Source organism: Allobosea sp. 117 (assembly GCF_000702305.1).
Taxonomy (GTDB): Bacteria; Pseudomonadota; Alphaproteobacteria; order Rhizobiales; family Xanthobacteraceae; genus Ancylobacter.
In genome coordinates, this window is the sequence record NZ_JNLC01000014.1 from 166,491 (window position 1) to 222,581 (window position 56,091).

Consider the following 56,091-nt stretch of genomic DNA (forward strand, 5'->3'; position numbering starts at 1 on the left):
CTTCGCATGACGTCCCGACGTTCTGACACGGTCGTCATCTTCACCGAGGATGCCGACTGGCACACCCGCAACCTCAAGGCCGCGATCGAGCGCGAGGGCCTGAGCGTGCTGGTGCTGTCGCTGAACGATTGCGGCTTCGCCATCGGCGAGACGCCGCACGGCCTTCTGCTGCCGGGCCTCGACGGGATGCTGCCGGCCGCCGCCTTCGTGCGCGTCATCGCCAAGGGCACCACCGAGCAGATCACCGCGCGGCTCGGCCTCCTGCATGCGCTGCGCGAGCTCGGCGTGCCGGTGATGAACGACGCGCGGGCGATCGAGCGCTGCGTCGACAAGTCCATGACCAGCTTCCTGATCGCCAAAGCCGGCCTGCCGACGCCGCGCACCTTCGTGCGCGAGGACCGCGCGGCGATGCAGGCGCTGGTCGACGAGGCCCCAGCCGACGCGGTGCTGAAGCCGCTGTTCGGCGCGCAAGGCAAGGGCATCCGGCGCATCGCCCCGCGCGAGCCGCTTCCCGAGCCGGAAAGGGTCGGCGGCGTCTACTATCTGCAGGAATTCGTCGAGGGCAGCGCCCCGGACCGCTATCAGGACTGGCGGGTGTTCGTCATCGGCGAGAACGCCGAGGCGGCGATGATCCGCCGCTCCGAGCGCTGGATCACCAACATCCACCAGGGCGCGGTGGGCGAGCCGGCGGAGCCGGACGAGACCCTGCGGCACCTCGCCATCGCGGCGACCCGGGCGGTCGGCGCCGACTATGCCGGCGTCGACGTGATCGAGGATGCGACCGGCGCCTACAAGGTGCTGGAGGTCAATTCCATGCCGGCCTGGAAGGGCCTGCAGCGGGCGACCGGGCTCGACATCGCGCGGGCGCTCGCCCGCCACCTCGCGGGCAGGCTGTCCACGGTGACGGTGGTGTGAGGTACTACCGCATCATCCAGGCGTTCCGCGCCTCCTGCTACGACGAGCTGAACGCGCTCAAGCCCGGAAATGTGCATTGCTTCGCCGGCGGCCACGGCATGGAGGTCATCCATTTCGAGGACGCCGCCGATGCCGCGGCGCCCCACATCGCCACGGAGCATGCCCGCGTCGGCGCCCGGATCGAGGCGGCGGTGAAGGCCTCGGTGGCGAAGACCGGGCTGAACATCAATCTCGGCATCATCCTGCTCTGCGCGCCGCTCGCCGCCGCCTATGAGACCGGCGGACCGCTGCGCGAGGCGCTCGCCGCGACGCTGGCGGCGCTCGACATCGAGGACGCCGCCGCCACCTTCCGCGCCATCACCCTCGCCAATCCGGGCGGCCTCGGCCAAGCCGAGCAGCACGACGTGCACGCCCCACCCGCCGTTGGCCTGCGCGAGGCGATGGGCGCGGCCGCCTCGCGCGACCGCATCGCCCGGCAATATGTGAGCGACTTCGCCGACGTGTTCGAGATCGGCGTGGCGCGCGTCAATGCGCTCCGCCAGGCCGCCGCGCCGGTGAAGGCGGAGGCGGTGCACCTCGCCTTCATGGCGGCCTTCCCGGACAGCCATATCGCCCGCAAGTTCGGCCCTGAGGTCGCCGCCGGCGTGCGCGAGGAAGCCGAGGCGATCGAGCGCGCTGTCGACTGGAAGGCTCCCGATGCGCGCCGCCGCATCCCGCTCGCTGAGTTCGACGCCTCGCTGAAAGAACGCGGGCTGAACCCCGGCACCAGTGCCGACCTCACGGTGGCTAGCCTGTTCGCGGCGCGGCTGCTTGCCCTCACCGCATGAGGCGCGACAGATCGGCGGAGGAGAGGCGCCCGTCATGCAGGGCACTCGCCAACAGAATCCCGGCGATTCCCTCGCCCGCCAGTTGCTCGACATCCTCGGCCGAGCGGGCTCCGCCGGCGGCATAGACGCGTCGCGCCCCGGCGCGCGCCTTCACCTCGGAAAGCCGCCCGAAATCCGGCCCCTGCCCCGCCCCGACGCGGGCGAGCGTCATGACGATCACACGCTCGGGCCAGAGAGCCGTATCCTCATGCATCTCCGGGGGGCCGAGGCGCCCGGAAGCATCATGGTCGAGGGACAGCAGCGCCTCGCCCGAGGCGAGCGCCGCCCGCGCCTCGGCCAGATCGCGCAGCACCTCGGTTCCGACCACCGGGATGCCGAGGCCCGCCCACCTGCGTCGATCGAGCGCGGCCGGTTCGGTCTCGCCGGCGTCGACCCAGACATCCAGCCCGGGAAAGCGCTCGCGCAGCGCGCCGATGATCCGGTCATGGCCGCCGACGCGCTGGATCGCGTCGAGATCGGCGATGTAGAGCGTGCGGAACGGCGCCAGGTCGAGGAGCGCGCCGGCGACGTCGAGCGGCTGCGCACCGGAGCAGAGCGGGGTCTCGATCGGGCGATAGGCCGCGCGTTCGCCACGGCGGGCACGCACCACCACCCCTCCCATCAGGTCGAGGACGGGTATAAGTTCCACGCCTTTCTTCTCCCTCGATCCACGGAAGGCATCATGCTCGTCTTCGTCTGCGAGACGGTCACTGGCGGCGGTTTCACCGGCGAACCGCTTCCCGAATCGCTGATAGCGGAAGGCAGCCTGATGCGCGATGCCCTGATCAGCGATCTGGAGGACCTGCCGGGCGTGCGCGTCGTCACGACGCACGACGCAAGGCTGCCGCCGCCGGAACGTGCCGAGAGCACACCGATTCCCGCCGGCGGCGATCCCCGCCCGGAATGGCGCCGGCTGGCGGCACTGGCGCATTGCTGCTGGCCGGTCGCGCCGGAACGCGGCGGCGAGCTGGCGGCGCTGGCCGCGCTGATGCGCGAGGCCAATCCCCGCGTGATCGGCCCGGACGCCGCCACCATCGCCATCTGCGCCAGCAAGGCGCGCACCGCCGCCATTCTGGCGAAGGCCGGAATCGCCGTGGTGCCGACCTGGCGGGCGGGCGAGGTGCCTGCAGGCGCGACCGGGCCGTTTGTCCTCAAGCCGGACGACGGTGCCGGCAGCGAGGGCATCCACGTCGTCGATGCGCTGCCAGCGAGCCTGGAGGACGGCACCATAGTGCAGCCGCTGATCGAGGGGACGGCGGCGAGCCTCACGCTGCTGTGCCAGTCCGGCAAGGCGCATGTGCTCACCGCCAATCTCCAGCATATCCGCCGCAGCAACGGCGGGCTGCGGCTCGCCGGCCTCACGGTCGGCGGCCTGTGCCCGGATCCCGAGCTGCAGACGCTGGCGGTCGAGGTGATGCAGGCGCTGCCCGGCCTGCACGGCCTCGTCGGCATCGATTATATCGCCACGCCGAAGGGGCCGGTGGTGGTCGAGATCAACCCTCGCCTCACAACATCCTATGCCGGGTTGCACCGTTCGCTCGGCGTCAACCCGGTGGCCTTCGTCGCCGAGCTGATCCGGGACGGCGTGGTGCCGGAGCTACCGCATCTGCCGGTGCCTGTTCCCGTGGAGATCAGGCTGTGAGCGACATCGTCAGGCTGGGATGGGATGTCGGCGGCGCGCATGTGAAGCTCGCTGCCTTCAGCGCCGACGGACGGCTGAGGGCGGTGCGCATCCGCCCCTGCCCGGTCTGGCAGGGCGCCGACCATCTGCGCGAGGCGCTGCGCGCTCTGCGCGCGGAATTTCCCTCGGGCGCGGCCTCCGCCGTCACCATGACCGCCGAGGTCGCGGACCTCTGGCCGAGCCGCCACGCCGGCGTCGTCGGCACCGCGGTCCTCCTGATGGAGGAGCTCGCCGGCCCGCCGCTGGCGCTGTTCGCCGGACCGGAAGGCTTCGTCCGGCCGGAGGCGGCCGCCGCCCATGCCGACGCGATCGGCTCGGCCAACTGGTACGCGACCGCCGCCGTGCTCGCCCATCTGCTGCCCGCAGGCGTTCTCGTCGATGTCGGTTCGACCACCTCCGACATCATTCCCTTCGCCGAAGGACGCGTCGCGGCGCAGGGCTACAGCGACGCCGAACGGCTGGCGAGCCGCGAGCTCGTCTATGCCGGCGTCGCCCGGACCGCGGTGATGGCGCTGGCCCGCGAGGCGCCCTTCGGCGGGCGATTCGTCCCGCTGATGGCCGAGCTCTACGCCACCAGCGCGGACGTCCACCGGCTGACCGGCGACCTCGCGGAGGGTGCCGACCTGCACCCTTCCGCCGATGGTGGGCCGAAGACCGAGGAGGCCAGCGCGCGGCGGCTGCTGCGCATGGTCGGGCAGGACCTCGCACCGGACGCCCTCCCCCGGGCGAAGGCGCTAGCGCGGCATCTCTCCGAGGCGCAGCTCCACGACCTCGACCGGGCGCTTGACTGCGTGCTTTCCGGCGCGCCGAACGAGGCCGGCGAGCTGCTGGTCGGCGCCGGCGTCGGACGCTTCCTCGCCGGGCGCCTCGCGGAACGGCGCGGGGTGCGCTATCTCGACCTTGCCGCCGTGCTCACCGACGATCCCGCGCTCGGCAGCGCGGCGGCGGACTGCGCGCCGGCCGTCGCCGTCGGGCTGTTGTCAGCGGCCCTGTCGCCGGGCTAATCCGCACGGCGTCAAACACGAGAGTCCCCATGTCCGACCGCGTCTATCTGCGTGGCATCGAGCTGCACGGCCGCCACGGCCTCTATCCCGAGGAGGCCTCGCTCGGCCAGCGCTTCGTCGTCGACATCGACTGGTGGCTCGACGCGCATCCGGCCGCCGCGCAGGACGACTACGGCGAGACGGTCGGCTACCAGGAGGTGTTCGAGACGGTGACGAAGATCAACACCGAGCACCGTTTCCACATCATCGAGGCCTTCGCCGAGGCGATCGCGATGGCCGTGCTGGCGCGCTTCCCGCGCATCGAGAAGGTCCGCGTCGAGCTGCACAAGCCGAACGCGCCGATCGCCGGCGTCTTCCGCGACGTCGGCGTCGAGATCATCCGCAGCCGCTAGAATCAGCCTTTTCCGCCGCCGCGCCGCCGCCCGCTTTCCAGCGGCGCCAGCGGGCGCGGCAGGAACTCGGCGCCGCGCTGCGCGAGGAAATCGTTCAGGGCGGCCGCCGGCGGCGTCAGCCGCTTGGCCGAGCGCTTCACCACGAACCACTGCCGGACCACCGGCAGCCCCTCGACGTCGAGCACGGCGAGGCGCCCGTCGGCGACCTCCGCCGCCACGGTGTGGGCGGAGATGAAGGCGAGGCCGAGCCCGGCGATCACCGCCTGCTTGATGGTCTCGTTCGAGCCGATCTCCATGCCGACGCGCGGGGTCACCCCGGCGTCCTGGAAGAATCGCTCCATCAGCGTGCGCGTCCCCGAGCCCGGCTCGCGCACCAGGAAGGTGACGCCGGCGAGGTCGGACGGGGCGATGCGGCGGCCGGCCAGCGGATGATCCGCCGGCGCGACGATGATGTGCGGATGCTCGCCGATCGGACTCTTGTCGACCTCCATGTCGAGCGGCGGCCGGCCCATGATGGCGACGTCCACCGCGTCGCCCCGCAGCGCCGCGACGATCTCCTCGCGGTTGCCGACGACCAGCGCGACGTCGATGCCCGGATGCGAGCGCGCGAACACCCCGAGCGCGCTCGGGGCGAAATATTTCGCGGTCGAGACGATGCCGACCGAGACGCGGCCCGCGTCGAGGCCCTTCATCGCGTCGAGCGCGGCGCCGCAATCGGCAAGGGCCCGCTCGATCCGCGCCACCGCGGCGATGATCTCGCGGCCGGCATCGCTCGGCTGGAAGCGGTCGCCGGCCCGGTCGAGCAGCGGCAGGCCCATCTGGTCCTCCAGGAGCTGCACCTGCATGGTCACCGCCGGCGGCGTGACGTTGAGAAGGCGCGCCGCCGCGGTCACGGTGCCGGTCTCGATGACGGCGGCGAGCGCGCGGAGCTGCTTCAGCGTGACGTTGCGCATCTGCTCCATGGCGGCCCTCGATGTCAGTAATTCTTAATCGAAGCCAAAGAATATTCGAATTTCCTTATGGCGCCAAGTCAGGCAGTCTCCCCTCAATAAAAGGCGTCCGCCGCTTCGGGTCACCCCACTCGAAGATCTTACGGAAACGACACGCCAAAAGGTCCCAAGACCTCACAACCGGGGAAACGCCGTGACACACACGACATTGCAGGACCACCTCGCAGGGTGGTCCGGAGATGATTTCCTGCGCCGGGGAATCGCATCGAGCGTACTCGCGCTCGCCAGTGCCGGCATCGCCATTGCCGAGCTGGTCGCCGCCGGTCCGCTCGCCGGCGAGCTGGCCGCCGTGCGCGGACATCACAGCGACGGTGACAGCCAGAAGGAGCTCGACGTCGTCGCCGACGGCATCATCGCCGAGCGCCTTTCCGCGGCACCGGTAGCCCTGCTCGGCTCCGAGGAGGCCGAGGAGGCGATGGAGCTCGATCCGAAAGGCACCCTCGCGGTCGCCGTCGATCCGCTCGACGGCTCGTCCAACATCGACACCAATGTCTCGATCGGCATGATCTTCTCGATCCTGCCCTTCATCGGGCCGGACTCGCTGCTGCAGCCCGGCAACCGCCAGCTCGCCGCCGGCTTCATGGTGTTCGGCCCGCAGGTCAGCCTCGCCCTCACGGTCGGCGAAGGCACCCAGCTCTTCGTGCTCGACCGCACCACCGGCCGTCTCCTGCTCATCAACGAGCATGTCGCCATCCCGGCGGAGGCTTCCGAATACGCCATCAACGGCTCGAACCAGCGCCACTGGGACCAGCCGGTGCGCAACTACATCGAGGATTGCCAGGCCGGCGCCGAGGGCCCGCGCGGGCGCGACTTCAACACGCGCTGGATCGCCTCCATGGTGGCCGAGGCCTACCGCATCCTCGTGCGCGGCGGCGTCTATCTCTATCCCGGCGACGCCCGCAAGGGCTATCGCAACGGCCGGCTGCGCCTCGTTTACGAGGCCAACCCGATCGCCTTCCTGGTCACCCAGGCGGAGGGCGCGGCGACCGACGGCGTGAACGCGATCCTCGACCTCACGCCGACCGGCCTGCATCAGCGCGTGCCGCTGGTGTTCGGCTCGCGCGCCGAGGTGGAGCGCATCGGCCGCTATCACTCCGACCCCGTCAACCTTGCCGACCGCTCGCCGCTCTTCGCGCGGCGCGGCCTGCTGCGGGTGTGAGGAGCGGGACCATGTCGATCCATCACCCGATCATCTCGGTCACCGGCTCGTCCGGCGCGGGCACCACCTCGGTGCGGCGCATCTTCGAGCAGATCTTCCGCCGCGAGGAGGTGGTCGCCGCCTATATCGAGGGCGACGCCTTCCACCGCTACGACCGCACCGAGATGAAGCGCGTCATGGCCGAGGAGGCGGGACGCGGCAACCACCACTACAGCCATTTCGGCCCGGACTCGAACCTGTTCGAGGAGCTGGAGGAGACCTTCCGCAGCTACTCGAAGACCGGGACCGGACGGACGCGGCACTACATCCACGACGACCGCGAGGCCGAGGAATATGGCGGCACGCCCGGCACCTTCACCTCGTGGACGGACCTGCCGGGCCCGACCGACCTCCTGTTCTACGAAGGCCTGCACGGCGCGGTGATCAGCGGCAATGTCGATGTCGCGCGCTATGCCGACCTGAAGATCGGCGTGGTGCCGGTGATCAATCTCGAGTGGATCCAGAAGATCCATCGCGACCGCTCGACCCGCGGCTATTCCACCGAGGCGGTGACCGACACCATCCTGCGGCGCATGCCGGACTACGTGAACTATATCTGCCCGCAGTTCACCCACACCGACATCAACTTCCAGCGCGTGCCGACGGTGGACACCTCCAACCCGTTCATCGCGCGCTGGATCCCGACGGCGGACGAATCGATCGTCGTCATCCGCTTCGCCAAGCCGCGCGGCATCGACTTCCCCTACCTGCTCTCGATGATCCAGGGCTCCTGGATGTCACGCGCCAACTCCATCGTCATCCCCGGCGGGAAACTCGACATCGCCATGCAGCTCATCCTGACGCCGATGATCCTCAACCTCGTCGACAAGAAGCGGCGGGCCGCGTGAACCGGGAGGAAGACATGCTCACCAAGACCACCGTCCCGGTCCATTTCCCGCACGAGGGGACGACCGAGGTGCCGTATCGCGACATGGCGAATGCGCTGCGTGCGCTGGCCATGGACGCCGTGGAGAAGGCGAAGTCGGGTCATCCCGGCATGCCGATGGGCATGGCGGACGCCGCCACCGTGCTCTTCACCCGCTTCATGAAGATCGATCCGACGCGCCCGAACTGGCCGGATCGCGACCGCTTCGTGCTCTCGGCCGGCCACGGCTCGATGCTGCTCTACGCGATCAACCACCTGCTCGGCTATGCCGACATGGGGATCGAGCAGATCAAGCGCTTCCGCCAGATGGGCTCGACCACCGCGGGGCACCCGGAATTCGGGCACACGCTCGGCGTCGAGACCACCACCGGCCCGCTCGGTCAGGGGCTGACGACCGCCGTCGGCATGGCGCTCGCCGAGCGCATGATGAACGCCCGCTACGGCGACGAGCTGGTCGACCACTACACCTATGTGATCGCCGGCGACGGCTGCCTGATGGAGGGCATCTCCCACGAGGCTATCGACCTCGCCGGGCATCTCAAGCTCGGCAAGCTGATCGTGCTGTGGGACGACAACGGCATCTCGATCGACGGGGCGACCTCGCTGTCGACCTCGACCGACCAGCTCGCGCGCTTCGAGGCGGCCGGCTGGGACGTGTTCCGCATCGACGGCCACGCCCATCACGCGCTGATCGACGCCATCGCCAAGGCGCGCAACAGCAAGAACCCCTCGCTGATCGCCTGCCGCACCACCATCGGCTACGGCGCGCCGAACAAGGCCGGCACCGAAGCGGTGCACGGCGCCCCGCTCGGCGCCGCCGAGATCGAGGGCGCGCGCGACCGGCTCGGCTGGTTCCACGAGCCCTTCGAGATCCCGCTCGGCGTGCGCGCCGCCTGGGAGCAGATCGCCGACCGCGGCCGCCTCGCCCGCGAGGCGTGGGAGGACCGGCACGCCGCCTCCGACAAGCGCCAAGCCTTCGACGCCGCGATCGCCGGCAGGCTGCCGGCCGATTTCGACGCCAGGCTCGAGGCCTACAAGCTCTCGCTGAGCGAAACGGCGCCGAAGGTCGCAACCCGCAAGGCCTCCGAGATGGCGCTCGGCGTCATCAACGAGGCGACCGGCCTGACGGTCGGCGGCTCGGCGGACCTGACGCACTCGAACCTCACCGTGACCAAGGGGCTCGGCTCGGTCGCGCCCGGCAAATATGCCGGCCGCTACATCCACTACGGCATCCGCGAGCATGCGATGGCGGCGGCGATGAACGGCATCGCGCTGCACAGGGGTTTCATCCCCTATGGCGGGACGTTCCTCGTCTTCGCCGACTATGCGCGCGGCGGCATCCGCCTCTCGGCGCTGATGGGCCAGCGGGTCGTCTATGTGCTGACCCACGATTCCATCGGCCTCGGCGAGGACGGCCCGACGCACCAGCCGATCGAGCATCTCGCCATGCTGCGGGCGACGCCGAACATCAACGTGTTCCGGCCCGCCGACGCGGTGGAGACGCTGGAGGCCTGGCAGATCGCGCTGCATTCGGAAGGCACGCCTTCGGTGCTCGCGCTGTCGCGCCAGAACCTGCCGACCTTCCGCACCCAGCATTCGCGGGAGAACCTGACCGCCCGCGGCGGCTATGTGGTGCGCGAGCCGGAAGGCGGGCGCGACGTGACGCTGCTCGCCACCGGCTCGGAGGTGGAGATCGTCCTCGCGGCGGCGGACAAGCTGGCGAGCGAAGGCCTGAAGGCGGCGGTCGTCTCCATGCCCTGCTGGGAGCTGTTCGAGAAGCAGCCCGATGCCTACCGGGCAAGCGTGCTCGGCTCGGCCCCGCGCGTCGCCGTCGAGGCCGCCGCGCGGCTCGGCTGGGACCGCTGGATCGGCGAACGGGGACGCTTCATCGGCATGGAGGGCTTCGGCGCCTCGGCGCCGGCTCCCGAGCTCTACACCCATTTCGGCATCACCGCCGACGCCGTGGCGAATGCCGCGCGCGCCCTGACGAACCGAGCCTGAGGAGAGCCCCATGGCCCGCATCACTCTTCGCCAGCTTCTCGACCACGCGGCCGAGCAGGGCTACGGCGTCCCCGCCTTCAACATCAACAACATGGAGCAGGGCCTCGCGATCATGGAGGCGGCGAACGCCGTCGACGCGCCGGTCATCATGCAGGCGAGCCGCGGTGCCCGCTCCTATGCCAACGACATCATGCTCGCCAAGATGATCGAGGCGCTGTCGGAGATGTATCCGCACATCCCGCTCTGCATGCATCAGGACCACGGGAACAACGAGGCGACCTGCCTCTCGGCGATCCAGCACGGCTTCACCTCGGTGATGATGGACGGCTCGCTGAAGGAGGACGCCAAGACCCCGGCGGACTACGACTACAACGTCGCCATCACCCGCCGCGTGGTCGACGCCGCGCACTGGGTCGGCGCCTCGGTCGAGGGCGAGCTCGGCGTGCTGGGCTCGCTGGAGCACGGCGCCGGCGAGCAGGAAGACGGTCACGGCGCCGAGGGCACCCTCAGCCACGACCAGTTGCTCACCGATCCCGACCAGGCGGTGGACTTCGTCGCCGCGACCCGCGTCGATGCGCTCGCCATCGCCATGGGCACCTCGCACGGCGCCTACAAGTTCTCGCGCAAGCCGGACGGCGACATCCTCGCGATGAACGTCATCGAGGAGATCCACCGCCGGCTGCCGAGCGTGCATCTGGTCATGCACGGCTCGTCCTCGGTGCCGCAGGCGCTGCAGGACCTGTTCAACGCCTCCGGCGGCGAGATGCCCCAGACTTGGGGTGTGCCGGTCGAGGAGATCGTGCGCGGCATCAAGCACGGCGTGCGCAAGGTCAATATCGACACCGACTGCCGGCTCGCCATGACCGCGCAGTTCCGCAAGGTGGCGCAGGCGAACAAGTCCGAGTTCGACCCGCGCAAGTTCCTTAAACCCGCCATGGACGCCATGCGCGACCTGTGCCGGGAACGTTTCGAGCAGTTCGGCACCGCCGGACAGGCCTCGAAGATCAAGGTCCTGCCGCTCGCGGCAATGGCCAAGCGCTATGCCTCGGGCGCGCTCGATCCGGTGATCGGCGGCGCCAGGGTAGCCGCGGAATAACCGCGGCGGCGGAGTGAACTGAACGCCTCTCCCCGAGGGGCCGACGAAACGACTGACTGAACGCGAACGACCCGGGCGCGCCAGCACTGCTGCGCGTCGACGGGAGAGCTATGGGAGCAGACACCATGAGCACGATCGAGACTGCCAAGCCCGCCGAGAAGAAGCGCGACCGCTACAGCGCGGGCGTGATGGAATACCGCAAGATGGGCTACTGGCAGCCCGACTACGAGCCGAAGGAGACCGACGTCATCGCGCTGTTCCGCGTGACGCCGCAGGATGGTGTCGACCCCATCGAGGCCTCGGCCGCGGTCGCCGGCGAGAGCTCGACCGCCACCTGGACGGTGGTGTGGACCGACCGGCTCACCGCCTGCGACAAGTACCGGGCGAAGTGCTACCGCGTCGACCCGGTGCCGAACACCCCCGGCTCCTGGTTCGCCTATATCGCCTATGACCTCGACCTGTTCGAGAACGGCTCGATCGCCAACCTTTCGGCCTCGATCATCGGCAACGTGTTCGGCTTCAAGCCGCTCAAGGCCCTGCGCCTCGAGGACATGCGGCTGCCGGTCGCCTATGTGAAGACCTTCGACGGCCCGGCCACCGGCATCGTCGTGGAGCGCGAGCGGCTCGACAAGTTCGGCCGTCCGCTGCTCGGCGCCACCGTGAAGCCGAAGCTCGGCCTCTCCGGCCGCAACTATGGCCGCGTCGTCTACGAGGCGCTGAAGGGCGGCCTCGACTTCACCAAGGACGACGAGAACATCAACTCGCAGCAGTTCATGCACTGGCGCGACCGGTTCCTGTACTGCATGGAGGCGGTGAACAAGGCGCAGGCCGCCACCGGCGAGGTGAAGGGCACGTACCTCAACATCACCGCCGGCACCATGGAGGACATGTACGAGCGCGCCGAATTCGCCAAGCAGCTCGGCTCGACCATCGTGATGATCGACCTCGTGATCGGCTACACCGCGATCCAGTCCATGGCCAAGTGGGCGCGGCGCAACGACATGATCCTGCACCTGCACCGCGCCGGCCACTCGACCTACACGCGGCAGAAGTCGCACGGCGTGTCGTTCCGCGTCATCACCAAATGGATGCGCCTCGCCGGCGTCGACCACATCCACGCCGGCACGGTGGTGGGCAAGCTCGAAGGCGACCCCTACACCACCAAGGGCTATTACGACCTCTGCCGCGAGGACTTCGTGCCGCAGAACCTCGCCCACGGCATCTTCTTCGACCAGCCCTGGGCCTCGACCCGCAAGCTGATGCCGGTCGCCTCCGGCGGCATCCATGCCGGCCAGATGCACCAGCTCATCGACCTGCTCGGCGAGGACGTCGTGCTCCAGTTCGGCGGCGGCACCATCGGCCACCCGATGGGCATCCAGGCCGGCGCGCAGGCCAACCGCGTGGCGCTGGAGGCGATGATCCTCGCCCGCAACGAGGGCCGCGACATCCTCAACGAGGGGCCGGAGATCCTGAAGGCCGCCTCGCGCCACTGCCTGCCGCTGCGCCAGGCGCTCGATACGTGGAAGGACGTGACCTTCAACTACTCCTCGACCGACACGCCGGACTTCGTGCCGCAGGTCACCGCCGCGGAGTGACGCCCGTGTACCCCGGACCCGCGCAGAGCATCGTGACGCGCCGATCCGGGATGCACCGGAAGACCAGCCGAAGACTGAAAAGCCTTTGGCGCTTCACGAATTTCCTTCTGGCCCCCGGCCCTGCGGAGCGCACTGCGCGCTTCGCCCGGGGAACGATAGATGAGGACATCACCATGCGCATCACCCAGGGCGCCTTCTCCTTCCTGCCGGACCTCACGGACGAGCAGATCGCCAAGCAGATCCAGTACTGCATCAACAATGGCTGGGCCGTGAACATCGAGTTCACCGACGACCCGCATCCCCGCAACACCTATTGGGAGCTGTGGGGCCTGCCGATGTTCGACGTGAAGGACGCCGCCGGCGTCATGTTCGAGCTCAATGAATGCCGCAAGGCCTATGCCGGGCGCCACTACATCCGCGTCTCGGCCTTCGACGCCACCCACACCTGGGAGTCGGTGCGGCTCTCCTTCATCGTGAACCGGCCCGAGAACGAGCCCGGCTTCGCGCTGGAGCGGCAGGAAGTGGACGGGCGGAACATCCGCTACACGACCCGCCCCTACGCGGCGAACCAGCCCGAGGGCGCGCGCTACTGACACCCGTTTCGTGACCGAACTTCTTCGCAGCCGACCCGTTCCTCCCCGGCTGCGATAAGGACCGGTCCGGGATACCGCGCCCCGGACCGGTCCATTTTCTCTTCCCAACGAGCATCCTTCGAGGCTCGCGGAGCCTGTCCTCGGGCTTGCCAAAGGCAAGACCCGTGGGCTCGCACCTCAGGATGACGCTGCTCCTGTAGTGACGTCATCCTGAGGTGCCGGCCGGAGCCCGGCCTCGAAGGATGGGACCAGGAGCGACCAGCCATGGACGCCATCACCGAAGATCCGAAGACGGAAGCCCCGATCGCACCCGCGACGGAGGCCGTCGACCTCGCCGCCGAATTCGCGGAGACCGGCCTGTCCGAGGTGTTCGAGGAGCTCGACCGCGACCTCGTCGGCCTCGCCCCGGTCAAGAAGCGCCTGCGCGAGATCGCCGCGCTGCTGCTGGTCGACCGCGCCCGCGCCCGCTTCGGGCTGGAGGCGGCGAGCCCGACCCTGCATATGAGCTTCACCGGCAACCCCGGCACGGGCAAGACCACGGTGGCGCTGCGCATGGCGGAGATCCTCCACCGGCTCGGCTATGTGCGCAAAGGCCACCTCGTCACCGTCACGCGCGACGACCTCGTCGGCCAGTACATCGGCCACACCGCGCCGAAGACCAAGGAAATCCTCAAGCGCGCCATGGGCGGCGTGCTGTTCATCGACGAGGCCTATTACCTCTACCGGCCCGAGAACGAGCGCGACTACGGGCAGGAGGCGATCGAGATCCTCCTGCAGGTCATGGAGAACCAGCGCGACGACCTCGTCGTCATCCTCGCCGGCTATGCCGACCGCATGGAGCGCTTCTTCCACGCAAATCCCGGCTTCCGCTCGCGCGTCGCCCACCACATCGACTTCCCCGACTATTCGGAGGAGGAGCTGAACGCCATTGGCGGGCGCATCCTCGGGGCGATGAACTATGTGATGAGCCCGAAGGCGGAAGAGGCGTTCGCGCGCTACATCAGCCTGCGCAAGGAGCAGCCGCATTTCGCCAATGGCCGCTCGATCCGCAACGCGCTCGACCGCGCGCGGCTCAGGCAGGCGAACCGGCTGTTCACCGCCGGCCGGCCGGTCACCGCGCAGGACCTGCGCACGCTGGAGGCCGAGGACATCCTCGCCAGCCGCGTGTTCTCCGGCGGCATCGACAGCTATCCGCCGATCGGCGGCACGCACCCGTGATCCTTGGGAACACCGTCATCCTGAGGGTGCCCGGCCATCGGCCGGGCCTCGAAGGATGCTCGCCCCGCCCACCCGAACGGACATCCTTCGAGGCTCGCTGCGCTCGCACCTCGGGATGACGGTGCTCCCGATGGACGACGGTGCATGCATGAACCCGGCGATGAAGCACCGACGACTTCAAAGAGGACATCACCCATGACCACCCCCCTGATCGCCCCCTCCATGCTCGCTTCCGACTTCGCACGGCTCGGCGAGGAGGTGCGCGACGTCGTGGCGGCCGGCGCCGACTGGATCCATCTCGACGTCATGGACGGCCATTTCGTGCCGAACATCACCTTCGGGCCGGACGTCATCAAGGCGATCCGCCCCTATACCGACCGCGTGTTCGACGTGCATCTGATGATCGCGCCGGTCGAGCCCTATCTCGAGGCCTTCGCCAAGGCGGGGGCCGACATCATCACCGTGCAGGCCGAGGCGACCGACCATCTCGACCGCTGCCTGCAGGTGATCCGCTCGCTCGGCAAAAAGGCCGGCGTCGCGCTCAACCCGGCGACGTCGGAAAGCGCGGTCGCCTATGTGCTCGATAAGGTCGACCTGATCCTGCCGATGACGGTCAATCCCGGCTTCGGCGGGCAGGCCTTCATCCGCGACGTGCTGCCCAAGGTGGAGCGCCTGCGCGCCATGATCGGTGACCGGCCGATCCACCTGGAGATCGATGGCGGCGTGAATCCGGAGACCGGCGCGCTCTGCACCGCCGCGGGCGCCGACGTGCTGGTCGCCGGCTCCGCCGTCTTCAAGGGCGGCATCGAGGGCTACCGCGCCAATATCGCGGCGATCCGCTCGGCCGGCGCGAAGGCCGTGGCGAAGGCGGCCTGACGCCATGCGCGCGGACGTCATCATCTTCGATGTCGACGGCACGCTCGCCGAGACCGAAGAGGTGCACCGGCGCGCCTTCAACGAGGTGTTCGCGGACTTCGGCCTGAACTGGAGCTGGGACCAGCCGCTCTACCGCAAGCTGCTCGACGTCACCGGCGGCAAGGAGCGCATCGCCCATTACGTCGCCGCCTACGACCCGCCGGACGGGGCGCGGGCGCTCGCCGCCCTTGCCGAGCTGCACGCCGCCAAGAACCGGCGCTATGGCGAGCTCGTCGCGGAAGGCGCGGCGAAGCTGCGACCCGGCATCCGCCGGCTGATCGGCGAGGCGCGCCGGGGCGGCGTCCGGCTGGCGATTGCCACCACTACCAGCCTCGCCAATGTGGAATCCCTCCTTGCCGCCGCATTCGGCACCGAGGGGCGCGACATCTTCGAGGTGATCGGCGCCGGCGACATCGTGCCGGCCAAGAAGCCGGCGCCCGACATCTATCGCCACGTGCTCGACGCGCTGAGGGCGCCGAGCTTCGCCTCGATCGCCGTCGAGGATTCGCGCAACGGTCTCGATTCCGCCCGGGCGGCGGGACTGCCGACCATCGTCACGCCAAGCCTCTACACACGCCACCAGAGCTTCCCCGGCGCGCTCGCCGTGGTGCCGGACCTCGAAACCCCACCGGTGACGCTGCCGCTCATCGCCCGCTGGCGGGCCACCGAGGCGGAGCGGGACTGAGCCGTCAGCGATCGCGCACGGGGATCGGTACGGCCTCGGCCGGCAGCCGCCCGAGGGCGAGGCTGCGGCGGCCGCCCTCCTCGTAGCGCCGCGCCAGACGGTTGAGCCGGCCACGCCACGGGTCCTCGATGCGGGCATAGGTGAAGGCCGCGAGCGCCACCGTCACGACGAGGAAGCCGGCAAGCAGCGCCTGCGTCGCCATCGGGTGGCCGAGATCGTAGAGGTGCTTCACATAGCCCTCGACGACGACCTCGCGCCGCACCGTGATGCCGGCGGCCTCGCCATAGAGCCATACGCCATAGGCGAGCAGCACTAGCAGCGGGACGTGCACCATGTAGATCGAATAGGACCAGCGCCCGAGCGCGCGCAGCGGGCGTACCCGGAGCGCGCGCGACAGCGCCCCGCCCTCGCGCGCGAAGATCAGGATGGCGCAGCCGAACACCGCCGGAGCCAGCAGGCTCAGCGCATGCACCTTGTCCGGCCCATTGCCGGCGACGATGACGAACAGCCCGGCGATCGCCACCGCCGCGACTTCCGCGACGGTTGCGAATGGCAGCGCACGCGCGCGCATCCGCACATGCAGATGATAGGCGACCACCCCGGTGAAGAAGCCGGCGACGCAGCGCACGAGGCCGTAATCGGCGGTCGAGTTCATGTAGGACGGCGCCAGCGCCAGCAGCGCGAGGCTCGCGCCGGCCACCAGCAGGAGCGAGGCGGCGACCAGCCGCCGGCCGGACAGCACGATCACAGCCGCGAACAGGATGTAGGTGTACAGCTCGGCGCCGATGCTCCACGCCGGGCCGTTCCACGCGCTGCCATAGAGGCTCATCGAGTTGAGCAGCAGCGCGTTGAGCACCAGCGCCAGCAGCGAATAGCTGCCCGTATTGGCATGCACCGCGAGCTGGTCGGGGTACGGGCCGAAGAGATTGATCGCCATGATCGCGACCATCATCGCGAAGAGGATCGCGGCATGCAGCGGCCACAGCCGGCCGAAGCGCCTCAGGATGAAGCCGCCGACCTTGCGCGGCGCGTCGAGCCGGTCGCGATAGGCGTGGCACACCACGAAGCCGGAGAGCACGAAGAAAAAATCCACAAAAAGATAAGAATTCAAAATGAACGCACTTCGTATCGAATCCGCATTCATGACGAACGCAAAATGATATATCGCCACCATAACAGCGCAGATACCGCGCCAGGAATCGAGGGATTCAAATCGTTCTGGCGCACCGGTATCGGCCATACGATATCCTCCATTTCTGAATGTACTGTATTTTTCTACCGAAGTCGGCGGAATAAGAGCCGGATATAACGACTCATCTTGCTCACGGTTCCATCCGAACGTAGCGCAGAGACGGCCACATGATGGCGATGAAGCGGCGATTCCCCCCACCGCCGGAGGTCGCTTGAACCGATGTGAGGCGATGCGGGCTTCCGATCCGCCGACCGAGGGCCTACAGCTTTCATTGGCGCTATGGCCAGATTTCGTGCCGCCTGGAGTGATGCGATGCCGCTCGATCCCGAGCCCCAACCCGTCCGCCTCAGCGATTACCGGCCGCCGGACTGGCTGGTCGACACGGTCGATCTCGACGTGCGCCTGCATCCCAATGCGACGCGCATTCTCGCGCGCCTCGCCATGCGGCCGAACCCGAAAGGCCGCCCCGGCGCGCCGATCGTGCTCGACGGCGACGAGCTCGCCCTGAAGGCGATTTCCCTCGACAGCACGCCGCTCGCGGGAACGGCCTATGCGCTCGGCGAGCGCACGCTGACCATTCCCTCCCCGCCGGCGCGGGCGCTGGTGATCGAGATCGAGACGCTGGTGGACCCTTCCGCCAACACCAGCCTGATGGGCCTCTACCGCTCCAGCGGCACCTATTGCACGCAATGCGAGGCGGAAGGCTTTCGGCGCATCACCTTCTTCCCCGACCGTCCGGACGTACTCGCGGTCTACACGACCCGCATCGAGGCCGAGCGCGACGAGGCGCCGGTGCTGCTCGGCAACGGCAATCCGGTGGAGGCCGGCGAGATCCCCGGCACCACCCGCCACTACGCCATCTGGCACGATCCCTGGCCGAAGCCCTGCTACCTGTTCGCGCTGGTCGGCGGGCGGCTCGACCGGGTGAGCGCGCCCTTCGTCACCGCCTCGGGGCGCCATGTCGAGCTCGGCATCTATGTCGAGCCGGGCAAGGCCGGACGCGCCGGCTACGCGCTCGACGCGCTGGAGCGCTCGATGCGCTGGGACGAGGAGGCGTTCGGCTGCGAGTACGACCTCGACGTGTTCAACATCGTCGCCGTCGCCGACTTCAACATGGGCGCGATGGAGAACAAGGGCCTCAACATCTTCAACGACAAATACGTGCTCGCCAGCCCGGAGACCGCGACCGACGCGGACTATGCGAATATCGAGGCGATCATCGCCCACGAATATTTCCACAACTGGACCGGCAACCGCATCACCTGCCGCGACTGGTTCCAGCTCTGCCTGAAGGAAGGGCTGACCGTCTTCCGCGACCAGGAATTCTCCTCCGACCAGCGCTCGCGCCCGGTGAAGCGGATCGCCGACGTGCGGCTCCTGAAGAGCCACCAGTTCCCCGAGGACGGCGGCCCGCTGGCGCATCCGGTACGCCCGCAGACCTATCGCGAGATCAACAACTTCTACACGGCGACCGTCTACGAGAAGGGCGCCGAGGTGGTGCGGATGCTGAAGACCCTGCTGGGGCCGGAGAGCTTCCGCGCCGGCATGGACCTCTATTTCGAGCGCCACGACGGCGACGCGGCGACCATCGAGGACTTCCTCGCCTGCTTCGCCGACGCCACCGGCACCGACCTCACCCAGTTCGCGCTGTGGTACGCGCAGGCCGGCACGCCGCTGGTCACCGCCTCGGGCGAATGGGACCGGCAGGCCCGCACCTATCGGCTCGACCTCGCGCAGGCGGTGCCGCCGACCCCCGGCCAGCCGACCAAGCTGCCGCTGGTGATCCCCCTCGCCTTCGGGCTGCTCGGGGCGGATGGCCACGACATGAAGGTCCTGCCGCCCGACGGCGGCAACGCGGCGCATGGCGTGCTGGTGCTGAACGAGGCACGGCAGAGCTTCCTGTTCCGCAATGTCGAGGAACGGCCGGTGCCTTCGCTCAACCGCGGCTTCTCGGCTCCGGTGAAGCTCGGCACCGATCTGTCGACCGACGACCTGCTCTTCCTGGCACGCCACGACCGCGATCCGTTCAACCGCTTCGAGGCGGCGCAGACGCTCGCCATGGCGCATCTCGTCGCGGCGACGGGGGCGACGCGCGAAGCCCGCCCGTCGGCCGCGCCCGCCGCGCTGATCGAGGCGCTCGGCTCGGTGCTTGGCGACGCCTCGCTCGATCCGGCCTTCGTCGCCCAAGCGCTGTCGGTTCCCTCCGAGAGCGACATCGCGCGCGAGATCGGCAGGGGCGTCGACCCCGACGCCGTGCTCGCCGCGCGCACCACGCTCCGGCAGGCGCTCGGCACGGCGCTCGGCCACGAGCTCGTGGCGACCTATGAGCGGCTGTCCGTGCCGGACCCCTATGTGCCGGACGCGGCCTCGGCCGGGCGGCGGTCGCTGAAGAACATGTGCCTCGACCTCCTGGCGACCGCCGGCGCCGGCGACGGGGTCGCCCGCGCCCTCGCGCTCTACCGCGCCGCCGACAACATGACGGACCGCTTCTCCGCCCTGTCCACGCTGGCGCATTCCGCCAGGGACGCGCGCGAGGAGGCGCTGGCGGACTTCTACGAGCGGTTCCGCGACGAGCCGCTGGTGGTCGACAAATGGCTCGCCCTGCAGGCGCAGATCGCCGAGCCGGGAACGCTCGACCGGGTGCGCGCACTGACCAAGCATGCCGCCTTCTCCATGGGCAACCCGAACCGCGTGCGGTCGCTGATCGGCACCTTCGCCGGCGCCAATCCCACCCAGTTCCACCGCGCCGACGGCGCCGGGCACAGCTTCGTCGCCGACACCGTGCTGACGCTCGACGGCCGGAACCCGCAGGTCGCGGCGCGCCTGCTCGCCGCCTTCAAGAGCTGGCGCTCGCTGGAGACCGTGCGCCGGAATTCGGCCGAGGCGGCCCTGAAGCGGGTCGCCGACACGCCGGGGCTGTCGCCCGACGTGTCCGACATCGCGACACGCTCGCTGGCATGAAATCTGCGTCCGATCTCTGCTATAAGGGAGCCAGTTGACGGCAGGCGGGACTTCGAGAGTTTCATGAAGGCGACGAAGTCTCCGCCCGGCTCACGGTCGACAGGCAAGCGGGCCGCCTCGCCGCCGGACGTGGCGGAGGTCTATGAGCACGCGCCGGTGGCGCTCTGCGTCATCGATCCCGCCTTGCGCTACGTCGCCGCCAATGACTGCTTCGCGCGCCTGCTGGAGCGCGCCGCCGGGGACGTGGTGGGCCGCTCGGTGGAGGAATGCGCCCCCTTCGCGGTGGATGCCGTCCGCCAGAAGCTGGCGCGGGCGGCGGCGGGCCTCGCGGTACCGCCGCGCGAATTCCACCACCCGGAGAGCGGCCGCAGCTTCCTCATCCATACCAGCGTGCTGCGCGACGGGGCGGGAAACGTCAGCGGGCTGTCGATCGCGCTCGTCGACATCACCGAGCGCAAGCAGGCGGAGTCGGACCTCGCCCGCGCCGACGAGCGCAGCGCCTTCGCGCTGGAGAGCGCCGGGCAATGGGTGTGGGAGCTCGACGTGCCGAGCAACACGGTCTGGCGTTCCCCGCACTGGAAGAAGCTGCTCGGCTACCGGAGAGACGAAAGCACCGCCGATGACGAGGACCTCGCCTGGAAGATCGTGCACCCGGCCGATCGCGCGCGCGCCAGCCGGGCGCTGGCGCGAATCCTCTCCGGCGGAGAGCGCCAGTTCGAGGCCACCTACCGCATCCGCCACAAGGACGGGCGCTGGCGCTGGGTGCTGAGCCGCGGCTCGGTGGTGGAATTCGCCGCGGACGGCTCACCGCTCAGGGTGCTGGCGACCAGCGTCGACATCACCCGCCAGAAGCATGTCGAGGAGGAGCTCGCGGCCACGGTGCGCCAGCGCCGGGCGCTGGAGAGCGAGCTGATCCGCGCCAACCGGCGGCTCACCATGCTCTCCGAGATGGATCCGCTGACCGAGCTGCCGAACCGGCGCAAGTTCGACACCGTGCTCGGCCGCGAGTTCCGGCGCACGCAGCGCGGCCGCCCGTCCATGGCGCTGGTGATGATCGACGTCGACCACTTCAAGAATTTCAACGATCTCTACGGCCACCCTGCCGGCGACGAGTGCCTGTGCCGGGTCGCGGAGGCGCTGCGCGACACGCTGCGGCGCTCCGGCGACATCGTCAGCCGCTATGGCGGCGAGGAATTCGCCGCCGTGCTGACCGACACCGACGAGGTCGGGGCCATCGAGATCGCCGCGCGCATGGCCGGGTGCGTGCGCGCGCTCGCCATCGCCCATGCCGGCAGCCCGCACGGCTTCGTGACGGTCAGCATAGGGCTCAGCACGTTCATGCCGGACGCGAGCGACGACCCCGCCTCGTCACGAAATCTCATGCGCGCGGCCGACAAGGCGCTCTACGCCGCCAAGGAGGGCGGGCGCAGCCGCTTGGCGATCGGCCGGCTCGCCTCGGACAGCGAGATCAAGGTCGAGCTCGTCGCCGGCGGCGGGCTCGGCACCGATCCGGGCGGCGTGCCGGATGCCGCCGCCCGCAGCCCCGTTCAGTAGTCGACCACGCCGTCGAGCGCGTAGTGCTTGACGCTCTTGCGGTTGGCGATGAGCTGATCGACCGTCGGCTCGCCCTTCATGGCGCGGTCGAGCGCGATCTTCATCGCCTCATAATTGGTGCGGTAGAGGTCGGCCTTGTCGAGGTTGGCATCCTCGGCGCAGCGCGGATCGAGCCACACCATCACGATCATGCAGATCTCGTCGGCCTGATCCTTCGGCAGGATGCCCTCGGCGAGCGCGTCGACGATGGCATCGCCGATGGCGCCCTGCACGACGCCGCCGAGCAGGTCGACATATTCCAGCGTGTGGATGGTCGCCTTGGTGGTCATCATCGTCGCCGGGCGCACCATCTGGTTGAGGTCGCGCACCACGAACATGCGGGTGTGGCCCTGCACCTGGCCCATCATCGACGCGAAGGCATGGCCGGCCGGGCCGCGCACCGACCCGATCAGCACTTCCGGCATCGCATCGGTGAACTGGCCGTCGGCGGCGAGCACCGTCGCCTCGCCGGTGCGGAACCATATGTCGCTCATCACTTTCCTCCGGAAATCCCGCGCGGGCCGCAAAGCCGGCCGCCGCAACGGGCGAGCGCATAGCATCCGGCCCGGTCCGGCGTCGAGCGGGGCAGCCGCGGCACATCGTTCCGCGCCTCAAGGTTGTCGAAACGGTAACTTGACTCTCAAGGACTCTGGACTGGTGCCGACGATTCGATTCAAATCGTAGTGATTCGGAGAGATGCGGCACGTCCCTCCGTTCACGTGGGACAGTAATACGGACTTCGGGGGAGGCCGGCGATGGCACGCGCCAACGCTGCGGGCGCGTCTGCGCGTGTGCAGGCCATGCGAGGGCTGGCACGCTCTGTGGCGAAACCAGCCTATCAACGGCTGGTCGACGCCGAACCCATCCTGCGCCGTACCGTTCCCGCCCTGATCGTCGCCTTCACCGTCATCGTCGCGGTCGCCGCGGTCATCCAGATCCGCGCGCATCATGCCGAAGCCGTCGCCGACGCCAAGGACCAGCTCGCCCTGTTCGTGCTGGCGACGGCCCATCAGGTCGGCCGCTCCGGGAACGACGCCTCGCCCGAGCAGCAGTTGCAGAACGCGCTGCCGCCGCGCGCCGCCGAAAGCGGCCGGCGCTTCGCGCTGATCGACGGCGGCGGGCGTGTGGTCGCCGTGCATGACGGCGCGGCGCGCGGCGTCGCCGCCTTCAGCGACCTGCTCGCCAACATCCAGGCCCTCGCCGTCTTCGCCGAGAATGCCGGCGTGCTCGACGTCGCGCTGGGCGACGGCACGCCCGTCTTCGCCACGGTCCGCAACCTGCCGAACGGCACGGGCCAGGTGATGGCGCTGCAGCCGGTGCGCACCGCGCTCGCCACCTGGCGATCCGACACCATCCTCACCGTCACGCTGCTCACCACTACCGGCGCCGTGCTGCTGATCCTCGGCTTCGCCTTCCACTGGCAGGCGACGCGGGCGCGCGAAGCCGACAACATCTACGACACGGTGCGCGAGCGCATCGACACCGCGCTCAGCAGCGGGCGCTGCGGCCTGTGGGACTGGGACATGGGCCGCGGGCGGATGTTCTGGTCAGACTCCATGTTCGAGATCCTCGGCCACGAGCCGCGCGACGAGCTCATCTCCTTCGGCGAGGTGAGCGCGCTGATCCATCCGGACGACGTCAACCTCTACGAGCTCGCCAAGGAGATCGCCAGCGAGCCGGGGCGCATCATCGACCGCATCTTCCGCATGAAGAACGCCGCAGGCGAATGGCTCTGGCTGCGCGCCCGCGCCGAGGTGGTGGCGCAGGCCAATGGCGAGCCGCCGCATCTCGTCGGCATCGCTGTCGACGTCACCGAGGAGCAGCGCCTCGCCGAGCGCACCGCCACCGCAGACATACGCCTGCGCGACGCCATCGAGACCATCTCCGAGTCCTTCGTGCTGTGGGACAGCTTCAACCACCTCGTGATGTGCAACTCGAAGTTCCAGTCGCTGCACGGTCTCGCCGACGAGCTCACCTTGCCCGGCACGCCCTATCAGGCGATCGCCCGCCATGCGCGCCAGCCGGTGGTGCGCACTCCCTTGAAATCCGAGGACCGGCCGGAGGAAGGTGCTCGCGCCTTCGAAGCGCAGATCGAGAGCGGCCGCTGGCTCAAGATCGCTGAGCGGCGCACCAAGGACGGCGGCTTCGTCTCGGTCGGCACCGACATCACCGCGCTGAAGCGCCACGAAGAGCGGCTGATGGAGAGCGAGAAGCGGCTGATGGCGCTGGTCGCCGACCTGCGCAAATCGCAGCAGACGCTCGAATTCCAGGCCCAGCAGCTCGCCGAGCTGGCGCAGAACTACGCCGACGAGAAGACCCGGGCCGAGCAGGCCAACCGGGCGAAGTCAGAATTCCTCGCCAATATGAGCCACGAGCTGCGCACCCCGCTCAACGCCATCATCGGCTTCTCGGAGCTGATGGAAAGCGGCCTGTTCGGCCCGCTCGGCTGCGACAAGTACGGTGAATACTGCCGCGACATCCGCGACAGCGGGCGCTATCTGCTCGACGTCATCAACGACATTCTCGACATGTCGCGCATCGAGGCCGGCCGGGTGCAGCTCAACATGCAGCCGATGCGGCTCGACGAGGTGGTGGCGGATGCGGTGCGCGTCATGGCCGTGCGCGCCGAGGAGAAGAAGCTCGCCGTCGTCACCGAGGTGGATGCCGACGTCACCTTGGAGGCGGACAAGCGGGCGCTGAAGCAGATCACCCTCAACCTGCTGTCCAACGCCATCAAGTTCACGCCCGAAGGCGGACAGATCGCGCTGCGCACGCGCCTCACCAAGCAGTCGGCGCTGTTCGTGGTGGAGGATACCGGCATTGGTATCCCGAAGGGCGCGCTCGCCAAGATCGGCAAGCCGTTCGAGCAGGTCGAGAGCCAGTTCACCAAGACCTACAAGGGCAGCGGCCTCGGCCTCGCCATCGCCAAGTCGCTGATCGAGCTGCATGGCGGCACCATGCGCATCCGCTCCACGGAAGGCTCCGGCACCACGGTGATCGTCCGCCTGCCGCTCAATGGCCGGCTGGGCCGGACCTACCGCGCCTCGCTGGAGGACGTCACCGCCTGAGCACCCGGCGCCTCAGGGCGCGGTCAGCGTCCGCGAGAGCATGGTCTTGTCGAACGGCTTGTCGCCGGCCGGCAGACCGTTCTTCTGCAGGATGTAGGCGGTGATCGGCAGCAGCGTGGAATCGGGCAGCGAGCCGGGATTGGTCGCCGGCATGGCGCTGTGCTCGAAGCCGTAGAGATTCGACAGCGGCTGGTTGCCCCATTTGTCGAGGAAGGCCTTGCCGATCAGCGCCGGTCCCAGGGCGCCGGTCAGATCTGGCCGATGACATTGCGCGCAGTTGTCGTTGAACAGGATCATGCCCTGGCTGGCCTGATCCTGCGTGTAGAAGCCGGCGGCCGGCGTCTGGGCGCCGGCGAGCGAAAGTCCGGCGGTCGCGGCGGCGGCACCGGCCAGCGCACAGGCCATCAGGATCGTGGAACGATGCATGTCTTCCTCCCGAGAGCATTTTCCGCGAAAGTTTGATCGACTTTCGCGATCAGAAAATGCTCCAGCCAATTGAATCGAGAGCGCTTTCTTGTCGATCAGGTGATTCCACCTGATCGGAAAGAGCTCTCGCCGTCCGGCTTGGCGCGGACGTGCCGATCCTAGTTTAGAGGAAGACCAAGGTAAGCGACACGCCGCGCGAACCGGTGTCCGCTTGGCTCGAAAACGCTCTAGGCGCGCTTGCGCCGGCGCTTGGCCGCCGGTGCCTCCAGCAGGCGCTCGAAGGCGGCCCGCACCTGCGCCTGCGTCTCCGCCAAATGCGCCTCCAGCGTCGAGAAGTCCGGCATGGCGCCGGCGCGGGCGAGCAGGCGGCGCAATGCCGGGCTCGCCTCGGCCGGCTTGAAGGGTGCGGAGACGGCGAGCCGCAGCACCTGCGTCAGGTCGTGCAGCAGGCGGCAGGCATCGCCCAGCAACTGCCCGTCCTGCGCGTCGATGAGCCCGGCCCGCGTGGCGTTGGCGATCACCCGCGCGGTCGCGGTGTCGATGATGTCCGGGTGCCCCGCGGCGTGAGCGAGGACGAGATATTGGGCGATGAACTCGATATCGACGAGGCCGCCGCGTGCATATTTCAGGTCCCAGCGCTCGCTGTCGCCCTTGTCGTCGGCGATGGCGCCACGCATGTCGAGGATATCGGCGGCGGTGCGGGCCGCATCGCGCGGACGGCGCAGCACGCGGGCGATCGCCGCCTCCACCTTCTTCCGGAAGGCCGGCGAGGCGGAGACCACGCGGGCGCGGGTGAGCGCCATATGCTCCCAGGTCCAGGCCTCGTCGCTCTGATAGGTGACGAAGCCGGAAAGCCGCGTCGCCACCGGCCCGGCCCGGCCGGAGGGGCGCAGCCGCAGATCCACCTCATAGAGCTGGCCGGCATTGGTCGGGGTGGTGAGCGCGGAAACGAGCCGCTGCGTCAGCCGCGCGAAATACTGCGCGCCATAGAGCTTGCGCGGCCCCGCCGATTCCGGGTGCTTGTCGTCGAACTCGTAGAGCACGATGAGGTCGAGGTCGGAGCCGGCGGTCATCTCGCGCCCGCCGAGCTTGCCCATGGCGAGCACCGCGACCTCGGCGCCCTTCAAGGCGCCGTGCGCCTCGGTGAAACGCTCCACGACGGAGCGGTGGAGCGCGCGGATGAGCACGTCGGCGAGCCGCGCGAAGGCCTCGCCCGCCTGCGCCGCCGGCAGGGTGCCGGAGAGGATGCGCACGCCGATCAGCACGTGCTGCTCCTGCCGGAAGCGGCGGGCGCGGTCGAGCAGGTCCTCCTCGTCCTCGGCATCGGCGAGCAGCGCGGCGAGCCGCGCCTCCAGCGCCGCCTCGTCCGGCAAAGCGCCGAAGAAGGCGGGATCGAGCAGCGCGTCGATCAGGGTCGGACGGTGCGCCAGCATCTCGCCGAGGCGCGGCGCGGTGCCGAGGATGGTCGCCAGCAGCCGCACCAGATCGGGATTGCGGGCGAGCGCCGAGAGCAGCCGCACGCCGACCGGCAGCTCCTGCAGGAAGCGGTCCGCCGCCACCAGCGCCGCGTCCGGCGCGCCGCCGCGCGCCAGCTCGTCCAGCAGCAGCGGCACGATGGCGGAAAGATGCTCGCGCGCGGTGGGGTTCTTCAGCGCGCGGTATCGTCCGGCCCGCCAGCCGCGCACGATGGCGCTGGCCGCCTTCGGCTCGGCATAGCCGAGGCGATGCAGCGTCGCCAGCGTCTCGCGGTCGTCGGCCTTCGCCGGGAATTCGAGGCGCCCCTCGATCGCCGCGCGGGGCGGGGCGCCCTCGAACAGCTTCGAATAGTGGTGCTGGACGCGGGTGAGCCGCTCGACCAGCGCCTTGGCGAAGGCGTCGCGCGACTTGTAGCCCATGAACAGCGCGAACCGCGCCAGCTCCTCCTTGTCCTCGGGCAGGGAATGGGTCTGCGCGTCGGCGACCATCTGCAGCCGGTGCTCGACGCGGCGCAGATAGAGATAGGCCTCGTGGAGCTCGTCGCGCGCCTGCGAGACGATCCACCCCTCGGCGGCGAGGCGGTCCAGCGCCTCCAGCGTGCGCGGCGAGCGTAGCGCCGGATCGCGGCCGCCGGCGATGAGCTGCTGGGTCTGCACGAAGAACTCGATCTCGCGGATACCGCCGCGCCCGAGCTTGACGTTGTGGCCTTCCACCGCCACCGCCGCGTGACCGCGAAAGGCGTGGATCTCCTGCTTCATGGCGTGCACGTCGGCGACCGCCGCATAGTCGAGCGCGCGGCGCCAGACGAAGGGCTGGAGCTGGCGCAGGAAGGCGTAGCCGAAGGCGATGTCGCCGGCGATGGGGCGCGCCTTGATATAGGCCGCGCGCTCCCAGGTGGCGCCTTCGCGCTCGTAATAGTCGAGCGCGGCGTCGATCGAGAGCGCGATCTGCGTCGAGGCCGGGTCCGGCCGCAGGCGCAGGTCGACGCGGGCGACATAGCCATCGCCGGTGCGCTCCTGGATGAGGCGCACAAGCTGCTTGGTCAGCCGCACGAAGAATGGCGCGGCCTCGACGCTGCCGGCGAGCGGGGCGGCGGGGTCGTAGACGACGACGAGATCGACGTCGCTCGAATAGTTCAGCTCATGGGCGCCGTGCTTGCCCATGGCGATGACGGCATAGCCGGACCCCTCCCCGTTCGGGCCGACCACCTTGCGCAGCTTCTTGGCCGCCACCGCCTCGCGCATCAGGAAGCCGACGGCGGCGGCGATCGCCGTATCGGCGGTGTCGGTGAGGGCGCCGGTCACCGCGTCGAGGTCGAAGGTGCCGCCGATGTCGGCCAGCGCGACGGTCAGCGCGGTCTCGGCGCGCAGCGCCCGGACTTCGCGCATCAGCTCGTCCTCGTCGCGGGTGGCGCCGGCGCGCTGCGTCGCGCCCGCCCGCGCGGCGGCGAGGCCCGCCACCGGATCAGAGGAGAGGATGCGGAAGAGCCGCGCCGGATCGGCGCGGATCAGGTCGGTGAGGAAGGGAGCGTTCTCGGCCACCGATTCGAGAACGGTGCGGGCGGTCGGGTGTGCCGCGAGGAGCTTTCCAAGGCCGGTCCGGACCTTGGCCGGGGCAGCGGCGATCGCGTCGGCGAGCTGTCCGCTCGCATGTTCCGGCTCGCGAAGCCGCGGCGCCTCGACCATGCGGGAGGCGAGCATATCCCCGCCGCTATCGGCTCCTGCCCCGCGTCTTCCCGGCATCCGGTCTCCTTCTCTGGCTGGCCTGCCCAATTTTACAGCACACTCCTTTCCAAAGTGCAGCCCCGACGCTTGTGAAGGGCTGCCGCCTGCCGGGCTCACCGCACCTCGGTGCATCGTCATGGCCGGGCTTGTCCCGGCCGTGCCGGCGGGAGATCACGCCGGCGGCGTTTCCTCGAGCGGCAGCTCGATCACCACCCGCAGGCCCGGCGCGTTGTCTTCCAGCGCGATGGTGCCGCCATGCAGATGCACCACCGCCGCCACCAGCGACAGGCCGAGGCCGGAGCCCGGCTGCGTGCGGCTCGCCTCCAGCCGCACGAAGCGTTCGAGGGCGCGCACCCGGTCGGCCTCCGGAATGCCGGCGCCCTGATCGGCGACGACGAGGCGCGCGCGGGCTCCCTCGCGGCTCGCGGTGATGGTGACCTTGTTCCGCGTCGCGGGCAGGTCCGGGCGGCTGTATTTGATCGCGTTGTCGATGAGGTTCGACAGCGCCTGCCCGATCAGCTCGCGGGCGCCGCGCACCGGCAGCGGCGGCTGCACCTCCACCACGAGGTCGAGCCCCTCCTCGTCGGCGACCGGCTCGTAGAGCTCGGCGACATTGGTCGCGGTCTCGGCGAGGTCGAACACCACCATCGCCTCGCGCGCCTGCCCGGCCTCGGCGCGGGCGATCATCAGGAGCGCGTCGAAGATGCGGATCAGCCCGTCGGATTCCTCGATGGTGCGCTCGGTGGCGGCGCGCCACTCCTCATCCTTGCCGGCGGTGCGCAGCGCGTCCTCGGCCTGGTTGCGCAGGCGGGTGAGCGGCGTCTTGAGGTCGTGGGCGATGTTGTCGGTCACCTCCCTCAGCCCCATCATCAGTGCCTCGATGCGCTCCAGCATGGCGTTGAGGCTCAGCGCGAGCCGGTCGAACTCGTCGCCGGTGCCGTCGACCGCGAGGCGGCCTGCGAGGTTGCCGGCCATGATGGTCTCGGAGGTCGCGGTCATCTGGTCGATGCGCTTCAGCACGCGGCGGGTGACGAACACGCCGCCGGCGAGGCCGAGCACCACCAGCACCACCAGCCCCCAGAGCGCCGGCTGGATGATGATGCGCCGCAGTTCCTCGCGCTCGACGATGTCGCGCCCGACCAGCGCGCGGAACTCGCCGGGGAGGAAGAGAACCTTGACCAGCGCCCGGCTGGGGGCGCCGCGCGCCTCCTCCGAGCGGACATATTCGATCTCCTTCCAGCCCGGCGATTCGAGGAAGTGCAGCGGCAGGTTCAGCACGTTGCCGGCCAGCGGCTCGCCGTTGAAGGAGGTGAGCAGATAGAGCCCGGCGCCCGGCGCGCGAGCGCGCCGGCTGACCACCTGCACCAGCCGGTTGATGCCGCCGACGCGGTACTGCTCTTCCAGAATCTGCGACTCGTTCTGGATCGCCTCGGTGGCCTGGCTGATGACCAGGCGCTGGGTGTGCCAGCCGAGATAGGCGATGACCGAGGCGGCGAACAGCGCGAAGGCGACGAGATAGGCCGCGATCAGCTTGAACGCGGTGGTGCGGAACAGCCTACCGAGCGATGTCACGGACGATGTACCCCGCCCCGCGCACCGTGTGCAGCAGCGGCGGCTCGAAGCCCTTGTCGATCTTGGAGCGCAGCCGCGACACGTGGACGTCGATCACGTTGGTCTGGGGATCGAAATGATAGTCCCAGACATTCTCCAGGAGCATGGTGCGGGTCACCACCTGCCCGGCGTGCCGCATGAGATATTCGAGCAGGCGGAATTCGCGCGGCTGCAGCACGATCTCCTGCCCGCCCCGGGTGACGCGATGGGCGAGCCGGTCGAGCTCCAGATCGGCGACGCGATAGACCGTGTCGGCCGCCTGCGGCCCGCCGCGCCGCGCCAGCGCCTCGACGCGCGCGAGCAGCTCGGAGAAGGCATAGGGCTTGGGCAGATAGTCGTCGCCGCCGGCGCGCAGGCCGGTGACGCGGTCGTCGACCTGGCCGAGCGCGGAGAGGATGAGGGTCGGCGTCTTGTCGCCGCGTCCTCGCAGCTCGGCGACCAGCGAAAGCCCGTCGCGGCGCGGCAGCATGCGGTCGACGATCAGCACGTCGTAGCCGCCGTCAAGCGCCAGCACGAGGCCCTCCTCGCCATCCGCCGCGTGGTCGACGACGTGGCCCGCCTCGCGGAAGGCCTTGCGGAGATAATCGGCGGCGTCGCGGTCGTCCTCGACGACGAGTAGGCGCATCGTGAAATCTTCGGCGTTCGGAGCGACGAGCGAGCGCTCGATCGGCTGATAATCGGACGTCGTCGTCGACGGGGCGGAGCTTATGTGGGCGGGATTCGTGCTCATGACCATGTACGCCATTTCGCGCCGTGCGCCTATCGGATGCGTGGTTCGGACGGGCTCTTTCGTAACGTCAGTCTCTGGAAGCAGCACGGGGAGCCCTCGCGAGCTCCCCGTGCGCCTATCGGTCCGGCTGCAACCCAAGGGGCGACGGAACGGGCCGCAGCCGGCCCCGATGGAAATCAGCCGCGCGGATTGCCGAGCGAGATCGCGACGAAGCGCGTGCCCTGCTCGGACTTCACCCGCATCAGCACCGCCTTGCGGTTTTCCTTGCGGGCCTCGGCGAGGCCGGCACGGACATCCGCCGGGGTCGAGACCGGCTTGCCGCCGACGTCGAGGATCACGTCGCCGGACTTGATGCCGCGATCGGCGGCCGGGCCGTTCGGATCGACCTCGGTTACCACCACGCCCAGATCACCGGCGCCGGCGACGCCCTTGGCGGGCGCCAGCGACAGGCCGAGGCGCGGCACGTCGCGGGTGCCCTGCTCGCCCTCATCCGAGCCGCCGCGGCGGTCGTTGGAGGCGACCTCGTTCGGGAGCTGCTCGAGGGTGACGCTGACCGTGGTCGGCTTGCCGTCGCGCAGCACGTCGAGCTTCACGCTGGTGCCCGGCTTCTGCTGGGCGATCTTGCGCGACATCTCGCGGGCGTCCTTGATCTTGACGCCGTCGATGGCGGTCACGATGTCGCCCGCCTTGAGGCCGGCCTTCTCGCCCGGCGTGCCGGACTGAACCTGCGCGATCAGCGCGCCCTGCACGTCCTTGAGGCCGAGCGCGTCGGCGACGTCGTCGCTGACCGGCTGGATCTGCACGCCGACATAGCCGCGCGCCACCGAGCCGCCGGACTTCAGCGCATCGACCACCTGCGAGACGGTCTCCGAGGGGATCGCGAAGGCGATGCCGACATTGCCGCCCGAGGGCGAGACGATGGCGGTGTTCACGCCGATGACCTCGCCGTTCAGACCGAAGGTCGGGCCGCCGGAATTGCCGCGGTTGATCGGGGCGTCGATCTGCAGGAAGTCGTCATAGGGACCCGAGCCGATGTCGCGGCCGCGCGCCGAGACGATGCCCGCCGTCACCGTGCCGCCGAGGCCGAACGGATTGCCGACCGCGATCACCCAATCACCGACGCGGGGGGCGGCGCCGGCGAGCTTCACCCACGGGAAGTCGCTCTTGCCCTCGACCTTCAGCAGGGCGATGTCGGTGCGCGGATCGGTGCCGATCACCTTGGCGGTGTAGGTCTTGCCGTCGGTGGTGGTCACGTCCACCTCGGAGGCGTCGTCGACCACGTGGTTGTTGGTCACGACATAGCCGTCGGCGGAGATGAAGAAGCCGGAGCCCTGACCGACCACGCGGCCATGCGGGCCGGGACGGCCGGGGCCACCACGCTCGGCGCCGGGGCCACCCTGGCCCGGACCGAAGCCGAAGCGGCGCATGAAGCGCTCGATCTGCGGGGGAACGTTCTGCGCGCCGGGCTCGTCATCGCCGGCCGCCATCTCGTCGGGAGCGTCCTTCTTCACCTTCACGCTGACGACGGCGGGGGAGACCTTCTCGACGATGTCGGCGAAGGAGAAGGTGCCGGCCGGCTGGCTGGTGGTGATCTGGGCGAGCGCGGGGGTCACCGTCTGCGGCAGCACATAGGCGCCGATCGTCCCGCCGGCGAGGGCGAGGGTGAACACGCCGGCGAGCAGCCGGCTGCGGCTCTTGCGCAGGGTCGAGGTCTTCTGGGTGGATTCGGGAAGCGCGTTGCGCGGCATGGGAACGTCCTCGTTCGTCACTCTTGCTGCCTCCTGCGGGCAGTGTTGACGGGGACGTTAGGGGCCGTCGCCTTAACGCAAACTGGCGGGCGCGTTAAAGTTTCGTAAGGTCGGCGGGGGCCTTGCCGCCGGCCTCGTCTATGAGGCGGCCGAGCCGCCTCTCCTCGTCCGGCGTAAGCGGAGCCTGGCGGTCGGGACCGGCGCCGCGCCGGCGCGCATAGAGCAGCACGCCGGCGATCCCGGCGAGGAGCACGCCGAACGGCGCCAGCCAGAGCAGCACGTTCGCGCCGTGCCAGGTCGGGCGCATCAGCACGAACTCGCCATAGCGGGCGACGAGGAAATCGAGCACCTGCTGGTCGCTGTCGCCGGCTTTCAGCCGCTCGCGGACGATGATGCGCAGGTCGCGGGCGAGCGGGGCGTCGGAATCGTCGATCGACTGGTTCTGGCAGACCATGCAGCGCAGCTCGCGCGACAGATCGCGGGCGCGGGCCTCCATCTTCGGATCGGCCAGCACCTCGTCCGGCTGCACGGCATGGGCGGGGGCGGCGAGCGCCGCAGCCAGCAGCAGGCCGGCGAGCAGCCGCGCAGCGGGGGCGCGCATAGCCTTCACTCCGCCGCCGCCGGCAGGGCGGCCGGCTGCTTGCGGCGGGCGGGCTTGGGCGCGCCGACGCGCAGGCGCCGGTCGCTGAGCGAGAGCGCGCCGCCGAGCGCCATCACCACCGCGCCGAGCCAGATCAGCGTCACCAGCGGCTTGTAATAGGCGCGCACGCCGATGCCGCCGCCCGGCAGCTCGTCGCCGACGCTGACATAGAGCTGGCTGAAGCCGAAGGTGCGGATGCCGGCCTCGGTGGTCGGCATGTTGCGGGCGGTGAAGATGCGCTTGGAGGATTCGACGGTGCCCTCCTCGACCCCGCCGCGCCGCACGGAGAACACCGCCGCGACGTCGCGGTAGTTCGGGCCGGTGCGCGGCTCCAGCCGCTCCAGCCGGAGCTCGAAACCGCCGACCGGGAAGGCGTCGCCCGGCTTGGCGCCGATGATGCGCTCGGAGCTCCAGCTCGTTTCCGCGACGATGCCGAGCAGGCAGATGCCGATGCCGGCATGGGCGAGCATGGTGCCGTAGGCGGCGCGCGGCAGGCCGCGCAGCCGCGCCAGCATGGTGCCGGGCGACACCCGCCCGAGCCCGGCGCGCTCGGCGAGGTCGGTCACCGCGCCGAGGATCACGAAGGCGGCGAGCCCGATGCCGAAGGGGGCCAGCACCGGGCCGCCCTCGGTCGCCACCGCCACGACCCCGGCCGCGACCAGCGCGAGCGCGAAGGCCGCCATCAGGCGCTGGCCGACGCCGACGAGATCGCCGCGCTTCCAGGCGAGCAGCGGGCCGAACGGCATGGCGAAGGCGACGGGCAGCATCAGCGCGCCGACCGTTACGTTGAAATAGGGCGGCCCGACGGTGATCTTCTCGCCGTTGAAGGCCTCCAGCGCCAGCGGATAGAGCGTGCCGACCAGCACCGCCGCCGCCGAGGCGGTGAGCAGCAGATTGTTCAGCACCAGCGCGCCCTCGCGCGACACGGGGGCGAAGATACCGCCCTGCCGCAGCAGCGGCGCGCGCCAGGCGAACAGCGCCAGCGAGCCGCCAATGAAGGCGACGAGGATGGCGAGGATGAAGACGCCGCGCGTCGGGTCGGTGGCGAAGGCGTGCACCGAGGTCAGCACGCCCGAGCGCACCAGGAAGGTGCCGAGCAGCGAGAGCGAGAAGGCGAGGATGGCGAGCAGGATGGTCCACACCTTCAGGGCGTCGCGCTTCTCCATCACCACGGCGGAATGGATCAGCGCGGTGCCGGCGAACCACGGCATCAGCGAGGCGTTCTCGACCGGGTCCCAGAACCACCAGCCGCCCCAGCCGAGCTCGTAATAGGCCCAGTAGGAGCCCATCGCGATGCCGACGGTCAGGAACGCCCACGCCGCCAGCGCCCAGGGCCGCACCCAGCGCGCCCAGGCGGCGTCGATCCGTCCGTCGATCAGCGCGGCGATGGCGAAGGCGAAGGTCACCGAGAAGCCGACATAGCCGAGATAGAGCAGCGGCGGATGGATGGCGAGGCCGATGTCCTGCAGGATCGGGTTTAGGTCGCGCCCCTCGGCGGGGGCCGGCACCATGCGCAAGAAGGGGTTCGAGGTCAGCAGGATGAAGAGCAGGAAGGCGACGCCGATCGAGCCCTGCACGCCGATCACGTTGGCCTTCAGCCGCGACGGCAGGTTGGAGCCGAACAGCGCCACGGTGCCGCCGAACAGCGCCAGCACGAGGACCCAGAGCAGCATCGAGCCCTCGTGGTTCCCCCATGTGCCGGTGATCTTGTAGAGCAGCGGCTTCATCGAGTGGGAGTTCTCGACGACGTTCACCACCGAGAAGTCCGACTGGACATAGACCGCCACCAGCGCCGCGAAGGACAGGATGACGAAGCCGGCGAAGGCGATGGCGAGCGGCGGACCGACGCGCATGAGCGCCTCGTCGCCGGCGCGCGCGCCCCAGATCGGCAGCACGGTCTGCAGGATCGCCAGCGCCAGGGCGAGGACGAGCGCGTAATGGCCGATCTCGGGGATCACTGCACGCCCTCCCCTTCCTTCCAGACGCCCTGCTTCTTCAGCGCGTCCGCGACCTCCTTCGGCATGTATTTCTCGTCGTGCTTGGCGAGCACGCTGTCGGCGCGGAAGCTGCCGTCGGGCAGAAGCTGGCCCTCGGCGACCACGCCCTGCCCCTCGCGGAACAGGTCCGGCAGCAGGCCGGTATAGCCGACGCGCACATCGGCGCCGCCGTCGGTGACGACGAAGCGTATATGCGCGTCGTCCTGCTTCTCGACGCTGCCCTGCTTAACGAGGCCGCCGAGCCGCAGCCGGGTGCCGGGCGCGGGATGCTCGGCGGCGATCTCGCTCGGCGAGCGGAAGAACACGATGGTGTCGGTGAGCGCGTAGAGCATCAGCCCGGCGGCGATGGCGAGCACGCCGAGGGCGGAGCCGATGAGGACGAGGCGGCGGCCTTTGCGGGTCATGGGGTCAGCTCCCGAGGCCGAGTTCTTGCGTGAGCGCGTCGATGCGCCCGGTCGCCTTGGCGTCGTCGGCGAAATGGCGGCGGGCGTCGCCGGCGGCGGCCTTGGCCTTGTCGGCCTCGCCGAGCACGCTCCAGGCACGCACCAGGCGCAGCCAGCCGTCGAGGTCGTCGCCGTTCTGCGCGAGGCGCTGGGCGAGGCCCTCGACCATGCCGCGAATCATGGTCGCGCGCTGCTCGGGCGTCATGTCCCGCGCGGCGGCGACATCGGCGGCGCCGGGGCCGGGCATGGCGGGCGCTGCCACAGGAGGCAGCGGCGCGCCGACGCGCTCGAGCCCGGCGCGCACGGTCGGCAGCCATGGCGCATCGGGCGGGGAATCGGCGGCGAGCTTGCCCCAGATCGCGCCGGCCTCGTCCTTGCGGCCGTCCTGCTCGGCGGCGAGGCCGAGATAATAGCGCGCCTTCACCGAATCCGGGTCGGCCGCGACGGCGCGCGCGAAGGCCTGCCGCGCATCGGCCGTCACCACACCGCCGGCCGCTGCCGTCAGCGCCTCGCCGAGGCCGGTCTCGCGCGCCGCATTCGGGCCGAGCAGGCGGATGGCGTTGCTCCACGCCCGCGCGGCGTCGTCCACGCGGCCGAGGCGGTAATAGATCGGCGCCACCACCTCATGGCCGCGGCCGTCGTCGGGATTGGATTCGAGATGGCCTTCGACCTTGCGCAGCAGCACGGCGATATCGGCCTGCTCCGGCCGCGCATCGAGGCGGGCGGCCAGCGGCTGGCCTTCCAGCTCCGGCGAGCCGAGCGCGAGATAGAGGCCACCGGCGATCAGCGGCACGCCGACCAGCGCCACCACTGCCGCCGCGCGACGGCGGGTGTCGCTGCCGTCCGGCACCGGCGCCGTCTCGTCCGCCGCCCGCAGCATGCGGCGCGCGATCTCGGTGCGCGCCGCCTCGCCCTCGGCCTCGCCGATGAGGCCGGACGCACGGTCACGCTCGATCTCGGAGAGCTGGTCGCGATAGACGGCGAGGTCAGCCGCCGCATCGGGCGCCGCCGGCCCGACCGCGCGGGCACGCAACGGCCAGAGCACCGCCAATATGGCGGCGCCGGTCATCAGCGCGAAGGCGGTCCACAGCAACATTAGTCAACCTCTAGAGCCCTTTCCGATCAGGTGGAATCACCTGGTCGATAAGAAAGTGCTCTCGATTCAATTGGCTGGAGCATTTTCTGATCGCGAAAGTCGATCAACTTTCGCGGAAAATGCTCTAATGCGCTGAGTTACCGGACCTCACCCGCCGAGCCAATCCGTAACAACCTCAGCCGGATTGACGCAGGCTCACACTCGCGCGAGCGGAAGGCACTTGCGGGGCGGGCGAGCCCGGCACCTGCGGCGCCGGGTCGCGGGCGCGCTCAGCCCTGAACCGGCGACCAGGTGCCGTCGGGGTTGCGGCAGGCGGTGCCGCGCGCGGTCTGCGGCTTGCCGTTGATGTAGATGGTGTGGGTGAACTCGCGGCAATTGGGCGAGCCACCGCGCGCATAGGACGGGCCGGCGACGATGGTGCCGTAATTGCCGCTGTCGCCGCGCCAGCTCACCGGCGCGCCCGGCCCGCCGGTCTCCAGCGCCTGGATCTCGGCCTCGCGGGCGCGGCGCTGGTCTTCCTGGTCCAGCGCGTTGCCGATCATGCCGCCGATCAGGCCGCCCGCCGCGGCGCCGATCACCGCGCCGGCGACGTTGCGGCCTGCCACGGCGCCGATGATGCCGCCGGCGAGAGCGCCGGTGGCGGCACCCGCAGACGTCTTGGGCGCTTCCGCGCAGCCGGCGAGCGTGACACCGATCAGACCGACGGCAACAAGGCTATAGGCACGCATGAATCCCCCTTACCCGCTCAACGCGGTCGTTACGGCAACATATGGGGGGAACAAGCGGGAGGAATCAGGCGAAACCTAGGCCCTCGCCGCAGGTTGCGGCCGGGGATCAGGCCGCCGGCAGGCGCACGATGCTGCGCAGGCCACCCAGCGGGGCGGTGGCGAGGGTGAATTTTCCGCCGTAGAGCGCGACCAGCTCGACGACGATCGACAGGCCGAGGCCGGAGCCCGGCTTGTTCTCGTCGAGCCGCTTGCCGCGCTGCATCGCCTCGACGCGCTGCTCCTCGGTGAGGCCGGGACCGTCGTCGTCGATGGTGATCTCGAAGAAGGCGCGCTCGCCAAACTGCGTCTCGGGGAGCGGCACGACGTTGATCTCGACCAGCGACAGCGCCCATTTGCAGCCATTGTCGACGAGATTGCCGAGAATCTCCTCGAGGTCCTGCCGCTCGCCGCGGAAGCGGATGCCCTCGGGCACCTCGGCTTCCACGTCGATGCCCTTGCCGCGATAGACCTTCGCCATGGTGCGGGCGAGCCCCTCGACGATCGGCCCCACCTCCTCCACCGTGGTGACGACGGAGACGCGGGCGGCGATGCGCGCGCGGTCGAGATGATGGGCGACCTGGCTCTTCATGATCTCGGCCTGCTCGCGCACCTTGGCGGCGAAGGGATCCTCGCTGTTGGCCGCCTCGCTCTTGGTGGCCTCGTTCTGCAGCACAGCGATCGGCGTCTTCAGCGCGTGGGCGAGGTTGCCGACATGGGTGCGGGCGCGCTCGACGATCTCGCGATTGCTGTCGATCAGCGCGTTCACCTCGCCGACCAGCGGCGCGATCTCGACCGGGAAGCTGCCCTCGATCTTGTCGGCGGAGCCGGCACGCACGGCGGCGAGGCCCGCGCTCATGCGCTTGAGCGGCCTCAGGCCGAAGCGCACCTGGAACAGGAGGGCGATGAGGAAGGCGGAGGCGAGGATACCGAAGGTGACCATCAGCGCGCGGTCGAAGCCGCTGACCTCGTCCTCGATCTCCATGGCGTCGGCGGCCACCGCGACGACGTACTGCCCGTCCTCGCCGAGATCGACGAGGCGCTCGATCATGCGCAGGCGCTGGTCGGCCGGCCCCTGCACATAGCCCTCGCGCAGGCCGAAATCGTCCTGGGTGCCGCGGTCGAGCAGCAGCGGCAGCGTGCCCTCGGGCAGCGAGCGGGCGGTCTTGAACTGGCGCGCCGCTCCGTCGATGCGAGTGATCTGCCAGTACCAGCCGGAGAGCGGGAAGTTGAACACCGGGTCGCCAAGCGTCGCCGGCTCGGGCATCTCCGAGGAGCTGGCGCTGGCGACGTCGGCGACGATGGTCTTGAGATAGACGTCGAGGCGGCGGTCGAAGGCGCGCTCCACCGCGTCGCGATAGACCGAGGACAGCACGAAGCCGGCGAGCAGCAGCACCGCGACGATGACGACGATGGCGGAGACGAAGAGGCGGATCGCCAGCGAGCCGGGACGCATCAGCGCGCATCCGGGGGCAAGTGGTGGCGGGAGCGGCGCATGATCCTCGCCCCGGCCGCGATCAGCGGGTCTGTTCCGGGGGCACGAGGAGATAGCCGAGCCCGCGCACGGTCTGGATCACGTCGATGTCGAGCTTCTTGCGCAGGCGCCCGACGAATACCTCGATGGTGTTGGAATCGCGGTCGAAATCCTGATCGTAGAGATGCTCGACCAGCTCGGTGCGCGAGACCACGCGGCCCGAATGGTGCATCAGATAGGCGAGCAGCCGGTATTCGTGGGAGGTGAGCTTCACCGGGCGGCCGTTCACCGTCACGCGGCCGGAGCGGGTGTCGAGCATCACCGGCCCGCAGGAGAGCTCGCTCGCCGCATGGCCGGTCGAGCGGCGCAGCAGAGCGCGCAGGCGGGCCAGCACCTCCTCCATGTGGAAGGGCTTGGCGACATAGTCGTCGGCGCCGGCGTCGAAGCCCTGCACCTTGTCGCTCCAGCGGTCGCGCGCGGTGAGGATGAGCACGGGCATCTTCTTGCCGTCGCGGCGCCAGGCCTCCAGCACGGAGAGGCCGTCGAGCTTCGGCAGGCCGATGTCGAGCACCACCGCGTCATAGGGCTCGTTCTCGCCGAGATAGTGCCCCTCCTCGCCGTCATAGGCGCGGTCGACGGCATAGCCGGCGTCGCTCAGCGCCTCGAACATCTGGCGGTTGAGATCGGGATCGTCCTCGACGACGAGCAGGCGCACGGCAGTTCCCCCAGAATCGCGCCTTCCTCAGCGCGGGTGACCGGGAGAATGCCACCGCGCGGCGATCCTGTCAGGTGGTACAGCCGAAGGTGTCAGGAGGCATGCCCCTCGCGCACCCGCAGCCACGCCACCGTGGCATAGGCGCCGACCCAGGAGCCGATGGCCGCGAAGGCCACATAGATCCACTCCTGCGTGTAGCTGATGACCGCGAAGGCGGAGAGCAGATACCAGGCGCCGCTCCAGTTCGCCGCCGCAAGGCGCCTTCGCGACACGATGGCGGCGTTGAACAGCACATAGACGGTGTCCGTGGCGGCGGTGGAGACGAAGACGGCGAGCGCGAGCAAGGGATCGAAGGGCGGCAGCGACATGAGGGAGCCCCGGTGACGGCGCGGCCGGGCGGCCGGCGCTCCAGCCTTGCCCGGCGGCGACCGCCCGGCAAGCGCCAGTTCAGGCTTCCAGTACCTCCGGCGCAACCCCGCCCTCGACCCGAAGGCGGCGCCAGACCGCCGCCAGCGTCAGCGCCACGCCGGCCATCAACAGGCCGGCGAACAGCCATTTCAGGACCGCCGAAAACTCGGCGAAGGGGGCGAGGCGCTCGGCCTGCTCGGCCAGCACCGCGCCAATGCCGCCGGCGCCGGCGACGAGGCCGCCCGCGCCCTCCGGCGTGCGGGCGATGCGCGTGTCGCAGGCGCGGGCCTTGGCGATCTCGGCCGGCAGCGGCGCGGTCGGCGGCGCTGGCTCGTCGCGCCCCGCCATCGCCTTGGCCGCGACCCGCACCTCGGCGACACGCCGGCTCCAGCCCTTGCCGAAGCTCGACCAGGTCGACAGCGCGCGCAGCATGGCGAGGCGGCGCTCGCAGGTGCCCTCGATGAGCGCCACGACGGGACGGTCGGATACGGCGGCCAGCGTCGCCTCGCCGATAATGCCGTCCACCGCCACGCCGAGCCCGCGCTGCAGCCACTTCGCTGCCTGCGCCGGCCCCGAATTCACCGCCGCGTCGAACACGCAATAGTCGAGGCCCGCCGGCAGGGCGTCGGCGCGCACCGCGTCCCAATATTGCGCGCGGTAGATCGCCTCCACCTCGGCGCTCGCGATGCGGCGGACGGAGCGCGTCGCCAGACCCTGACGCCGGCGCCAGGCATCATAGGTGCGCTGGGTGACGCCCTTCATGGTGGTGCCGCCGGGGTCCTTCGGATGGTCGGACCATCCGCCTTCATGCACCAGCACGCGCGCCAGCGCGGCGTCGAACGAGGACGCGGCCATGGGTTCTCCATCGGATCGGAAAATGCGGAAAAGGGTGCGCGCTCCGCGTGGCGCGGCGGCGCGATCAGAGCCGATACGTCGGCCCTCGCCGGGCCTGACGGCGCCTCTCAGGCTCGGATCACGAGCCCGCTGGCAGGAACAGGCAGATGGTGGTGCGGCTGCGGTCGCCCTGATGCGAGCAGCGGTGGTACTGCCCGTCGCCGGAGGGCTTCAGCTTGCGCGACCAGTAGGCGATCAGCTCGCCGGTCGCCTTGACGACGATGCCGTCCCGCCCCTCGTCGATATCCGAGCCGTTGATCGGATAGCAGTCCATGGTGGAGCAGCAGGCGGGCGGATAGGGCCAGCCGGAGGGTGCGTCGTGAGCGAGAACCGAGGGAGCGGCGAGAACCGGCACGGCAACAAGGGGCACGATCGCGAGCGAACGGAGCATCGGCGTATTCCGATCATGGACCGAAGGAAACGACCAAGCACCAGTCGGCTCACAATAGCTGAGTCGCGCGCCTGTGCGTGAGACGTGTCACCGCTGTGAATGCCGCGCACGGCGACTTGTTCCGCGCTCAGCTCGCAGGCGGAAGCCAGTCGGCCGGCAGTTCGGCGAGCCGAGCGGCGGCCTCCCCGGCGGTGAGCAGCGCGTCATAGGCGCCCTGCCCGAGGCCGATGCCGGCCTCAGTCGGCGTCGCCGGCAGGACCAGCGCGGCGCGCCCGTCGAGCGGATGCGTCACCGCCTCCCACAGCGCGATGGTGATCGCGTCGGGCGCGGCTTCAGGGCCGACGGCGCGATAGGCGGCACGCGAGCGCTCCAGCGCCGCATCGAGGTTCGGGAACACGAGATAGGACGTCATGACACGGCAATCCCCCGCGGCGCGCCGAGCGCCGCACCGATGCGCGAGGCCTCGGCGGCGGTGAGGTCGCGCGTGAACAGGATGAATTCGCCGACGAGGCCGACCACCGCCGTGCCGAGCGCGCCGCCGCGCAGGATGTTCGGATTGGCGCCGATCCCCACCGTGCCGGCATTGCCGGCGAAGCCGGCGCCGTTGATGCCGACCCGGGAGGCGGCGCCGTTGAACGCGGCGTCGACGACGCATGCCGCGCCGTCGGCCACCGCGACGTCATGGGTCACTGCGCTGCCGGCGAAGGCGGTCCAGTTCCGCGCCGATCCGAAATAGGCGGTCGCGCCGGTGCCGGCGTCCGCGCGGACGAGATGCTGGTCGGAGGTGCGGGTGTAGTCCGGAAGCTGGACCACCGCGAGGAGGCCGCAGGGCTGGGCCAGCGCCGGGGCGGTCGAGGTGAAGTACTGACCGGTCGCAAGATTCAGCGCCGGCCGTCCGCCGATCGCAGCGACCGCGCCGCCGCCGGCGATCTGCGGCTGCGCGGCGGCGCTGGTCTGCACCGCGTGGCGGCCATTGCCGCTCTGGTCGTACCAGACCGCCACATAGGCGGCGGCGCCGGCGGCGAAGGCGAGCAGCGCGTCGGCATCGAGCCAGCCATCGGCGCCGATGCCGATATCGGTCTCCGCGCCGTCCGAGGCACGCCGCGCGCGGAGCAGCGGGCCGGAATAGACGGAGCCCAGGCGGCAGAGGCCGAAGGCCTGCGCCGCCGGCACGAGATCGAGCGGGCGCGGCGTCGGGGTCGCCCGGCGCCGGGCGAGATCGAGGCGAAGGCAGACGGCCATCTCAGTCGATCCTGTGGATCACCAGCCCGGCGGTGGTGCCGGTCGCACGCACCCGGCGCACCAGATATTCGAGCACGCTGACCTGCCCGACCGGCAGGGGCAAAGCGAGCGGGCCGGCATCGGCGGCATTGACCGGCAGGATCGAGATCTGCGCGGAGGCGAGCCCGGCCGGCACGAACACCCGGATGCGGGCATAGCGGGTGAGATCGTTGGCGTCGTCCGGCGTCACCAGCGCGCCGTCGCGGCCGAAGCCGCCGGGCGCGACCGCGCTGCCGCGCCAGGGGTCCTTGGCGGGATTGTAGGGCATGGCTGTTCTCCGTGTGGAACGTTCAGAGCGGCGCGGCGAGGACGATGCAGTAGAGGACGAGGCGCACCTTGCCGCCGGTGAAGGCGCCGCCGGCGGCGGTGATCACCAGCGGCGTGTCGGCATAGAAGGCCTGCGGGCCGATGACGCCGATGTTCGAGGCTCCCGGCGCGACGCCGAGGCTGCTGCCGAACTTGGCCGTATCGCCGGCGATGCCGACGGAATAGGAGGTCGCCCCGGTCACCGCCTCGGCGGTGCGGCTGGCGACGCCGAGGCAGATAGCGCGGTCGGGGATGGCGAGCGCGGCCACCGTGGAGGCGCCGGCGAGCGTCACCTCCGCCTCATAAGCGCGCAGCGCGAAGGCGCCGCCGCCGGGCGTCGCGGCGAGCGCGTCGGTCCACGCATCGCCGTCATGGATCAGGCTGGCGCGCTCGGCGGCGATATAGAGCCGCCAGCCGGCGCGGGGCGCGAGGAAGCTCCAGCCCTCGCCGTCGCGCAGGGCGATCTCGTCCTCATGGCCGGTAAAGGCGCCGCTGGCGCCGGCATCGACCAGATGGCGGTCGCCCTCGGCCGGCGAGGACGGCGGCGCGGCGCGCCGGTCGATGACGGCGAGCTGGACCACCGCATCGAGCCGCACCAGCGCCTCGTTGTGGGTGACGTGCTTCTGCGCCTGCGCCGCCGCCAGCAGGGGCAGAGCGAGGTTGGGCGTGGTGTCGGGCATGAGGTGATCCGGTGCCGTAAGAGGGATTTGGCGAAAGGGTTTTCGCTGGGTCCCGGATCGGCGCTGCGCTTCGCGCAGCTTGTCCGGGAAACGAAGAGCGACCTGCTTCCCGGACAAGTGACGCCGCAGGCGGAACGCCGATCCGGGACCCAGCACAAGACTCGCCGCAGGCGACCGCCCAACCTTCACATCGCCCTACACCACCACCCACACATCCAGCGCCGCGCCGGGGCCGGCGGTCGCGGAGCGCTGGGCGATGCGCAGGTGCAGCGAGGCCTGCGGCGCGCCGAAATCGGCGAGCTCGTCGGCGGCGGCATAGAGCACGGACGGCGCCGCCACCTCGAAGGCGCGACGCACCGCTGCCCCGTCCATGATCTCGACGCGATAGGCCTCCGACGCCTCGCCGAGCGGCACCTCGGCGGCGTCCCATGAATCGCCGTCGACCCGCGTGCGGCGGATCCAGCTCAGCGCGACACCGCTACCCGTGCGGCGGGCGCGGGCATGCACCGGCGCCAGCGGCAGCAAGGCGCGCGGGCCGATATCCGCGCTCACCTCCCGCACGGCAGGATCGCCATGGTCGCGGTCGGCGCGGCCGACGCGCAGCCGCACGGTTCGGCCCAGCAGGTCGAGCCCGCTCGCCACGGGGGCGATGTTGCCGTCGACCCGTACGATCCTGGTGCCCGCAGGCCAGAAGCCGGCGGCCGCCTCGGTGCCGAGCTGGCCGCGCAGGAAACCAGACAGCCGGAAGGTCCGGGTGCCGATCAGCATCGCCTCGGCGAATTGCAGCACCTCGACCGTGCCGTCCGGCGCGACCAGCGCCAGCGCGTTGGCGCCGTCCAGCACGGCCTCCTCGCTGGCGGCGGCGAGCAGCCCGCCATGGAGGCGCACATTGAGCGAGGCCCCGCGCTGCCAGCGCCAGAGCGGCCCGGCCGGCAGGTCGGTCAACGTCTCGCCCATCACCGACGGCGCGGCGAGCGTCGCCACCCGCTCGAAGCTGGCGCCGTCCAGCGCGCGCCACACCGCCATGGCGCCCGGCCACGGCGCACCATAGGCGGCGAGCCAGGCCAGCGCCTGCCGCCCGGCCGAGAGAGTCGGCAGAGCGAGCACGCTCGCCACCGGCCGGCCGAGCGCCGGCGGCAGGGTGATCGTCGGAAAACTCGGCGCGCGGGTCGCCACCGCGAAGACGTTGGGATCGATGCTGCGCGCCGAGACGCGCCGCGCCTCGGTGTCCTCGATGTCGGTGATCTCGAACAGGGCGGCGCGCCCGTCGCGGGACAGCCGCACCACGTCGCCCGGCTCCAGCGCGAGGCGCGAAGGCGGCAAAGCGAAGCTCGCGGCGTCGCGGCCGGCCCACAGATCCTGCAACCAGAGATCGGCGGCGGCGGTCATCACCGCGTCGTCGGCGACCATGGCGAGCTCGGCGCTCGTCTCGATCCGCGCCGCCCCGGCGAGGCGCCGCGAGGATGCGGTGGCGCGGCGATATTCGGCGAGGCCGTCGAGGAAGCCGATGGTGATGGCGCGCGGCAGCTCGCCCTCGGCGCCGCGCGACAGGCGCAGCGAGGCGCCGTCCTCGCCGGCGACGAGATCCTCGTCGTCGATCAGCGCGGCGACCCGGCCGCCGCGCTGGACCATGGCGAGGCCGCCATCGCGCTCGGCGAGATCGAAGCCGAAAGGCCGCGCCAGCGGTTCCAGCGCCGCGCGCACGCTCATCGGCCGGTCGATCACATAGCCGTCGACCACGCCGCGCAGGTCGCCGGCATCGAGCGCGATGCCGCAATCGGCGGCGACCGTCTCGCACAGCTCGGCCAGCGGCGCGCTGCCGAAGCGGCCGGTGAGCCAGTGGCCGGTCTGCCAGTTGGCGCCGTCCGCCCAGACGTCGGAAGCGAGCGGGAACACCGGATAGGGCCGCGCGTCCCAGGTCCAGAGATAGATCGCGCCGGGATCGAGCATGCGTCCGCCGGGCAGCGGCGCGGTCGGGTTCACCGCGTCGTCGAGGAAGGCGTCGAGCGTGGCCTCGAGATGCCGGCGCTGCATCAGGTCGTCGCGCTGCCCGTTCGAGAAGGGCGGCAGGCCGCCCTCGACCGATTTCGGGTCCGGGAAGACGCTCGGCCGGTTGGCGCCCTTGTCCACCGCGCCGCAGCCGATCTCGGTGAGGCGCAGCGGCTTCAGGGTCGGCGGATAGGCGGTCGGGGAAGCCTGCCGCACGCCGCCGATGCGCTCGTGATGGTGCCGGCTCCACCAGTTGGCGAGGTCCTTCTGGCGGAAGAGCCACGCCTCGTCATAGGCGCCGTCGGTGATCGGGATGCGGTCCTGCGCGATGCGGCCGGCCTCGTCGGCATAGTACCAGTCGAAACCCTCGCCGCCGTTCACATTGCCCTTGAGATAGGCCGGCTCATAAGTGCTGCGCCAGGTGGCGTCGAGATGGGCGTCGCCCTCGCGCCAGTCGGCGATCGGGGCGTACCAGTCGACGGCGATGAAATCGACCGCCGGCGCCGACCACACCACGTCGAGCGGGAACCGCACCTCGGCGCCGCCGCCCAGCACATGCGCGCCATACTCCGTCCAGTCGGCGGCGTAGGAGACCAGCGTCTCCGCGCCGACGACGCTTTTCACATCCGCCGCCAGCGCGGCGAAGGCGTCCGCCGCCGGATAGACGCCGGAGGCCGAGCGCACGCGGGTGAGCGCCGCCATCTCCGAGCCGACCAGAATCGCCTCCACGCCGCCCGCCAGCACGGAGAGATGCGCGTAGTGCAGCACCATGCGGCGCAGCGTCCATTCGTCCGGGCCGGAATAGGCGAGCGCGCCGCCGTCCACGGAGAAATCGCCCGGCGCCGCCGTGCCGAACAGGCTCGCCACCTGCGTGGCGGCGGTGGAGGTGCCGTCCGGCGAGCCGGGACGTCCGGGCGCGGGATGACAGGTGATGCGCCCGCGCCAGGGATAGGAGGGCTGCGAGGCGGCGTCGCTCCACGGGTCGGGCAGCGCGTTGCCGACGGGCACGTCCATCATCACGAAGGGATAGAGCGTCACCTTGAGACCCCGCGCGTTCAGCGCGGCGATGGCCTCGATCACGCTGTCGTCGGAGGGCGAGCCGCCATAGGCCGCCTTGCCGTCATGGGAGCTGACCAGATGCGCGTCGGCGCGCGTCCGGCCGGCGACGGACCATGCACGCTCGCCGTCGGGGCCGGTCGTCTCCCGGTCGCGCAGCTCGACGCCCGGCTCGACGCGGCATTGCCCGGCGCGCAGATCGGTGCCGAACCACGACACCACCAGCGCGACGCGCTCAAGGTTCGGGCAGCAGGCGACGAGATGGTCGAGCGAGGCCTCGAAATCGGTGTCGGCGGTGAGGATGTGGCGGTTCTCGGCGGCATAGGTGCCGGGACCCTCCACCCGCTGCAGCGGCTGCGTCGCATAGCCGAATTCGGTGGCGCCGGGGATCATGGTGACGGCGCGCACGCGCGGCTCCAGATCGCCGATGGCACGCTCAACCTCCACCGCGATCTGCGGCAGGCGGTTGCCGAAATCGGCGAGCGGCAGGCGCTCGAACACCACATAGGCGAGGCCGCGATAGGCCGGCGTGCCGGCGCTCGCCTGCCAGGCCTCGATCAGCGGATCGGGGAGCTGCCCCTCGCCGCCGAGATGCGCGCGCACCGACAGGCCCGCGAGGTCGAGCAGCTTGCCGTCGGCCCAGACGCGACCGATGCGGGTGATCGGCCCCTCGCAGAGCCCGACCGCGAAGCTGGCGAAATAGGAATAGGTGGTCGTGGTGGTCGGCGCCGAGAAGGCGGTGCCCTTGCCACCGGCCGAGCGGGTCTCGGTGGAGACCACCTCCTCGAAGGGCGGCGCCCAGATCACCTGCCCGGAAAGTCGCGCGCGCCCATAGAGGCGCGGCAGGGCGGCGCCCTCCATGGCGCTCATCACGTCGAGATCGGCGAGGCGCGGGCCCTCGCTGTGCGTGCCCGGCGTGAACAGCGCGCGATCGACCACCGCGCCGCCGAGCGCGCCCAGCGCCCGCCCAGCGAGAGCGCCGATCGGCCCGAACACGGCGCCGCCCAGCGCGCCGGCGGCGGCTCCGAGGAGGAGAGTGGCCATGACAAGTTCCTGCTCAGGCGCCGGGAAAGGCGAAGGCGAAGGCGAGGTGCCGGCGCCACCAGGGCGCGAAATGGACCTCGGCGACCGCCGCGCCGTCATGGGCGTGCACCATGCGGTCCGGCGTCACCAGGATCGCCGCGTGCTTGGCCGGCAGATGCGCGCGCCAGCGGAACAGCAGCACGTCGCCCGGTCTCAGACGGTCGAGCGGCACCGGCACCAGATGGCGGCGGCCGGCCTCGACGAGCTGCTCGGCACGGGTCGCCTCGGCCCAGTCGGCGGCATAGGCGGGCAGCGCCTCCGGCTCCTCCCCGGCGATGGCGCGCCAGACGCCGCGCACCAGCCCGAGGCAGTCGGCGCCCTGGCCCTTGCAGGAGGCGCGGTGCAGATAGGGCGTGCCGATCCAGTCCCGCGCCTCGGCGACGATGCGCGCGCGCAGCTCATTTTGGCGCGCCCGAAGGTCGTTGTCCGGCATCAGGCGTCCCCCGGCATGGCGACGTGCAGCACCCGGTCATTGCCCGGAATGTGCGGGAAGCCGCGAAAATTCAGCGTGTTGCCGAAATTGTCCCGGCAGGTGGCAAAGCGCTTGTCGCAGCCGGCCGAGACGGTGAAGGCGTCGCCCGCAACCAGCGGCTCCGGCGGGCGCTGCCACAGATCGAGCCGCACGATGCCGCCCTCCTTGCGGTGGGTCTTCACCTCGGTGGCGAAACCGGTATTGGCGCCACCGGTGAAAACGAGACGGCCGCGCGCGAACCAGTCGGCGCCGTAGACGTCGAGCCCCGCAGCAGTGAACAGGCTGTCGCCCTCCACCGCGGTGACGGTGCCGGCGCCGGTGAAGACCGGCAGAGCGAGGTTCACCTTGCAGCGCGCATCGCCGAGATCGGCATCGCAGGGCGCGGCATAGACCCGCCCGCGTGTCTCGTTCAGCGTCTCGGCCAGGCCCCGCAGCTCGGCGGCGAAGGCGCCGGCCTCGCGCCGCACCTCGCCGATGGAGAAACGCCTGAGGAGCACGAACAGCGTCGGGGCCGACCAGTCGGCCAGCAGCAGCTCGACATCCGCGCCGTCGAACAAGCCGGCGGCCAATTCCGCCTCGTCGAGCACGTCGGAGGCAAGCGCGGCGGAGAGTTCCGAGCCCTTCACCGCGAAGCCGAGCCCGAGACTCGATTCCGCGCCCGCCACCCCGCCGGCGGCGCGGAAGGCGGTGCCGTCGACGGTCAGGTCCTCGTCATGCTCGGTGAGACCGATCACCGCGCCGTCGCGCCTCGTGATGCGCCAGCAGCGGGCGAGCGTGGTCACGCCCGAGGCGAGGCCAAGGGCGAAGAGCGGGGGGAGCGTGCGCATGGTGGACCTTCGGGAAGCAGGTCTGCGTGCTTCGAGGCCGCCTGCGGCGGCACCTCAGCATGACGAGGGGTGGTTCTGGACGGCTGTTCCGACGGCCGCGGTGATCTCCCGACGCCCGTCATGCTGAGGTGCCCGGCAAAGCCGGGCGAAGCACGCAGGCGGCAGCCGCTACGGCCTGATCTCCAGAATCGGGATGCGTGGGATCTCGCCGGCCTCGAAGGCGGTGAGGTTCACCTCGAGGAAATCGGTGTCGAAGCGCACCGGCACGTCGAACTGGAAGCCGGCGGTGACCGCCGCGCCGGAGGGCGGCGCATGGCCGGGCAGGAACGTGACGAGGCCAGTCGCGGCATCGACGGTGAAAGCAGTGCCGGCCGCGACCTCCGCGCCGCCCACCGCGACCCGCACCGTGCCGGCGACCGGCTTGACGATCGGCCGCACATAGGGGGCGAAGGCGGCGCCATAGGTCTTGGTGAGCGCGAACTCGGCGCGCACGCCGTTGCCGACCCCGACGGTCTGGTCGAGCGGGGTGACCGCCGCGCCGGGCGGACCCGAGGCGTGGTCCAGCCGGTCGCGCCAGCGGAAGCCGTGCAGCCGGCCGCGCCGTTCCTCGAAGAAGGCGACGACCGCCGAGAGCTGCGCGAGGGACTTCACGCCATAGCCGGCATCCCAGCGCCGGCGTGAATGGGCGAGCCGGGTGTTGCGCTCCTCGCGGCCGGTGAGCGTGGTGACGATCTCGGTGGCGCGCTCCGGCCCGCCCGCCGCGCCGAGCGCGACGTCGAGCGGAAACAGCGCCTCGTGGAAGGCGGGCATGGCGGGGGTCCGTTGGCTGGCGCGATGTGAAACGTGGGCCGAAGAGTCTTCGCTGGGTCCCGGATCGTCGTTCCGCCCGCGGCGTCACTCGTCCGGGACACGGGGCGCTGCTGTTTCCCGGACAAGCCGCGCAGCGCGCGGCGCCGATCCGGGACCCAGGAAAGACTCTTCCGCCAAATCCCGCGCCTCACAGGCTCCGCTCGCCGCGCGCGACGGCGCGGGCGACGAGGCCGGCGAGATAGGCTTCCGAGCGGCGGAAGGCGCCGGGATCGGGGGTGGCGACGTTGACGGTGACGTTCACCGCGCGTCCGCCGCCGGCCGCCGCCACGCCGAGCCGCCCGTCGGCCCCGCGGGTGAGCGGCAGCACCGCCTCGGGGCCGGCCTCGCCCATCAGGCCGAGATTTCCGCCGAGCGGGAAATAGGTCGGAGAGGCCACCACGCCGCCGGAGGCGAAGGGCACCACGCGCCCGCCGGAAAGGCCGGCGGGGAACACGCCGCCTTTCGCGAAGCCGAGCGCGCCGCCGAGCAGACCCTGGAACAGGCCGGCGATGCCCTGCTCCACCGGGCGCAGCGCGGCGTCGAGCGCCAGCGAGGAAAGCCGGAGGCCGAGGGCGCGGAACACCTCGCCGGCATCCCTCCCCTTCACGATGGCGTCGGTCAGCGCGTCGCCGACCGAGCGCCCGAAGCCGCGCGCCAGCCGCTCGGCATCGGAGAGCTCGCGGCGGAACACGGTGGTGTCGGCGGTGATCTCGACAACCAGTTCTTCCGTCTCGGCCATGGGCGGGGTTCCTTGGGGGGATGCGAAGGCTGGCGCCTTCGGTGGGTTCTTTCCTGGGTCCCGGATCGGCGCTGCGCCATGCGCAGCTTGTCCGGGAAGCGACGCGGCACGCGTGTCCCGGACAAGTGGAGGCGAAGCCGAAACGCCGATCCGGGACCCAGGAAAGACCCCTTCGGCCGTACCCGCCGCCGCCCGTCATCGGCGCAAGCGAGGATCAATCCGGATACCGCGCCATCAGCCCCGCCAGCGTCGGGCGGTCGAGCGGGGCGCGGGCGGGGCCGAGCATCGCCTCCATGGCGGCGGCGAGCTCGCGCGGGGTCATGCGCCAGAAATGATCCGGGGCGAGCCGCAGCCGGCCGAGGCCGAACGCCATCGCCGCCGCCCAGGGAAAGGCGGCCGGCGGGCGCCCGCTCAGGCCGGCGGCGGCGCCGGAGGGTTTTCAGCGAATCCACCCGGCGGCGCGGATGGCGCGGAGGAGAACATCGTGTCACCGGATCGGCCGGCTGAAGCTGGCGCTCCGGGCGAGGTCGTTCCACCGGCGACGCCGGGTGGCGGAATACTCCCCTCGCCCGCCGCTTCCGGCGCGGTGCCGAAGGTGGCGGCGATCAGTGCGCCGACGATGCGGGCGAAACCCGCCGCCGCGCCCGGCGTCGTCATGCGCGCCACCTCCTCGTCGGTCACGTTCTCGCCCGCCCCGCGCAACCCCGCGGCGACGATGCGCACGGCGTCGCGCGCCGAGAGGCGGCCGCGCTCGAAGCGCTCGGCCAGCGCCAAAAGGTCCTCGACGCCGAAGGCGGCCTCCAGCTCGGCGAGCGCGCCGAGGGTGAGCACCAGCGTGCGGGCGCGCCCGTCGAGCTCGGCGGCGATCTCGCCGCGATGACGATTGGCCATGATCGTTTCCTCAGAGCGCGGCGAAGCTGATCTCGCCGGCGCTCTCCAGCGCGATGTCGAAGGTCACCTCGCGGTCATGCTCGGCGGCGATCTCGAGGCTGGTGATCTGGAACGGCCCCTCGATGGTGCCGAAATCGGGCACCACGAGCTGCGCCTGCCGGATCGCGCCGTCGAAGAAGCTCTGGCGGATCAGCGCGTCGGAGGCAGCGTCCTTGAACACGCCGGAGCCGGAGATCGCGGCGCGCTTCACCCCCGCCCCGGCGAGTAGCTCGCGCCAGCGGCCGGCGCTCTCGGCATGGGTCACGTCGACCGGCTCGGTGTTGAAGGCGATCTGCCGCGAGCGCAGCCCGGCCACCGTCGAAAAGGCGGTGCCGTCGTGGATCTTCAGGAGCAGGTCCTTGCCCTTCTGCGCGGCCATGCGAGGGTCTCCGGTTCGGCTGTTAGGGGACGGTTAACCCGAGCGGGCTACCTTCTAAGATATTGATTCAATTGGGCTGGCGAGCCCTCTGCGGCCTTCGCGCTTCACCTCAGCAAAGCCGCGCAACCGACTTCAGAGATCGATTCAAGTTCGACCGAAAAGCCGAGTCTTTACGGACTCTTGGCTTTGGTTATTCATGTGGTTTCGAGAACCGCGCGAAATCGGATGAAGGCGTGATGGCTGCGCCCGCCGGCCTCGCGGCGGATCTCCGCGGTGGTCATCCGCAGATTGACCAGGCGGCAGCCCTCCAGTTCCAGATCGGCATCGTGCAGCGCCTGCTGGATCAGGCTCGCCAGCGCGTGCGCCTCGTCATGGCCGCCCTGCCGCGACCAGGCGTGCAGAGTCAGGCGATGCTCCTCGCCGGCGTCGCTGGCGGTCGACCAGTCGGTCACCTGCGCCTCGCCGATCGTCACATAGGGAAAGGCCGGCGAGGCGGGCGGCACGTCATAGATGCGCGGGCCGCCGAGCGCGGCGGCGAGCGCGGTGTCGGCCAACAGGGCGGCATGGATGGCGGCGCGCAGCGCCTGTGCGGGGGTCATGGGTGGTCCTTCGGGTGCGTCGGGCGGGGAGCGGGCTGCACGCGAGGCGGGCAGGTCCTGCGTGCTTCGAGGCTCGGGCATTGCCCGAGCACCTCAGCATGACGAGGGTCGGCATCCTTCAACCGGCACACCCTCCTTGAGCGGGTTCGTCATCCTGAGGTGCTCGACCGCAGGTCGAGCCTCGAAGGACGCACGCGGTTCCCGCCAGCCGAGCCTGGCGGGAGGGACCGCTCCTCGGCCCCCTGCTCCCCTGCCATCGCCCGCAGGCGGCGCGCGAGACGCTCCACGCCGACGATGCGGATGGCGAGCTTCACGGCGTCTCCTCCCGGCACTGGCACAGCAGGCGGCGCCCGCGCATGTCGGGGTCGCTCACCGCCTCGACGAGGAAGATCCGCGCGCCGAGCCTCAATCGGTCGCCGGCCGCCACCGTCGCCGGCGCGCGCACGGTGACGCGATGGGTGAGCACGGCGCCCGGCCGGTCGGCGATCTCGGCGGGGGCGGCCACGGTCTCGACCGCTGCCCAGAGCAGGTCGACCGCGATGAAGCTGCGGCGCACCCCGCCCGCCCCGTCCGGCACCTCCACCGACGTCTCGTGGACGAGGCGGTGGCGCATCGCGCCCAGCGGCGTCGCGGCTTGCCCGCTCATAGCCGCGCCACCCGGAATGGGGCGACCAGCGCGTCCAGCGCCGCCGGAAAGGCGGCCGAGGGGCCGGGCACATCGCGATGCTCGTAGAAATGGCCGAGCACGATCCGCACCGCCTCGATGAGCGGCGAGGGCACGTGGTCGGCGCCCTCGCCGTGGCCGGCGGTCACATCCAGGGCGATGCCGGCGAGCGGACGGGACGGCGCCGGCAGCGCGCCGCGATCGACCCGGATCAGCCCCGGCAGGCGGGCGGCATCCGCTACGAAGGCGTCGAGCGGCAGCGCGATCTCCTCGCCCGCCGCGTCGACGATCCATGCCGCGGTCAGCGCCCGCAGCGGGTTCACCGGCGCCACGACGAGGCCGGAGGCCGGCCAGGCGCTAAGGGTGATGCGCCAGGACTGGTCGATCAGCAGGCGGCGGGTCAGCGCCTCGACGGTCGCCCGCGCGGCGGTGATCAGCGAAGAGATCAGCGCGTCCTCGGCGTCGTGGTCGACGCGCAGATAGGCCTTGGCCTCGGCAAGGGTCAGCGGCTCGGCGGCCGGACCGGCGAGAAGCGTCGCGGGCATGGGATGCCTCTGTTCGGGGGTGATGGTTCGGCTGAAGGGTTTTCGGCCGAAGGTTTTCTGGGTCCCGGATCGGCGTTCCGGCTTCGCCGTCACTGGTCCGAGACGCCCAGTTTCCCGGACAAGCTGCGCACAGCGCAGCGCCGATCCGGGATCCAGGAAAAGCTCTTCAGCCAATTCCAGTCCGGAACCCGGCGGAAACCCTGCCGATTGACCTTCGGCGCCGGCGCGGCGAGAAGGGCGCAACCGGGAGAACCGCATGCGCCGCCTGATCGCCGCCATTGCCCGCAGTATCGTTGCCTGCAGCGTCCTCGCTTTCATCGGCGCCGGGCCGGCGCACGCCATCGTCGGCGGCGCGGCGGCGCCGGCCGACCTCAAGACGCAGACGGTGCTCATCGTCTCGACGCGCGGCGCCTCCTGCACCGGCGTGGTGTTAAGCGCGCGCGCCGTGCTCACGGCGGCGCATTGCGTGCAGCCGGCGGCCGACTACGCGGTCGTGCTGTTCGAGGCGGCGGGGCCGCGACTGGTATCGGTGACGCGCATCGCGCTGCACCCGAATTTCGATCCGAAATCCTTCGAGACCCGGCGCCCGACCCCCGACCTCGCGGTGGTACGGCTCAACGAGGCGCTGCCGCCGGACTTCAGGCCGGCGCAGCTCTCCGCCGATCTCGGCCTGCCGGCGCGCGCCACGCGTTTCGTGCTGGTCGGCTATGGCGTCGCCAAGGACGGCGACGGCAAGTCGGCCGGCACGCTGCGCAGCGTCGAGCTGCCGAGCATCGGAACGACGGGCGGCATCATGATCCGGCTGTCGAGCGGCGCGGCCGCCGGCGGCTGCACCGGCGACAGTGGCGGCCCGGTGCTGCTCGACGGCGTCGTCACCGCCATCATCGGCTGGTCGACCGCGAGCGGGGGCGCGCGCGGCTGCGGCGGCGTGACGGGCGCCACCGTGATCGGCCCGCAGCGCGCCTGGATCGACGCCACCGCGCGGGGGATGGGCGCGAACTGAGAGCCTGTTGGGAAATTCCGAGCAACGAGGCTGTGCGTGCTTCGAGGCTCGCCCCGCGGGCGAGCACCTCAGCATGACGCCGTTAATCTCACTGGCTTTTCCCAACCTCGTCATCCTGAGGCGCCCGGCGCAGCCGGGCCTCGAAGGACGCACCACGGTGCCTTTTGCTCATTCCCAAACAGGCTCTGAGGCGCCGACGCGTCAGGGGCTGTTGCCCTTTATCAAGGACCGGCGCCCTGCGGCATGAATGATGACCCGAGGCGGCAGGCCGCGCCGCCCGGAAACGATCGGGTCATCCATGCCAATGCAGGAACTTCCCCTCGCCAAGGTGTACCAACTCATCGAGCCCGGCCCGGTGGTGCTGCTCACCACCGCCCGCCGTGGTCGCCCGAACGTCATGACCATGTCCTGGCACATGATGGTCGAATTCACGCCGCCGCGGATCGCCTGCGTCGTCAGCCCGGCCGATCACAGCTTTTCGGCGCTGAGGGCGGCGCGCGAATGCGTCATCGCGATCCCCGCCGTCGAGATGGCGCAGAAGGTGGTCGGCATCGGCAACTGCTCGGGCAGCGAGGTCGACAAGTTCGAGCGCTTCGGCCTCACCACGGTTGCGGCGCGCAGCGTGAAGCCGCCGCTGATCGCCGAATGCTTCGCCAACCTCGAGTGCCGGGTGGTGAACACGCGGCTCGTAAACATCCACAGCCTGTTCGTGCTGGAGGTGGTGCAGGCCTGGTCCGATCCGGACCAGCCGGAGCCCCGCACCATCCACCACACCGGCTATGGCCGCTTCGTGGTGGATGGCGAGGTCATCACGCTCGCCTCGCGCATGCCGTGAGGCGCGTGATCAGGCGGCGAACTTCATGAGCTTGATGGCGTCGAAGTCCTGCACCCCGCCGCCGACGCGCTTGGTGGTGTAGAACAGCACATAGGGCTTGGCGGAATAGGGATCGCGCAGCACCCGCACCCCGGCGCGGTCGACCACCAGATAGCCGCGGCGGAAGTCGCCGAAGGCGATCGACAGGCTGTTCGCGCCGATCTCCGGCATCTCCTCCGCCTCGAAGACGGGGAAGTTCATCAGGCTCGGCTGCGCGCCGGGCGCGGTCGGCGGCGCCCAGAGATAGTGCCCGTTCTCGTCCTTCAGCTTGCGCACCGAGCCCTGCGTGCGGCGGTTCATCACGAAGCTGCCGTTCTGGCGATAGCCGGCCTTGAGCGCATAGACGAGGTCGACCAGCGGATCGGCCGGCGCGGCGGCGGGGAAGTCGCCGGCGGCGCCGGTGGCGACG

At 70.5% G+C, this 56,091-nt stretch carries 54 protein-coding genes and 1 pseudogene (2 of these 55 running past the window's edge); 20 read left to right on the plus strand and 35 right to left on the minus strand.

Annotation, left to right across the window (positions count from 1 at the left end; all coding sequences use genetic code 11):
* The 3 genes in view from mch to U742_RS0113940 are tightly spaced (each overlapping or abutting the next) and all read left to right on the plus strand, a layout consistent with a single transcriptional unit that may run on beyond the window.
* A protein-coding gene (mch, locus tag U742_RS0113930) for a methenyltetrahydromethanopterin cyclohydrolase (protein WP_197028257.1) crosses the window boundary here: on the plus strand, positions 1-10 show its 3' end. It extends 953 nt beyond the left edge of the window; the window shows 10 of its 963 coding nt (coding positions 954-963); the start codon falls outside the window, past its left edge; the stop codon is at positions 8-10.
* Complete coding sequence (locus U742_RS0113935) at positions 7-915, plus strand: RimK family alpha-L-glutamate ligase (protein WP_029354020.1); 909 nt, start codon at positions 7-9, stop codon at positions 913-915. Before mch ends, U742_RS0113935 begins: the two co-directional genes overlap by 4 nt.
* Positions 912-1,742, plus strand: a complete 831-nt coding sequence (locus U742_RS0113940) for a triphosphoribosyl-dephospho-CoA synthase (RefSeq protein WP_029354022.1) — start codon at positions 912-914, stop codon at positions 1,740-1,742. Before U742_RS0113935 ends, U742_RS0113940 begins: the two co-directional genes overlap by 4 nt.
* Here U742_RS0113940 and U742_RS0113945 read toward each other — a convergent pair.
* Positions 1,732-2,430 carry a HisA/HisF-related TIM barrel protein gene (locus U742_RS0113945; protein WP_029354024.1) on the minus strand — a complete coding sequence of 233 codons (699 nt, stop codon included), beginning with the start codon at positions 2,428-2,430 and terminating at the stop codon, positions 1,732-1,734. The two genes, U742_RS0113940 and U742_RS0113945, sit on opposite strands and share 11 nt — an antisense overlap.
* Positions 2,431-2,463: 33 nt before the next feature.
* On the opposite strand from U742_RS0113945, the gene U742_RS0113950 reads away from it, so the two are divergent.
* The 3 genes from U742_RS0113950 to folB are packed head-to-tail and all read left to right on the plus strand — an operon-like array spanning position 2,464 to position 4,858.
* Positions 2,464-3,423, plus strand: coding sequence for an ATP-grasp domain-containing protein (locus U742_RS0113950; RefSeq protein ID WP_029354027.1), 960 nt, complete (start codon positions 2,464-2,466; stop codon positions 3,421-3,423).
* Complete coding sequence (locus U742_RS0113955; RefSeq protein WP_029354029.1) at positions 3,420-4,466, plus strand: hydantoinase/oxoprolinase family protein; 1,047 nt, start codon at positions 3,420-3,422, stop codon at positions 4,464-4,466. Before U742_RS0113950 ends, U742_RS0113955 begins: the two co-directional genes overlap by 4 nt.
* 29 nt (positions 4,467-4,495) lie before the next feature.
* Positions 4,496-4,858, plus strand: coding sequence for a dihydroneopterin aldolase (gene folB, locus U742_RS0113960; protein ID WP_029354031.1), 363 nt, complete (start codon positions 4,496-4,498; stop codon positions 4,856-4,858).
* A 2-nt stretch (positions 4,859-4,860) separates the two neighbouring features.
* Here folB and U742_RS0113965 read toward each other — a convergent pair whose 3' ends face one another.
* Complete coding sequence (locus U742_RS0113965; RefSeq protein ID WP_029354033.1) at positions 4,861-5,811, minus strand: LysR family transcriptional regulator; 951 nt, start codon at positions 5,809-5,811, stop codon at positions 4,861-4,863.
* Positions 5,812-6,001: 190 nt separating this feature from the next.
* On the opposite strand from U742_RS0113965, the gene U742_RS0113970 reads away from it, so the two are divergent.
* The 9 genes from U742_RS0113970 to U742_RS0114010 all read left to right on the plus strand — a co-directional run bounded on the left by U742_RS0113970 (position 6,002) and on the right by U742_RS0114010 (position 16,055).
* Positions 6,002-7,027: a class 1 fructose-bisphosphatase gene (locus tag U742_RS0113970; protein ID WP_029354035.1), complete on the plus strand. Its 1,026-nt coding sequence runs from the start codon at positions 6,002-6,004 to the stop codon at positions 7,025-7,027.
* 11 nt (positions 7,028-7,038) lie between these two features.
* Positions 7,039-7,914, plus strand: coding sequence for a phosphoribulokinase (locus U742_RS0113975; protein ID WP_029354038.1), 876 nt, complete (start codon positions 7,039-7,041; stop codon positions 7,912-7,914).
* Between the two features lie 83 nt (positions 7,915-7,997).
* Positions 7,998-9,953: a transketolase gene (gene tkt / locus U742_RS0113980; RefSeq protein WP_248310376.1), complete on the plus strand. Its 1,956-nt coding sequence runs from the start codon at positions 7,998-8,000 to the stop codon at positions 9,951-9,953.
* Between the two features lie 10 nt (positions 9,954-9,963).
* Positions 9,964-11,049 (plus strand): class II fructose-bisphosphate aldolase, encoded by a 1,086-nt coding sequence (gene fba, locus U742_RS0113985; RefSeq protein ID WP_029354041.1) that lies wholly within the window; start codon positions 9,964-9,966, stop codon positions 11,047-11,049.
* Between the two features lie 125 nt (positions 11,050-11,174).
* A complete protein-coding gene (locus U742_RS0113990) occupies positions 11,175-12,644 on the plus strand; it encodes a form I ribulose bisphosphate carboxylase large subunit (protein ID WP_029354043.1) in 1,470 nt (489 codons plus the stop codon).
* A 173-nt stretch (positions 12,645-12,817) separates the two neighbouring features.
* Positions 12,818-13,237 carry a ribulose bisphosphate carboxylase small subunit gene (locus tag U742_RS0113995; RefSeq protein ID WP_029354045.1) on the plus strand — a complete coding sequence of 140 codons (420 nt, stop codon included), beginning with the start codon at positions 12,818-12,820 and terminating at the stop codon, positions 13,235-13,237.
* A gap of 264 nt (positions 13,238-13,501) precedes the next feature.
* Positions 13,502-14,455, plus strand: coding sequence for a CbbX protein (gene cbbX, locus U742_RS0114000; protein WP_029354047.1), 954 nt, complete (start codon positions 13,502-13,504; stop codon positions 14,453-14,455).
* Positions 14,456-14,650: 195 nt separating this feature from the next.
* Positions 14,651-15,331 (plus strand): ribulose-phosphate 3-epimerase, encoded by a 681-nt coding sequence (gene rpe, locus U742_RS0114005; protein WP_029354049.1) that lies wholly within the window; start codon positions 14,651-14,653, stop codon positions 15,329-15,331.
* 4 nt (positions 15,332-15,335) lie between these two features.
* Positions 15,336-16,055, plus strand: coding sequence for an HAD-IA family hydrolase (locus tag U742_RS0114010; protein WP_038361577.1), 720 nt, complete (start codon positions 15,336-15,338; stop codon positions 16,053-16,055).
* Between the two features lie 4 nt (positions 16,056-16,059).
* Here U742_RS0114010 and U742_RS0114015 read toward each other — a convergent pair whose 3' ends face one another.
* The gene (locus U742_RS0114015; RefSeq protein WP_081853002.1) at positions 16,060-17,655 is read right to left on the minus strand and encodes an acyltransferase family protein; all 1,596 of its coding nucleotides are present in this window, start codon (positions 17,653-17,655) and stop codon (positions 16,060-16,062) included.
* Between U742_RS0114015 and pepN the strand changes: the two genes are divergently transcribed.
* Together pepN and U742_RS0114025 are read left to right on the plus strand one after the other, a co-directional pair.
* On the plus strand, positions 17,560-20,208 hold the full coding sequence (gene pepN / locus U742_RS0114020; protein ID WP_029354056.1) for an aminopeptidase N: 2,649 nt from the start codon (positions 17,560-17,562) through the stop codon (positions 20,206-20,208). The genes U742_RS0114015 and pepN overlap by 96 nt on opposite strands.
* A gap of 63 nt (positions 20,209-20,271) precedes the next feature.
* Entirely contained in the window at positions 20,272-21,762 is a 1,491-nt protein-coding gene (locus U742_RS0114025; RefSeq protein WP_029354058.1) for a GGDEF domain-containing protein, read from the plus strand.
* On the opposite strand, the gene fae is transcribed toward U742_RS0114025, so the two are convergent.
* Positions 21,756-22,295, minus strand: coding sequence for a formaldehyde-activating enzyme (gene fae, locus U742_RS0114030; RefSeq protein ID WP_029354060.1), 540 nt, complete (start codon positions 22,293-22,295; stop codon positions 21,756-21,758). The two genes, U742_RS0114025 and fae, sit on opposite strands and share 7 nt — an antisense overlap.
* Positions 22,296-22,556: 261 nt before the next feature.
* Between fae and U742_RS0114035 the strand changes: the two genes are divergently transcribed.
* On the plus strand, positions 22,557-24,869 hold the full coding sequence (locus U742_RS0114035) for a PAS domain-containing sensor histidine kinase (RefSeq protein WP_197028259.1): 2,313 nt from the start codon (positions 22,557-22,559) through the stop codon (positions 24,867-24,869).
* Positions 24,870-24,881: 12 nt separating this feature from the next.
* Here the strand turns inward: U742_RS0114035 and U742_RS0114040 are convergent, their stop codons facing one another.
* The 30 genes and pseudogenes from U742_RS0114040 to U742_RS0114185 all read right to left on the minus strand — a co-directional run bounded on the left by U742_RS0114040 (position 24,882) and on the right by U742_RS0114185 (position 53,805).
* Positions 24,882-25,295 carry a c-type cytochrome gene (locus U742_RS0114040; protein ID WP_051661174.1) on the minus strand — a complete coding sequence of 138 codons (414 nt, stop codon included), beginning with the start codon at positions 25,293-25,295 and terminating at the stop codon, positions 24,882-24,884.
* Positions 25,296-25,522: 227 nt separating this feature from the next.
* The gene (locus U742_RS0114045; protein ID WP_248310365.1) at positions 25,523-28,471 is read right to left on the minus strand and encodes a bifunctional [glutamine synthetase] adenylyltransferase/[glutamine synthetase]-adenylyl-L-tyrosine phosphorylase; all 2,949 of its coding nucleotides are present in this window, start codon (positions 28,469-28,471) and stop codon (positions 25,523-25,525) included.
* Positions 28,472-28,666: 195 nt separating this feature from the next.
* Positions 28,667-30,067, minus strand: coding sequence for a sensor histidine kinase (locus tag U742_RS0114050; protein WP_029354067.1), 1,401 nt, complete (start codon positions 30,065-30,067; stop codon positions 28,667-28,669).
* A complete protein-coding gene (locus U742_RS0114055) occupies positions 30,051-30,731 on the minus strand; it encodes a response regulator transcription factor (RefSeq protein WP_029354069.1) in 681 nt (226 codons plus the stop codon). The genes U742_RS0114050 and U742_RS0114055 overlap by 17 nt, the downstream gene beginning before the upstream one ends.
* Before the next feature lie 281 nt (positions 30,732-31,012).
* Positions 31,013-32,584 (minus strand): Do family serine endopeptidase, encoded by a 1,572-nt coding sequence (locus tag U742_RS0114060; RefSeq protein ID WP_029354071.1) that lies wholly within the window; start codon positions 32,582-32,584, stop codon positions 31,013-31,015.
* Between the two features lie 94 nt (positions 32,585-32,678).
* Positions 32,679-33,185, minus strand: coding sequence for a cytochrome c-type biogenesis protein (locus tag U742_RS0114065; protein ID WP_029354073.1), 507 nt, complete (start codon positions 33,183-33,185; stop codon positions 32,679-32,681).
* A gap of 5 nt (positions 33,186-33,190) precedes the next feature.
* A complete protein-coding gene (locus tag U742_RS0114070; protein WP_029354075.1) occupies positions 33,191-35,182 on the minus strand; it encodes a heme lyase CcmF/NrfE family subunit in 1,992 nt (663 codons plus the stop codon).
* Positions 35,179-35,625 carry a cytochrome c maturation protein CcmE gene (ccmE, locus tag U742_RS0114075; RefSeq protein ID WP_029354077.1) on the minus strand — a complete coding sequence of 149 codons (447 nt, stop codon included), beginning with the start codon at positions 35,623-35,625 and terminating at the stop codon, positions 35,179-35,181. The genes U742_RS0114070 and ccmE overlap by 4 nt, the downstream gene beginning before the upstream one ends.
* A gap of 4 nt (positions 35,626-35,629) precedes the next feature.
* Positions 35,630-36,760 (minus strand): c-type cytochrome biogenesis protein CcmI, encoded by a 1,131-nt coding sequence (gene ccmI / locus U742_RS0114080; protein WP_029354078.1) that lies wholly within the window; start codon positions 36,758-36,760, stop codon positions 35,630-35,632.
* 269 nt (positions 36,761-37,029) lie between these two features.
* Positions 37,030-37,488 (minus strand): glycine zipper domain-containing protein, encoded by a 459-nt coding sequence (locus U742_RS0114085; protein ID WP_029354080.1) that lies wholly within the window; start codon positions 37,486-37,488, stop codon positions 37,030-37,032.
* Between the two features lie 106 nt (positions 37,489-37,594).
* The gene (locus U742_RS0114090) at positions 37,595-38,980 is read right to left on the minus strand and encodes an ATP-binding protein (RefSeq protein WP_029354082.1); all 1,386 of its coding nucleotides are present in this window, start codon (positions 38,978-38,980) and stop codon (positions 37,595-37,597) included.
* A gap of 61 nt (positions 38,981-39,041) precedes the next feature.
* A complete protein-coding gene (locus U742_RS0114095) occupies positions 39,042-39,713 on the minus strand; it encodes a response regulator transcription factor (protein WP_029354084.1) in 672 nt (223 codons plus the stop codon).
* A gap of 92 nt (positions 39,714-39,805) precedes the next feature.
* Complete coding sequence (locus U742_RS0114100; protein ID WP_029354086.1) at positions 39,806-40,081, minus strand: hypothetical protein; 276 nt, start codon at positions 40,079-40,081, stop codon at positions 39,806-39,808.
* A gap of 79 nt (positions 40,082-40,160) precedes the next feature.
* Positions 40,161-40,976, minus strand: coding sequence for a glycoside hydrolase family 108 protein (locus U742_RS0114105; RefSeq protein WP_029354088.1), 816 nt, complete (start codon positions 40,974-40,976; stop codon positions 40,161-40,163).
* A gap of 118 nt (positions 40,977-41,094) precedes the next feature.
* Positions 41,095-41,406, minus strand: a complete 312-nt coding sequence (locus U742_RS0114110; protein ID WP_051661175.1) for a hypothetical protein — start codon at positions 41,404-41,406, stop codon at positions 41,095-41,097.
* A gap of 127 nt (positions 41,407-41,533) precedes the next feature.
* Positions 41,534-41,818, minus strand: a complete 285-nt coding sequence (locus tag U742_RS0114115; protein WP_029354092.1) for a hypothetical protein — start codon at positions 41,816-41,818, stop codon at positions 41,534-41,536.
* Positions 41,815-42,648, minus strand: a complete 834-nt coding sequence (locus tag U742_RS22565; protein WP_051661176.1) for an arabinofuranosidase catalytic domain-containing protein — start codon at positions 42,646-42,648, stop codon at positions 41,815-41,817. Before U742_RS22565 ends, U742_RS0114115 begins: the two co-directional genes overlap by 4 nt.
* A gap of 1 nt (position 42,649) precedes the next feature.
* Positions 42,650-42,955: a spike base protein, RCAP_Rcc01079 family gene (locus tag U742_RS0114125; RefSeq protein WP_029354096.1), complete on the minus strand. Its 306-nt coding sequence runs from the start codon at positions 42,953-42,955 to the stop codon at positions 42,650-42,652.
* A 22-nt stretch (positions 42,956-42,977) separates the two neighbouring features.
* Positions 42,978-43,673 carry a DUF2793 domain-containing protein gene (locus U742_RS0114130; RefSeq protein ID WP_029354098.1) on the minus strand — a complete coding sequence of 232 codons (696 nt, stop codon included), beginning with the start codon at positions 43,671-43,673 and terminating at the stop codon, positions 42,978-42,980.
* Between the two features lie 195 nt (positions 43,674-43,868).
* Positions 43,869-47,762 carry a baseplate multidomain protein megatron gene (locus U742_RS0114135; RefSeq protein ID WP_029354100.1) on the minus strand — a complete coding sequence of 1,298 codons (3,894 nt, stop codon included), beginning with the start codon at positions 47,760-47,762 and terminating at the stop codon, positions 43,869-43,871.
* Between the two features lie 13 nt (positions 47,763-47,775).
* The gene (locus U742_RS0114140) at positions 47,776-48,234 is read right to left on the minus strand and encodes an NlpC/P60 family protein (RefSeq protein WP_038361582.1); all 459 of its coding nucleotides are present in this window, start codon (positions 48,232-48,234) and stop codon (positions 47,776-47,778) included.
* Positions 48,234-49,100 carry a DUF2163 domain-containing protein gene (locus U742_RS0114145; protein WP_029354104.1) on the minus strand — a complete coding sequence of 289 codons (867 nt, stop codon included), beginning with the start codon at positions 49,098-49,100 and terminating at the stop codon, positions 48,234-48,236. The genes U742_RS0114140 and U742_RS0114145 overlap by 1 nt, the downstream gene beginning before the upstream one ends.
* Positions 49,101-49,268: 168 nt before the next feature.
* The gene (locus U742_RS0114150) at positions 49,269-49,910 is read right to left on the minus strand and encodes a DUF2460 domain-containing protein (protein ID WP_029354105.1); all 642 of its coding nucleotides are present in this window, start codon (positions 49,908-49,910) and stop codon (positions 49,269-49,271) included.
* A gap of 187 nt (positions 49,911-50,097) precedes the next feature.
* A complete protein-coding gene (locus U742_RS0114155; RefSeq protein ID WP_029354107.1) occupies positions 50,098-50,688 on the minus strand; it encodes a phage tail tape measure protein in 591 nt (196 codons plus the stop codon).
* Between the two features lie 214 nt (positions 50,689-50,902).
* On the minus strand, positions 50,903-51,103 hold the full coding sequence (locus U742_RS22955; RefSeq protein WP_081853003.1) for a rcc01693 family protein: 201 nt from the start codon (positions 51,101-51,103) through the stop codon (positions 50,903-50,905).
* Between the two features lie 173 nt (positions 51,104-51,276).
* Positions 51,277-51,579: pseudogene (locus U742_RS23580) on the minus strand (gene transfer agent family protein); the annotation flags it as partial.
* A 10-nt stretch (positions 51,580-51,589) separates the two neighbouring features.
* A complete protein-coding gene (locus U742_RS0114170; protein ID WP_029354111.1) occupies positions 51,590-51,997 on the minus strand; it encodes a phage major tail protein, TP901-1 family in 408 nt (135 codons plus the stop codon).
* 194 nt (positions 51,998-52,191) lie between these two features.
* The gene (locus tag U742_RS0114175; RefSeq protein ID WP_029354114.1) at positions 52,192-52,596 is read right to left on the minus strand and encodes a DUF3168 domain-containing protein; all 405 of its coding nucleotides are present in this window, start codon (positions 52,594-52,596) and stop codon (positions 52,192-52,194) included.
* Positions 52,597-52,906: 310 nt separating this feature from the next.
* Entirely contained in the window at positions 52,907-53,242 is a 336-nt protein-coding gene (locus tag U742_RS0114180) for a head-tail adaptor protein (RefSeq protein WP_029354116.1), read from the minus strand.
* A complete protein-coding gene (locus U742_RS0114185; RefSeq protein WP_029354118.1) occupies positions 53,239-53,805 on the minus strand; it encodes a head-tail connector protein in 567 nt (188 codons plus the stop codon). The genes U742_RS0114180 and U742_RS0114185 overlap by 4 nt, the downstream gene beginning before the upstream one ends.
* Before the next feature lie 256 nt (positions 53,806-54,061).
* Between U742_RS0114185 and U742_RS0114190 the strand changes: the two genes are divergently transcribed.
* Together U742_RS0114190 and U742_RS0114195 are read left to right on the plus strand one after the other, a co-directional pair.
* Positions 54,062-54,808: a S1 family peptidase gene (locus U742_RS0114190; RefSeq protein ID WP_051661177.1), complete on the plus strand. Its 747-nt coding sequence runs from the start codon at positions 54,062-54,064 to the stop codon at positions 54,806-54,808.
* Between the two features lie 304 nt (positions 54,809-55,112).
* On the plus strand, positions 55,113-55,643 hold the full coding sequence (locus tag U742_RS0114195) for a flavin reductase family protein (protein WP_029354121.1): 531 nt from the start codon (positions 55,113-55,115) through the stop codon (positions 55,641-55,643).
* A 9-nt stretch (positions 55,644-55,652) separates the two neighbouring features.
* Here the strand turns inward: U742_RS0114195 and U742_RS0114200 are convergent, their stop codons facing one another.
* Positions 55,653-56,091 carry the 3' end of a phage major capsid protein gene (locus U742_RS0114200; protein ID WP_029354122.1) on the minus strand. The gene runs 800 nt beyond the window's last position, so the window shows 439 of its 1,239 coding nt (coding positions 801-1,239); its start codon lies off the right edge, out of view; the stop codon is at positions 55,653-55,655.

Bases quoted from the DNA above. Each gene is read 5' to 3' on its own strand.
- U742_RS0114040 (WP_051661174.1), bottom strand. From the start codon at position 25,295: ATGCATCGTTCCACGATCCTGATGGCCTGTGCGCTGGCCGGTGCCGCC.
- U742_RS0114010 (WP_038361577.1), top strand. From the start codon at position 15,336: ATGCGCGCGGACGTCATCATCTTCGATGTCGACGGCACGCTCGCCGAG.
- U742_RS0114015 (WP_081853002.1), bottom strand. From the start codon at position 17,655: ATGCAGGCGCACGTCGAGATCGACCGTGTCGACCAGCCAGTCCGGCGG.
- U742_RS0114125 (WP_029354096.1), bottom strand. From the start codon at position 42,955: ATGCCCTACAATCCCGCCAAGGACCCCTGGCGCGGCAGCGCGGTCGCG.
- U742_RS0114150 (WP_029354105.1), bottom strand. From the start codon at position 49,910: ATGCCCGCCTTCCACGAGGCGCTGTTTCCGCTCGACGTCGCGCTCGGC.
- U742_RS0114130 (WP_029354098.1), bottom strand. From the start codon at position 43,673: ATGCCCGACACCACGCCCAACCTCGCTCTGCCCCTGCTGGCGGCGGCG.
- U742_RS0114180 (WP_029354116.1), bottom strand. From the start codon at position 53,242: ATGAGCGGGCAAGCCGCGACGCCGCTGGGCGCGATGCGCCACCGCCTC.
- U742_RS0114090 (WP_029354082.1), bottom strand. From the start codon at position 38,980: ATGCGTCCCGGCTCGCTGGCGATCCGCCTCTTCGTCTCCGCCATCGTC.
- ccmE (WP_029354077.1), bottom strand. From the start codon at position 35,625: ATGACCCGCAAAGGCCGCCGCCTCGTCCTCATCGGCTCCGCCCTCGGC.
- U742_RS0114060 (WP_029354071.1), bottom strand. From the start codon at position 32,584: ATGCCGCGCAACGCGCTTCCCGAATCCACCCAGAAGACCTCGACCCTG.
- U742_RS0114065 (WP_029354073.1), bottom strand. From the start codon at position 33,185: ATGCGCGCCCCCGCTGCGCGGCTGCTCGCCGGCCTGCTGCTGGCTGCG.
- U742_RS0113990 (WP_029354043.1), top strand. From the start codon at position 11,175: ATGAGCACGATCGAGACTGCCAAGCCCGCCGAGAAGAAGCGCGACCGC.
- fae (WP_029354060.1), bottom strand. From the start codon at position 22,295: ATGAGCGACATATGGTTCCGCACCGGCGAGGCGACGGTGCTCGCCGCC.
- U742_RS22565 (WP_051661176.1), bottom strand. From the start codon at position 42,648: ATGGCCGTCTGCCTTCGCCTCGATCTCGCCCGGCGCCGGGCGACCCCG.
- U742_RS0114025 (WP_029354058.1), top strand. From the start codon at position 20,272: ATGAAGGCGACGAAGTCTCCGCCCGGCTCACGGTCGACAGGCAAGCGG.
- ccmI (WP_029354078.1), bottom strand. From the start codon at position 36,760: ATGTTGCTGTGGACCGCCTTCGCGCTGATGACCGGCGCCGCCATATTG.
- U742_RS0113975 (WP_029354038.1), top strand. From the start codon at position 7,039: ATGTCGATCCATCACCCGATCATCTCGGTCACCGGCTCGTCCGGCGCG.
- U742_RS0114085 (WP_029354080.1), bottom strand. From the start codon at position 37,488: ATGCGTGCCTATAGCCTTGTTGCCGTCGGTCTGATCGGTGTCACGCTC.
- U742_RS0114055 (WP_029354069.1), bottom strand. From the start codon at position 30,731: ATGCGCCTACTCGTCGTCGAGGACGACCGCGACGCCGCCGATTATCTC.
- pepN (WP_029354056.1), top strand. From the start codon at position 17,560: ATGCCGCTCGATCCCGAGCCCCAACCCGTCCGCCTCAGCGATTACCGG.
- U742_RS0114115 (WP_029354092.1), bottom strand. From the start codon at position 41,818: ATGACGTCCTATCTCGTGTTCCCGAACCTCGATGCGGCGCTGGAGCGC.
- U742_RS0114175 (WP_029354114.1), bottom strand. From the start codon at position 52,596: ATGACCCCCGCACAGGCGCTGCGCGCCGCCATCCATGCCGCCCTGTTG.
- U742_RS0114185 (WP_029354118.1), bottom strand. From the start codon at position 53,805: ATGCCCGCGACGCTTCTCGCCGGTCCGGCCGCCGAGCCGCTGACCCTT.
- U742_RS0114100 (WP_029354086.1), bottom strand. From the start codon at position 40,081: ATGTCGCTGCCGCCCTTCGATCCCTTGCTCGCGCTCGCCGTCTTCGTC.
- folB (WP_029354031.1), top strand. From the start codon at position 4,496: ATGTCCGACCGCGTCTATCTGCGTGGCATCGAGCTGCACGGCCGCCAC.
- U742_RS0114135 (WP_029354100.1), bottom strand. From the start codon at position 47,762: ATGGCCACTCTCCTCCTCGGAGCCGCCGCCGGCGCGCTGGGCGGCGCC.
- U742_RS0114045 (WP_248310365.1), bottom strand. From the start codon at position 28,471: ATGCTCGCCTCCCGCATGGTCGAGGCGCCGCGGCTTCGCGAGCCGGAA.
- U742_RS0114145 (WP_029354104.1), bottom strand. From the start codon at position 49,100: ATGCGCACGCTCCCCCCGCTCTTCGCCCTTGGCCTCGCCTCGGGCGTG.
- U742_RS0114035 (WP_197028259.1), top strand. From the start codon at position 22,557: ATGGCACGCGCCAACGCTGCGGGCGCGTCTGCGCGTGTGCAGGCCATG.
- U742_RS0114155 (WP_029354107.1), bottom strand. From the start codon at position 50,688: ATGGCCGAGACGGAAGAACTGGTTGTCGAGATCACCGCCGACACCACC.
- U742_RS0114105 (WP_029354088.1), bottom strand. From the start codon at position 40,976: ATGGCCGCGTCCTCGTTCGACGCCGCGCTGGCGCGCGTGCTGGTGCAT.
- fba (WP_029354041.1), top strand. From the start codon at position 9,964: ATGGCCCGCATCACTCTTCGCCAGCTTCTCGACCACGCGGCCGAGCAG.
- U742_RS0113995 (WP_029354045.1), top strand. From the start codon at position 12,818: ATGCGCATCACCCAGGGCGCCTTCTCCTTCCTGCCGGACCTCACGGAC.
- tkt (WP_248310376.1), top strand. From the start codon at position 7,998: ATGGCGAATGCGCTGCGTGCGCTGGCCATGGACGCCGTGGAGAAGGCG.
- U742_RS0114140 (WP_038361582.1), bottom strand. From the start codon at position 48,234: ATGCCGGACAACGACCTTCGGGCGCGCCAAAATGAGCTGCGCGCGCGC.
- rpe (WP_029354049.1), top strand. From the start codon at position 14,651: ATGACCACCCCCCTGATCGCCCCCTCCATGCTCGCTTCCGACTTCGCA.
- U742_RS0114110 (WP_051661175.1), bottom strand. From the start codon at position 41,406: ATGCTCCGTTCGCTCGCGATCGTGCCCCTTGTTGCCGTGCCGGTTCTC.
- U742_RS0113950 (WP_029354027.1), top strand. From the start codon at position 2,464: ATGCTCGTCTTCGTCTGCGAGACGGTCACTGGCGGCGGTTTCACCGGC.
- U742_RS0113965 (WP_029354033.1), bottom strand. From the start codon at position 5,811: ATGCGCAACGTCACGCTGAAGCAGCTCCGCGCGCTCGCCGCCGTCATC.
- U742_RS0114195 (WP_029354121.1), top strand. From the start codon at position 55,113: ATGCAGGAACTTCCCCTCGCCAAGGTGTACCAACTCATCGAGCCCGGC.
- U742_RS0113935 (WP_029354020.1), top strand. From the start codon at position 7: ATGACGTCCCGACGTTCTGACACGGTCGTCATCTTCACCGAGGATGCC.
- U742_RS0114190 (WP_051661177.1), top strand. From the start codon at position 54,062: ATGCGCCGCCTGATCGCCGCCATTGCCCGCAGTATCGTTGCCTGCAGC.
- cbbX (WP_029354047.1), top strand. From the start codon at position 13,502: ATGGACGCCATCACCGAAGATCCGAAGACGGAAGCCCCGATCGCACCC.
- U742_RS0114170 (WP_029354111.1), bottom strand. From the start codon at position 51,997: ATGGCCGCGCAGAAGGGCAAGGACCTGCTCCTGAAGATCCACGACGGC.